Source organism: Caenimonas aquaedulcis, from assembly GCF_015831345.1.
Lineage (GTDB): Bacteria > Pseudomonadota > Gammaproteobacteria > Burkholderiales > Burkholderiaceae_C > Ramlibacter > Ramlibacter aquaedulcis.
In genome coordinates this window covers 2534654-2590930 of the sequence record NZ_JADWYS010000001.1, presented here as the reverse complement: position 1 = coordinate 2590930, position 56277 = coordinate 2534654, and the positions used below count along the sequence as shown (strand labels likewise).

52 protein-coding genes (2 of these 52 only partly in view) are annotated in these 56277 nt (G+C 68.8%); 30 read left to right on the top strand and 22 right to left on the bottom strand.

Features of this window, described 5'->3' with window-relative positions:
- On the top strand, positions 1-873 hold the 3' end of the coding sequence (locus tag I5803_RS12535) for a two-component system sensor histidine kinase NtrB (protein ID WP_196986682.1). Its footprint begins 1194 nt before the window's first position; only the last 873 of its 2067 coding nucleotides appear in the window; its start codon lies off the left edge, out of view; its stop codon occupies positions 871-873.
- Entirely contained in the window at positions 873-1499 is a 627-nt protein-coding gene (locus tag I5803_RS12530; RefSeq protein ID WP_196986681.1) for a response regulator transcription factor, read from the top strand. The genes I5803_RS12535 and I5803_RS12530 overlap by 1 nt, the downstream gene beginning before the upstream one ends.
- A gap of 18 nt (positions 1500-1517) precedes the next feature.
- Here the strand turns inward: I5803_RS12530 and I5803_RS22240 are convergent, their stop codons facing one another.
- Positions 1518-1646 carry a hypothetical protein gene (locus tag I5803_RS22240; RefSeq protein ID WP_255553414.1) on the bottom strand — a complete coding sequence of 43 codons (129 nt, stop codon included), beginning with the start codon at positions 1644-1646 and terminating at the stop codon, positions 1518-1520.
- Between I5803_RS22240 and mltA the strand changes: the two genes are divergently transcribed.
- Together mltA and I5803_RS12520 are read left to right on the top strand one after the other, a co-directional pair.
- Entirely contained in the window at positions 1594-2787 is a 1194-nt protein-coding gene (gene mltA / locus I5803_RS12525; RefSeq protein ID WP_231402402.1) for a murein transglycosylase A, read from the top strand. The genes I5803_RS22240 and mltA overlap by 53 nt on opposite strands.
- Before the next feature lie 64 nt (positions 2788-2851).
- Positions 2852-3268, top strand: coding sequence for a hypothetical protein (locus I5803_RS12520; RefSeq protein WP_196986679.1), 417 nt, complete (start codon positions 2852-2854; stop codon positions 3266-3268).
- A 9-nt stretch (positions 3269-3277) separates the two neighbouring features.
- Here I5803_RS12520 and I5803_RS12515 read toward each other — a convergent pair whose 3' ends face one another.
- Entirely contained in the window at positions 3278-3763 is a 486-nt protein-coding gene (locus I5803_RS12515) for an Lrp/AsnC family transcriptional regulator (protein ID WP_196986678.1), read from the bottom strand.
- 119 nt (positions 3764-3882) lie between these two features.
- Between I5803_RS12515 and I5803_RS12510 the strand changes: the two genes are divergently transcribed.
- The 5 genes from I5803_RS12510 to I5803_RS12490 all read left to right on the top strand — a co-directional run bounded on the left by I5803_RS12510 (position 3883) and on the right by I5803_RS12490 (position 13567).
- The gene (locus I5803_RS12510; protein ID WP_196986677.1) at positions 3883-7452 is read left to right on the top strand and encodes an indolepyruvate ferredoxin oxidoreductase family protein; all 3570 of its coding nucleotides are present in this window, start codon (positions 3883-3885) and stop codon (positions 7450-7452) included.
- A 134-nt stretch (positions 7453-7586) separates the two neighbouring features.
- Complete coding sequence (gene yajC / locus I5803_RS12505; protein WP_196986676.1) at positions 7587-7907, top strand: preprotein translocase subunit YajC; 321 nt, start codon at positions 7587-7589, stop codon at positions 7905-7907.
- 41 nt (positions 7908-7948) lie between these two features.
- Positions 7949-9832 carry a protein translocase subunit SecD gene (gene secD / locus I5803_RS12500; RefSeq protein ID WP_196986675.1) on the top strand — a complete coding sequence of 628 codons (1884 nt, stop codon included), beginning with the start codon at positions 7949-7951 and terminating at the stop codon, positions 9830-9832.
- A gap of 12 nt (positions 9833-9844) precedes the next feature.
- A complete protein-coding gene (secF, locus tag I5803_RS12495; RefSeq protein WP_196986674.1) occupies positions 9845-10798 on the top strand; it encodes a protein translocase subunit SecF in 954 nt (317 codons plus the stop codon).
- Positions 10799-10810: 12 nt separating this feature from the next.
- A complete protein-coding gene (locus I5803_RS12490; RefSeq protein WP_196986673.1) occupies positions 10811-13567 on the top strand; it encodes a DUF1631 family protein in 2757 nt (918 codons plus the stop codon).
- Between the two features lie 9 nt (positions 13568-13576).
- Here the strand turns inward: I5803_RS12490 and I5803_RS12485 are convergent, their stop codons facing one another.
- The 3 genes from I5803_RS12485 to I5803_RS12475 all read right to left on the bottom strand — a co-directional run bounded on the left by I5803_RS12485 (position 13577) and on the right by I5803_RS12475 (position 16551).
- Positions 13577-14059, bottom strand: coding sequence for a Smg family protein (locus I5803_RS12485; protein WP_196986672.1), 483 nt, complete (start codon positions 14057-14059; stop codon positions 13577-13579).
- 90 nt (positions 14060-14149) lie between these two features.
- Positions 14150-15316 carry a DNA-processing protein DprA gene (dprA, locus tag I5803_RS12480; protein WP_196988549.1) on the bottom strand — a complete coding sequence of 389 codons (1167 nt, stop codon included), beginning with the start codon at positions 15314-15316 and terminating at the stop codon, positions 14150-14152.
- Complete coding sequence (locus I5803_RS12475; protein ID WP_231402401.1) at positions 15313-16551, bottom strand: LysM peptidoglycan-binding domain-containing protein; 1239 nt, start codon at positions 16549-16551, stop codon at positions 15313-15315. The genes dprA and I5803_RS12475 overlap by 4 nt, the downstream gene beginning before the upstream one ends.
- A 185-nt stretch (positions 16552-16736) precedes the next feature.
- On the opposite strand from I5803_RS12475, the gene def reads away from it, so the two are divergent.
- The 11 genes from def (at position 16737) to I5803_RS12420 (ending at position 26018) form a co-directional block, all read left to right on the top strand.
- Complete coding sequence (gene def, locus I5803_RS12470; RefSeq protein WP_196986670.1) at positions 16737-17249, top strand: peptide deformylase; 513 nt, start codon at positions 16737-16739, stop codon at positions 17247-17249.
- A 38-nt stretch (positions 17250-17287) separates the two neighbouring features.
- Positions 17288-17782, top strand: a complete 495-nt coding sequence (locus I5803_RS12465; RefSeq protein WP_196986669.1) for a hypothetical protein — start codon at positions 17288-17290, stop codon at positions 17780-17782.
- 13 nt (positions 17783-17795) lie between these two features.
- A complete protein-coding gene (fmt, locus tag I5803_RS12460) occupies positions 17796-18755 on the top strand; it encodes a methionyl-tRNA formyltransferase (RefSeq protein WP_196986668.1) in 960 nt (319 codons plus the stop codon).
- Between the two features lie 7 nt (positions 18756-18762).
- A complete protein-coding gene (locus tag I5803_RS12455) occupies positions 18763-19497 on the top strand; it encodes an AzlC family ABC transporter permease (RefSeq protein ID WP_435520853.1) in 735 nt (244 codons plus the stop codon).
- On the top strand, positions 19494-19832 hold the full coding sequence (locus tag I5803_RS12450) for an AzlD domain-containing protein (protein ID WP_196986667.1): 339 nt from the start codon (positions 19494-19496) through the stop codon (positions 19830-19832). The genes I5803_RS12455 and I5803_RS12450 overlap by 4 nt, the downstream gene beginning before the upstream one ends.
- A gap of 42 nt (positions 19833-19874) precedes the next feature.
- Positions 19875-21068, top strand: coding sequence for a phosphoglycerate kinase (locus I5803_RS12445; protein WP_196986666.1), 1194 nt, complete (start codon positions 19875-19877; stop codon positions 21066-21068).
- A 102-nt stretch (positions 21069-21170) separates the two neighbouring features.
- Complete coding sequence (pyk, locus tag I5803_RS12440; protein ID WP_196986665.1) at positions 21171-22604, top strand: pyruvate kinase; 1434 nt, start codon at positions 21171-21173, stop codon at positions 22602-22604.
- A gap of 32 nt (positions 22605-22636) precedes the next feature.
- Positions 22637-23527 (top strand): alpha/beta hydrolase, encoded by an 891-nt coding sequence (locus I5803_RS12435; protein ID WP_196986664.1) that lies wholly within the window; start codon positions 22637-22639, stop codon positions 23525-23527.
- Positions 23528-23627: 100 nt separating this feature from the next.
- Positions 23628-24692, top strand: coding sequence for a class II fructose-bisphosphate aldolase (gene fba, locus I5803_RS12430; protein ID WP_196986663.1), 1065 nt, complete (start codon positions 23628-23630; stop codon positions 24690-24692).
- Entirely contained in the window at positions 24689-25597 is a 909-nt protein-coding gene (locus tag I5803_RS12425) for a phosphoribosylaminoimidazolesuccinocarboxamide synthase (RefSeq protein ID WP_196986662.1), read from the top strand. Before fba ends, I5803_RS12425 begins: the two co-directional genes overlap by 4 nt.
- A gap of 13 nt (positions 25598-25610) precedes the next feature.
- A complete protein-coding gene (locus tag I5803_RS12420) occupies positions 25611-26018 on the top strand; it encodes a hypothetical protein (RefSeq protein ID WP_196986661.1) in 408 nt (135 codons plus the stop codon).
- Here I5803_RS12420 and trxA read toward each other — a convergent pair.
- Positions 26011-26910: a thioredoxin gene (gene trxA, locus I5803_RS12415; protein ID WP_196986660.1), complete on the bottom strand. Its 900-nt coding sequence runs from the start codon at positions 26908-26910 to the stop codon at positions 26011-26013. The two genes, I5803_RS12420 and trxA, sit on opposite strands and share 8 nt — an antisense overlap.
- Positions 26911-26962: 52 nt before the next feature.
- Between trxA and purE the strand changes: the two genes are divergently transcribed.
- From purE to I5803_RS12395, 4 genes are read left to right on the top strand one after another with little or no spacing between them, the layout of a single operon-like run.
- Positions 26963-27457, top strand: a complete 495-nt coding sequence (gene purE / locus I5803_RS12410; RefSeq protein ID WP_196986659.1) for a 5-(carboxyamino)imidazole ribonucleotide mutase — start codon at positions 26963-26965, stop codon at positions 27455-27457.
- Entirely contained in the window at positions 27454-28617 is a 1164-nt protein-coding gene (locus I5803_RS12405) for a 5-(carboxyamino)imidazole ribonucleotide synthase (protein ID WP_196986658.1), read from the top strand. The genes purE and I5803_RS12405 overlap by 4 nt, the downstream gene beginning before the upstream one ends.
- Positions 28618-28628: 11 nt before the next feature.
- On the top strand, positions 28629-29624 hold the full coding sequence (locus I5803_RS12400; RefSeq protein ID WP_196986657.1) for an L-threonylcarbamoyladenylate synthase: 996 nt from the start codon (positions 28629-28631) through the stop codon (positions 29622-29624).
- A 47-nt stretch (positions 29625-29671) separates the two neighbouring features.
- Positions 29672-30628 carry an SGNH/GDSL hydrolase family protein gene (locus I5803_RS12395; protein ID WP_196986656.1) on the top strand — a complete coding sequence of 319 codons (957 nt, stop codon included), beginning with the start codon at positions 29672-29674 and terminating at the stop codon, positions 30626-30628.
- A gap of 68 nt (positions 30629-30696) precedes the next feature.
- Here I5803_RS12395 and I5803_RS12390 read toward each other — a convergent pair whose 3' ends face one another.
- The 3 genes from I5803_RS12390 to dacB form a co-directional block, all read right to left on the bottom strand.
- Positions 30697-31842, bottom strand: a complete 1146-nt coding sequence (locus tag I5803_RS12390) for an SGNH/GDSL hydrolase family protein (protein WP_196986655.1) — start codon at positions 31840-31842, stop codon at positions 30697-30699.
- 122 nt (positions 31843-31964) lie between these two features.
- Entirely contained in the window at positions 31965-32219 is a 255-nt protein-coding gene (locus tag I5803_RS12385) for a SemiSWEET transporter (protein ID WP_196986654.1), read from the bottom strand.
- Between the two features lie 5 nt (positions 32220-32224).
- A complete protein-coding gene (gene dacB, locus I5803_RS12380; RefSeq protein WP_196986653.1) occupies positions 32225-33619 on the bottom strand; it encodes a D-alanyl-D-alanine carboxypeptidase/D-alanyl-D-alanine endopeptidase in 1395 nt (464 codons plus the stop codon).
- A 51-nt stretch (positions 33620-33670) separates the two neighbouring features.
- Here dacB and tsaB point away from each other — a divergent pair, with 51 nt between their 5' ends.
- The 3 genes from tsaB to I5803_RS12365 are packed head-to-tail and all read left to right on the top strand — an operon-like array spanning position 33671 to position 35624.
- The gene (tsaB, locus tag I5803_RS12375; RefSeq protein ID WP_196986652.1) at positions 33671-34372 is read left to right on the top strand and encodes a tRNA (adenosine(37)-N6)-threonylcarbamoyltransferase complex dimerization subunit type 1 TsaB; all 702 of its coding nucleotides are present in this window, start codon (positions 33671-33673) and stop codon (positions 34370-34372) included.
- Positions 34369-34836, top strand: coding sequence for a ribosomal protein S18-alanine N-acetyltransferase (rimI, locus tag I5803_RS12370; protein WP_196986651.1), 468 nt, complete (start codon positions 34369-34371; stop codon positions 34834-34836). Before tsaB ends, rimI begins: the two co-directional genes overlap by 4 nt.
- Complete coding sequence (locus I5803_RS12365; protein ID WP_196986650.1) at positions 34833-35624, top strand: uracil-DNA glycosylase; 792 nt, start codon at positions 34833-34835, stop codon at positions 35622-35624. The genes rimI and I5803_RS12365 overlap by 4 nt, the downstream gene beginning before the upstream one ends.
- Here I5803_RS12365 and I5803_RS12360 read toward each other — a convergent pair.
- The 6 genes from I5803_RS12360 to purU all read right to left on the bottom strand — a co-directional run bounded on the left by I5803_RS12360 (position 35621) and on the right by purU (position 42700).
- Positions 35621-36574, bottom strand: coding sequence for a GlcNAc-transferase family protein (locus I5803_RS12360; protein WP_196986649.1), 954 nt, complete (start codon positions 36572-36574; stop codon positions 35621-35623). The two genes, I5803_RS12365 and I5803_RS12360, sit on opposite strands and share 4 nt — an antisense overlap.
- Before the next feature lie 20 nt (positions 36575-36594).
- Positions 36595-38088, bottom strand: a complete 1494-nt coding sequence (locus tag I5803_RS12355; protein ID WP_196986648.1) for an FAD-linked oxidase C-terminal domain-containing protein — start codon at positions 38086-38088, stop codon at positions 36595-36597.
- Positions 38085-39155: an enolase C-terminal domain-like protein gene (locus tag I5803_RS12350; protein WP_231402400.1), complete on the bottom strand. Its 1071-nt coding sequence runs from the start codon at positions 39153-39155 to the stop codon at positions 38085-38087. The genes I5803_RS12355 and I5803_RS12350 overlap by 4 nt, the downstream gene beginning before the upstream one ends.
- A gap of 64 nt (positions 39156-39219) precedes the next feature.
- Positions 39220-40968 (bottom strand): sensor domain-containing diguanylate cyclase, encoded by a 1749-nt coding sequence (locus tag I5803_RS12345; protein ID WP_196986647.1) that lies wholly within the window; start codon positions 40966-40968, stop codon positions 39220-39222.
- Between the two features lies 1 nt (position 40969).
- On the bottom strand, positions 40970-41839 hold the full coding sequence (locus I5803_RS12340; protein WP_196986646.1) for a LysR substrate-binding domain-containing protein: 870 nt from the start codon (positions 41837-41839) through the stop codon (positions 40970-40972).
- A gap of 12 nt (positions 41840-41851) precedes the next feature.
- Positions 41852-42700 (bottom strand): formyltetrahydrofolate deformylase, encoded by an 849-nt coding sequence (purU, locus tag I5803_RS12335; RefSeq protein WP_196986645.1) that lies wholly within the window; start codon positions 42698-42700, stop codon positions 41852-41854.
- Positions 42701-42798: 98 nt separating this feature from the next.
- On the opposite strand from purU, the gene aptA reads away from it, so the two are divergent.
- Both aptA and I5803_RS12325 read left to right on the top strand, forming a co-directional pair.
- Positions 42799-44130, top strand: coding sequence for an omega-aminotransferase AptA (aptA, locus tag I5803_RS12330; RefSeq protein WP_196986644.1), 1332 nt, complete (start codon positions 42799-42801; stop codon positions 44128-44130).
- Positions 44131-44133: 3 nt separating this feature from the next.
- The gene (locus tag I5803_RS12325; protein WP_196986643.1) at positions 44134-45186 is read left to right on the top strand and encodes an AbrB family transcriptional regulator; all 1053 of its coding nucleotides are present in this window, start codon (positions 44134-44136) and stop codon (positions 45184-45186) included.
- A gap of 36 nt (positions 45187-45222) precedes the next feature.
- On the opposite strand, the gene I5803_RS12320 is transcribed toward I5803_RS12325, so the two are convergent.
- The 3 genes from I5803_RS12320 to I5803_RS12310 all read right to left on the bottom strand — a co-directional run bounded on the left by I5803_RS12320 (position 45223) and on the right by I5803_RS12310 (position 47382).
- On the bottom strand, positions 45223-45495 hold the full coding sequence (locus I5803_RS12320) for a BTH_I0359 family protein (protein ID WP_196986642.1): 273 nt from the start codon (positions 45493-45495) through the stop codon (positions 45223-45225).
- Positions 45496-45601: 106 nt separating this feature from the next.
- A complete protein-coding gene (locus I5803_RS22010; protein WP_196986641.1) occupies positions 45602-46609 on the bottom strand; it encodes a DUF3108 domain-containing protein in 1008 nt (335 codons plus the stop codon).
- Entirely contained in the window at positions 46606-47382 is a 777-nt protein-coding gene (locus I5803_RS12310; RefSeq protein WP_196986640.1) for an IclR family transcriptional regulator, read from the bottom strand. The genes I5803_RS22010 and I5803_RS12310 overlap by 4 nt, the downstream gene beginning before the upstream one ends.
- Positions 47383-47505: 123 nt before the next feature.
- Here I5803_RS12310 and I5803_RS12305 point away from each other — a divergent pair, with 123 nt between their 5' ends.
- On the top strand, positions 47506-48615 hold the full coding sequence (locus I5803_RS12305; RefSeq protein ID WP_196986639.1) for a fumarylacetoacetate hydrolase family protein: 1110 nt from the start codon (positions 47506-47508) through the stop codon (positions 48613-48615).
- Here I5803_RS12305 and I5803_RS12300 read toward each other — a convergent pair.
- The 4 genes in view from I5803_RS12300 to otsB are tightly spaced (at most 60 nt apart) and all read right to left on the bottom strand, a layout consistent with a single transcriptional unit that may run on beyond the window.
- On the bottom strand, positions 48530-52360 hold the full coding sequence (locus tag I5803_RS12300) for a PAS domain S-box protein (protein WP_196986638.1): 3831 nt from the start codon (positions 52358-52360) through the stop codon (positions 48530-48532). The genes I5803_RS12305 and I5803_RS12300 overlap by 86 nt on opposite strands.
- A gap of 60 nt (positions 52361-52420) precedes the next feature.
- Positions 52421-53830: an alpha,alpha-trehalose-phosphate synthase (UDP-forming) gene (gene otsA / locus I5803_RS12295; protein ID WP_196986637.1), complete on the bottom strand. Its 1410-nt coding sequence runs from the start codon at positions 53828-53830 to the stop codon at positions 52421-52423.
- Entirely contained in the window at positions 53831-55651 is a 1821-nt protein-coding gene (locus I5803_RS12290) for a glycoside hydrolase family 15 protein (RefSeq protein WP_196986636.1), read from the bottom strand.
- On the bottom strand, positions 55648-56277 hold the 3' portion of the coding sequence (gene otsB, locus I5803_RS12285) for a trehalose-phosphatase (RefSeq protein WP_196986635.1). Its footprint extends 102 nt past the window's final position; the window shows 630 of its 732 coding nt (coding positions 103-732); its start codon lies off the right edge, out of view — the gene reads right to left on this strand; the stop codon is at positions 55648-55650. The genes I5803_RS12290 and otsB overlap by 4 nt, the downstream gene beginning before the upstream one ends.

Genomic DNA, 56277 nt, shown 5'->3' with positions numbered 1-56277 from the left:
AACCACGAAGGAGTGCAGACCGGCTGGATGAGCGCGTTCCTGGACATCAGCGAACAGCGCCGCGTCGAGGAGATCTCGCGTGCGAGCCAGGAGCGGCTGCAGGCCACCGCGCGGCTGGCGACGGTCGGCGAGATGGCGTCCCTCCTCTCGCACGAGCTGAACCAGCCGCTCGCAGCGATTTCCAGCTATGCCACCGGCTCGATCAACCTGCTGCAGCCGCACGCGCGCTCGACGGACGCGATGCCGGACATCGAGGTCGCGATGCGCCGCATTGCCGAACAGGCCGAGCGCGCGGGGCGCGTGATCAAGAGCGTGCACGACTTCGTGCGCCGGCGCGACCAGGACAGGCGGCCGGTGGAGCCGCGCGCGCTGCTGGACGCGATCATGCCGCTCGTGAACCTGCAGGCGCGCAAGCTGCGCGTGGAGGTGCGCACGCGCCTGGCCGAGAGATTGCCACCGGTGCTGTGCGACCCGACGATGGTGGAGCAGGTGCTGCTGAACCTCGCGCGCAACGCGATGCAGGCGATGGACGAGGCGGGCGTGCGCAACCCGTCCCTCGTCATCGAGGTGCGCCGCGTGGGCCACGCCGAACATTCCGATGCGGCGAAGGCCTGGCTGGAGTTTTCCGTGGCCGATGTCGGGCCCGGCATTCCACCCGAGGTGCAGCAGCAGCTCTTCACGCCCTTCTTCACGACGAAAGCCGAAGGCATGGGGCTCGGCCTGTCGATGTGCCGCACCGTCGTGGAGCAGCATGGGGGATTCCTCGGGTTCGAGCCCAACCGGCCGCAGGGTACGATTTTCAGGTTCACGCTGCCCGTGAATCCCGCCGGCATGTCCCACACCGCCCAAGACCGCGCTCTCGCGACGCCCTGATGCAGCCCACCACCGACGCCACCGTGTTCATCGTCGATGACGACGCCAGCGTGCGCGAGGCGCTCGCATGGCTGCTTCGATCGCGGCACCTGCTGAGCGAGAGCTTCGAAAGCGGCGAAGACTTCGAGGCGATGCTGCAGGCCGGCTTCGCGCCGAGCCAGGCGTGCTGCGCGCTGCTGGACGTGCGCATGCCGGGCATGAGCGGCCTCGCCCTCTTCGACAAGCTCGCCGGCCGTGGCCTGACGGAGGTGATGCCCGTGATCTTCCTCACCGGCCACGCGGACGTGCCGACGGCGGTGGACATGGTCAAGCGCGGCGCCTTCGACTTCTGCGAGAAACCGTTTTCGGACAATGCGCTGGTCGACCGCGTGGTGCAGGCGCTGCAGAAATCCGCGGAGGTGATGGCGGCGCGCCGCACGAAGACCTTGTTGCAGGCGCGGCTGGCCGAGCTCACCGAGCGCGAGCGCGACGTGATGCGCCTGGTGGTGGAAGGCCTGCCCAACAAGCTCATCGCCGACCAGCTCGACATCAGCGTGCGCACGGTCGAAGTGCACCGCGCGCGCGTCTTCGACAAGATGGAAGTCAAGTCCGCCGTCGAGCTGGCGAACACCTTGCGCGACCTGTGACCGCGCGCACGGGGCGGTTCATGCGCCCGGGGCGTCGTCCTTGTCGCGCGGCGGCTCCCCGCCCTTGCGGCCGGAGAACATGGTCCACCACACGATGACGACGAACAGCACCAGCGCGAGCAGGGCTTCAAGCAGAATCAGCAGCATGTCTCGTTTCCTGGTGTTGGCCGCGATTGTAGGGATGCTCGCGGCGTGCGGCAGTGTCCCCCTGCCACCGATGGAGGTCGCGCCGCCGCGTCCCGCGGCCGCGGCGGGCACGCCCACCGCTCCGGACGACGGCGCGCCCTTGCCCGGCCCGATCGTCCAGGGCAGGAGCCGGTGGCAGCCGGTGCGCTGGTCGGAGCTGCCCGGCTTCGACACCGACGAAACCTACGAGGCATGGAACGCCTGGCTCAAGAGCTGCGAACGCGCGCCCGCGCCTTTCGCCGCGCTCTGCCCCGAAGTGCGCCGCCTGTCGCTCGCGAGCCCGCAGGAGCAACGCGCCTGGATGATGCAGCGCCTGCAGCCTTACCGCGTCGAGCCGCTGAACGGACCGGCGGAGGGCCTGCTCACGGGTTATTACGAGCCGATGCTGGAGGCCAGCCGCCGCCCCACCGCCTCGCAGAACGTTCCGCTGTACCGGCCGCCGGCGACGCTCGGCAGCCGGCGCCCCTGGTACACGCGGCAGGAGATCGACACGCTCCCCGAGGCGCGCGCCGCGCTGCGCGGACGCGAGATCGCGTACGTGGCCGATCCGCTGGACGCGCTCGTGCTGCAGATCCAGGGCTCGGGCCGCGTGCGCATCGCCGAGCCCGACGGCAGCGTGCGCACCGTACGGCTAGCTTTCGCGGGCAGCAACGACCAGCCCTATCGCAGCGTCGGCGGATGGCTGCTGCAGCAGGGCCTGCTGCGCGATGCGTCCTGGCCGGGCATCAAGGCCTGGGCCGTGCAGAACCCGCAGCGCGTGAACGAGATGCTCTGGAGCAATCCGCGCACCGTCTTCTTCCGGGAGGAGCCGCTGTCCGAATTCGATGCGTCCTTCGGCCCGCGCGGCGCGCAGGGCGTGCCGCTCACGCCGGGGCGCTCCATCGCGGTGGACAAGGACAGCATCCCCTATGGCACGCCGGTGTGGCTCGTGTCGCAAGGGCCGGTGACCAGCCTGCAGCGGCTCGTGCTGGCGCAGGACACCGGCAGCGCCATCACCGGGGCCGTCCGTGCGGACTACTTCGCGGGTTGGGGGCCCGAGGCGGGCGAGCTGGCGGGCCGCCTGAAACAGCCGCTGCGCCTGTGGGTGCTCTGGCCGAAGTAGCAACTGCCCCCGCGAACGGGTGAGACGTCGCACAATCGCGGCTTGCCCAGCGAATTGCGCAACCATGGACCGATCCCACCGCCTCATCTGCTGCCTGCCCGCCCTGCTCATCGCCCTCGCGGCCTGCGCACCGAATCCGCCGCGTCCCGCGTCGCCGGCTGCGCCCGCGGCTGCCGGACCCGCCGCATCGGCGCCCGCCGCGCCTGCCGCGGTCGCGCCACCCGTCGCGTCGAACGCCGCGCATTACCGCTGCGACCAGGGCATCGAATTCAGCGTGCGTTTCGCCGACGACAGTGCGACGGTCGAGGCGGGTGCCCGGGGCACCGACGTGCTTTTGCGGGACGCCGGCGGCACGACGCCGCAGCAGACCGTGTACAGCAACACCCGCATGCGCGCCGAGTTCGGGCTGGGCGCCGCGGGCAACGAAGCGATGCTGCACTACGCATCCCCCGCGCTCCAGGCACGCTGCGCGCGCGGCTGAACCGAGCGCTCAGCGCGCCGGGGTGCCGAGGTGCGACAGCGGCAGGCTGCTGCTGGCCTTCACCTCGCCGAGCGAAAAGCTCGTGTGCAGGTCCTTCACGTTGGGCAGGTTGATCAGCACCTTGCGGGCGAGTTGCGAGAAGGTCTCGAGGTCGCGCGACACGACCTGCAGCTCGAAGGTCCCCGCGCCGCTGATGTAGTGGCACGAGACGATCTCGGGGATCTTGCGGATCGCCTCCTCCATCTCGCGCGTGAGCTCGCCCGTGTTCCGGTTGGCGTCCAGCCGCACGAACGCCAGCACCCCCAGCCCGATGCGATGGCGGTCGATCTCGGCGTGGTAGCCCTTGATGTAGCCGGCTTCCTCCAGCGCGCGCACCCGGCGCCAGCAGGGCGCAGCGGACAGGCCCACCCGCTGCGCGAGTTCGGCGTTGGAGAGGCGCCCGTCGGTTTGCAATTCGTTGAGGATGGCGACGTCGAACTTGTCGAGTGTTTCCATGGATGGCCTATTTGAGCAAGATTCTTGCGCATGTTAGCGTTTTGCGGACATGGAACGCAAAGACATATCTGGCCGCCGGGAATACACTTTCCCTCCACCCCGCTGGAGACACGACGCCCATGAATGCGCCCCTGCCCGAACACATCCGCAAGGCCCTGGAAACCGTCACGCTCGACGACAAGTACTCGCTCGATTACGGCCGCGCCTTCATGAGCGGGGTGCAGGCCCTGGTGAAGCTGCCCATGCTGCAGCGCCTGCGCGACGCGCAGCAGGGCAAGAACACCGCGGGCTTCATCAGCGGCTATCGCGGCTCGCCCCTGGGCGGCTACGACCAGGCGCTGTGGAAGGCCAACAAGTACCTGAAGGCGCAGAACATCGTCTTCCAGCCGGGCGTGAACGAGGAGCTCGCGGCCACTGCGTTGTGGGGCACGCAGCAGCTCGGTTTCACGCCGAAGGAGACGCACAAGTTCGACGGCGTTTTCGGCATCTGGTACGGCAAAGGCCCCGGCGTGGACCGCTCGGCCGACGTCTTCAAGCACGCGAACATGGCGGGCACGACGCCCTGGGGCGGCGTGATCGCGGTGGCCGGTGACGACCACGTCGCCAAGAGCTCGACGGCCGCGCACCAGAGCGACCACATCTTCAAGGCCTGCGGCTTCCCGGTGTTCTTCCCGGCGACCGTGCAGGAAATCCTCGACCTCGGCATCCATGCCTTCGCGCTGAGCCGCTATGCCGGGGTGTGGTCCGGCATGAAGACGATCCAGGAGATCGTGGAGTCCAGCGCCACGGCGATGATCGACCCGGAGCGCGTCGACGTGCGCATCCCCACCGATTTCCAGATGCCGCCCGGCGGCGTCCACATCCGCTGGCCGGACACGGCACTCGAGCAGGAGGCGCGCCTCTTCGACTACAAGTGGTACGCGGCCCTCGCGTACATCCGCGCGAACCGGCTGAATTACAACGCGATCGAGGGCCCGAACGACCGCTTCGGCCTGATCGCGAGCGGCAAGGCGTACAACGACACGCGCCAGGCGCTGATCGACCTAGGCCTGGACGACGACACCTGCCGGCGCCTGGGCATCCGCCTGCACAAGGTGGGCGTGGTGTGGCCGCTGGAGGCGCAGATCACGCGCGAGTTCGCGCAGGGACTGCGCGAGATCCTCGTCGTCGAGGAAAAGCGGCAGGTCATCGAATACCAGCTGAAGGAAGAGCTCTACAACTGGCGTCCCGATGTGCGCCCCGTGGTGCTCGGCAAGTTCACCGACGAAGGCTCGGGCCCCGACAACCTCGCGGGCGGCGAATGGTCGATGGCCAACCCGACCGCCAACACGCTGCTGCGCGCCAATGCGGACCTCTCGCCCGCGCTGATCGCGCGTGCGATCGCGCAGCGCCTGAAGAAGCTCGGCGTCGACGGCGACATGGCCGCGCGCATCGACGCGCAGCTCGCCATCCTGGAAGCCAAGGAACGCGCGATGCAGGTGCTGGAAGTCAAGGGCGACCGCGCGCCGTGGTTCTGCTCGGGCTGCCCGCACAACACGTCCACCGTGGTGCCGGAAGGCTCGCGCGCGATGGCCGGCATCGGCTGCCACTTCATGGCGACCTGGATGGACCGCGCGACCATCGGCTTCACGCAGATGGGCGGCGAGGGCGTGCCGTGGGTGGGGCAGCAGCCCTTCACCACCGAGCAGCACGTGTTCGCGAACCTGGGGGACGGCACGTATTTCCACAGCGGCCTGCTCGCGATCCGCCAGTCCATCGCCTCGGGCGTGAACATCACCTACAAGGTCCTGTACAACGACGCGGTGGCGATGACGGGCGGCCAGCAGGTCGGCGAGCGGCCCGAGGGCCACTCCGTCATCCAGATCGCCCACAGCCTCATGGCCGAAGGCGTGTCGCGGCTGGTGGTCGTGACGGACGAGCCGGAGAAGTACACCGTCGCCAAGCTGCCGCCGGGCGTCGAAGTGCATCACCGCGACGAGCTGGACAGGATCCAGCGGGAGTTCCGCGAGATCAAGGGCACGTCCGCGATCATCTACGACCAGACCTGCGCCACCGAGAAGCGCCGCCGCCGCAAGCGCGGCACCATGGCCGATCCGGCGGTGCGCGTCGTGATCAACGAGCTGGTGTGCGAAGGCTGCGGCGACTGCAGCGTGCAAAGCAACTGCCTGTCCGTCGAGCCGCTGGAAACCGAATTCGGCCGCAAGCGCACGATCAACCAGAGCACCTGCAACAAGGACACGAGCTGCCTCAAGGGCTTCTGCCCGAGCTTCGTGACCGTCGAAGGCGGCGCGTTGAAAAAGAAGAAGGGTTCGCAGGCGCCCTCGCCGTTTTCCCTGGGCGAGCTGCCGCTGCCGTCGTTGCCTGCGATCCACGGCGCGTACGGCATCGTGGTCGCGGGCGTCGGCGGCACGGGCGTGATCACCATCGGGCAGCTGCTGGGCATGGCGGGGCACATCGAGGGCAAGGGCATCGTGACGCAAGACGCCGCGGGCCTGGCCCAGAAGGGCGGCGCGACCTGGAGCCACGTGCTCATCGGCGACGGACAGGACGACATCCGCACCACGCGCGTGGGCATGGCCGGCGCGGACCTCATCATCGGGTGCGACCCGATCGTGGCGGCGGGCAAGGAAACCGTGTTGCGCATGCGCGAGGGCCGCACGCACGTCGCGCTCAATTCGCACAGCACGCCGACGGCCGCCTTCGTGAAGAACGCGAACTGGTCGAATCCGTCGGATGCCTGCGTGGCCGCGATCGTGCAATCCGTGGGCGAGGGCGGCGTCGGCGCGTTCAATGCCGACGTCGCGGCGACGAAGCTCATGGGCGACAGCATCTACACCAACCCCATGATGCTGGGCTACGCCTGGCAAAAGGGCTGGGTCCCGCTGGGCTTCGAATCGCTGATGCGTGCGATCGAGCTCAACGCCGTGCAGGTGGACGCCAACAAGGCCGCCTTCGAGTGGGGCCGCCGGGCCGCCCACGACTGGGCCTCGGTGGAGAAGCTGCTCACGCCGGCGACGGTCATCGAATTCAAGCGCCGCGATTCGCTGGAGGACATCGTCGCGCGCCGCGCCGAATTCCTCACCGCCTACCAGGACGCCGCTTATGCGCGGGCCTACCGGGCTTTCGTGGAGCAGGTGCGCGCGGCCGAGCTGCCCCTGGGCAAGTCGTCGCTGGCCGAGGCCGTGGCGCGCAACCTCTTCAAACTGATGGCGTACAAGGACGAGTACGAAGTGGCGCGCCTGCATGTGCAGACCGGCTTTCGCGAGAAGGTCGCCGGCATGTTCGAGGGCGATTACAAGATCAACTACCACCTCGCGCCGCCGCTCACCTCGAAGCGCAACGAGAAGGGCGAGTTGCAAAAGCGTAAATTCGGGCCCGCCATGGCCATCGCGTTCCAGGTCCTCGCCCGGCTCAAGGGCCTGCGCGGCACGGCTTTGGACATTTTCGGCCGGACCGAGGAGCGTCGGGGCGAGCGCGCCCTGATCGGCGAATACCGGCGCAGCATCGAGACGGTGCTGGCATCCATGGATGCGGGCAACCACGCCCTGGCGCTGGAGATCGCCCGCCTGCCCGAGCAGATCAAGGGCTTCGGGCACGTGAAGGAGCGCAACCTGGCGGCCGTGCGGCCGCGCTGGGCGAGCCTCATGGCGCAGTGGCCGGCTGAATCCGCCGGGCGCCGCGCTGCGTAAGGCTTGCGGGGTCTTTCGAAGGGCCCGCGCCACCGAGCGACATACAATCGGGCGCTTTGGCGCGCGTCGCGGCACAGTCGGGTGCCGCGCGCAGCCGCGCCTGCGTCCCTTTGCAGTATTTTCCTGGAGCCAACGTGTTCATTTCCTCTGCTTTTGCCCAAACCGCCGCCGGCGGGGACGTGCAGTCTTCCATGATGAGCATGCTGCCCCTCGTGCTCATGTTCGTGGTGCTTTACTTCGTGATGATCCGTCCCCAGATGAAGCGCCAGAAGGAGCACCGCGCCATGATCGAGGCGATCACCAAGGGTGACGAAGTCGCGACCTCGGGCGGCGTGATCGGCAAGGTCACGAAGCTCGGCGACGCCTACATCGGCCTGGAAATCGCTTCCGGCGTGGAAGTGCAGATCCAGCGCGCCTCGATCGTGCAAGTGCTGCCCAAGGGCACCATCAAATAAAAAGTGAGAACGCGGGCGCCCCGGCGCCACGTGTCCTGCGAATGAACAGATACCCTGTTTGGAAGTACGCGATCATCCTGGTCGCATTGCTGGTGGGAGCGATCTACACGCTGCCCAATTTCTTCGGTGAGGCGCCCGCGGTGCAGGTGTCGTCGGGCAAGGCCACCGTCAAGGTGGACGCAGGCACGCAGGCGCGGGTCGAACAGGCGCTCGCGGCGGCGGGCATCAAGCCGGAGCTGGTCGCGCTCGACGGCGCCTCGATCAAGGTGCGCGTCGACAGCACCGACACGCAGCTGAAGGCCAAGGACGCGATCCAGAAGGCGCTGGTGCCGGACCCGAACGATCCGCCTTACGTCGTGGCGCTCAACCTCCTGTCCGGCTCGCCCAAGTGGCTGTCCGCGCTGCGCGCGGCGCCGATGTACCTGGGCCTGGACCTGCGCGGCGGCGTGCACTTCATGCTGCAGGTGGACATGCAGGCGGCGCTGTCGAAGAAGGCCGAATCCCTGGCGGGCGACCTGCGCAGCATGCTGCGCGAGAAGAACATCCGTCACGGCGGCATCAACCGCAACGGGCAGAGCATCGAGATGCGGTTTCGCGACACCCAGACGCTCGAGGCCACCAAGGCAGTGTTGGCCGACCAGTTCGCCGACCTGCAGGAGGTCGACGCGCCGGATGGGAGCGAGTACAAGCTCACGGCGACGATCAAGCCCGAAGCGGCCCGCCGCATCCAGGACCAGGCGCTCAAGCAGAACATGGTCACCCTGCACAACCGGATCAACGAGCTCGGCGTGGCCGAGCCGGTGATCCAGCAGCAGGGGCTCGACCGCATCGTCGTGCAGCTGCCCGGCGTGCAGGACACGGCCAAGGCCAAGGACATCCTCGGCCGCACCGCCACGCTCGAAGTGCGCATGGTCGACGAGAGCAGCGATGCACGCGCCGCCGAAATGGGCGCCGGTCCCGTGCCTTTCGGCACGGAGAAATTCCTGGAGCGCGGCGGCCAGCCCGTGGTGGTGAAGAAGCAGGTGATCCTCACCGGCGACAACCTCACGGACGCGCAGCCGGGCTTCGACAACCAGACCCAGGAAGCCGCCGTCCACCTGACGCTCGATGCCAAGGGCGCGCGCATCTTCAAGGACATCACGCGCGAGAACGTCGGCAAGCGCATGGCGATCGTCCTGTTCGAAAAGGGCAAGGGCGAAGTCGTCACCGCCCCGGTCATCCGCAGCGAGATCGGCGGCGGCCGGGTGCAGATCTCGGGCCGCATGAGCACGTCGGAGGCCAACGACACCGCGCTGCTGCTGCGCGCCGGCTCGCTGGCCGCGCCGATGGAAATCATCGAGGAGCTGACCATCGGCCCGACGCTGGGCGCCGACAACATCACCAAGGGCTTCCACAGCGTGGCCTGGGGATTCGCCGCGATCTGCGCGTTCATGGCGGTCTACTACATGCTCTTCGGCCTGTTCTCCGGCGTGGCGCTGGCCGTGAACCTGCTGCTGCTGGTGGCGGTCCTGTCCATGTTGCAGGCCACCCTGACGCTGCCGGGCATGGCCGCCATGGCGCTGGCCCTCGGCATGGCGATCGACTCGAACGTGCTGATCAACGAACGGGTCCGGGAGGAGCTGCGCAACGGCTCCTCGCCGCAGGCGGCGATCAACGCCGGCTACGACCGGGCGTGGGGCACGATCTTCGACTCCAACATCACCACGCTGATCGCCGGCCTGGCCCTGCTGGCCTTCGGCTCGGGCCCGGTGCGCGGTTTCGCGGTCGTCCACTGCATCGGCATCCTGACATCGATGTTCTCGGCAGTATTCTTTTCGCGGGGCCTCGTCAATCTTTGGTATGGCCGCAAGAAGAAGCTCAAGACCGTTTCCATCGGCACCGTCTGGCGGCCCGATGCGGATCACGCTATAACCAAAGCTGAATAAAAACAACGCCTCATGGAATTCTTCAAGATCCGCCGCGACATCCCGTTCATGGAGAACGCGTTGATATTCAACGTGATCTCCTTCCTGACCTTCGCGGCCGCGGTGTTTTTCCTCTTCCACCGGGGGCTGCACCTCTCGGTGGAGTTCACGGGCGGCACGGTGATGGAAGTGGCCTATACGCAGCCAGCCGACGTCGAGCGCCTGCGCAACACCGTCTCGGGCCTGGGTTTCGCGGATGTCCAGGTGCAGAATTTCGGCACCTCCCGCGACGTCATGATCCGCCTGCCGGCGCAAAAAGGCGTGAGTTCGGCGCAACAGAGCGAAAAGGTTCTCGCGGCGCTCAAGGCGCAGGACCCGTCGGTCACCCTGCGCCGCACGGAATTCGTCGGCCCCCAGGTGGGCGAGGAGCTGGCAACCGACGGCCTCAAGGCGCTGGCCATGGTGGTGGCGGGCATCATGATCTACCTGGCCTTCCGCTTCGAGTGGAAGTTCGCCGTCGCCGCCATCATCGCGAACCTGCACGACGTCGTCATCATCCTGGGCTTCTTCGCGTTCTTCCAGTGGGAGTTTTCGCTGGCCGTGCTGGCGGCGGTACTCGCGGTGCTGGGCTACTCGGTCAATGAATCGGTCGTGATCTTCGACCGGATCCGCGAGAACTTCCGCCGCTACCGCAAGATGACGACCATCCAGATCATCGACAACGCGATCACGTCGACCATCAGCCGCACCATCATCACCCACGGCGCCACCCAGATGATGGTGCTGTCCATGCTGCTGTTCGGCGGCGCGACGCTTCACTACTTCGCCCTGGCGCTGACCATCGGCATCCTGTTCGGCATCTATTCGTCGGTGTTCGTCGCGGCCGCCATCGCCATGTGGCTGGGCGTCAAGCGCGAAGACCTCACGAAGTCCACGGCCCGCAAGGACGAGGACCCCAACGACCCGAACGCGGGCGCCACCGTCTAGGATGACTCCCCCATGAGCGTGCCGAGACCGCCACACGAATCCGGAGCGCGCCTGGCGCGCCTGGCGCGTGAGCAGTTCGTGACACGCGCGCAGCAGGCCATCCCGCCGATGGTGCAGGCCATGCGCAGCAAGCTCTCCGACCTCGTGGACAGCAGCAGCAGCTCGCGGGAAATGCACGAGCGGCGCGACGCCATGATGGAATTCGACCGCAAGGGCCCCCAGTGGGCGCAGGCGGTGGTGAAGGCCTGGCAGCAGGCGGTGGTCCCGCCGACGGCCACGGCGCGCATCCGGTTGGAGGCAGGCGCGCTCCAGCTGCTGGGCGAAGACGTCGTCGAGCAGAAGATCATCTCGGGCCGCCTCGCGCTCATGATCGGCGAGAAGACCACCTGGGAGATGAACGACCTGAAGGTGCGCATGCAGTTCCTCGATGGCGAGGAGATGTCCACCGCGGACATCCTGCGGCCCGAAGCGCTGTCCCAGCTGGTGGTGGAGCAGTGGGGCGCCGCGGAGCTGTCCAACGAGTGCTGGACGCTGGTCCAGGACGTCGTCCAGAAGCACCTGGTCGAGCACGTGCCCGCGGCCTACAAGGCCACCAACGAATTCCTGATCGCGCAGGGCGTGATGCGCAACATCGACCTCACCAAGCGTGTGCGGCGCGGTGCTTCGGGCCCCGCAGCGAAGCGGCCGCCGCGTCCCGGCGAAGCGCAGGATTCGCAACCTCCCCAGGGTGCCGGCAACGACACCGGCGGCGGGTACGGTGACTGGGGGGGCGGAGGCGGCTACGCCGGTGGCGGGCAGGACGGTGGGTACGCCAGCGGTCCGCAAGGCGGCGGGTATGCCGGCGGTGCGCAGGGCGGTCCGGCGGGCGGTGGTTACGCGGGCGGCGCGCAAGGCGGCGGCTATGCCGGCGGCTCCCAGGGTGGTGGGTATGCCGGCGGCTCGCAAGGCGGCGGGTACGCCGGCGGTCCGCAGGGCGGCGGCTACGCGGGGGGTTCCCAAGGCGGCGGGTATGCGCCGGGCGGGCAAGGCGGCCCAGTCGGGCCGGGCGGCCAGCGCTCCGGCGGGTATTCGCCAGGCGCGGAAGGTCCTCACGGAGGTGGGGCCGGCGCGACGGGGGGCGGCAGCCCCGGTGGCGCGCGCCAGGGCGACGGTCCCGCTGACACCGGGAGCACCCGCGGGGGCCCGGCGTCCCGGCAGGGCGGCTCGGAAACGCGCAGCGGGGTGTCCGAAGAGACCCGGATGATGACTTCGAGCCCGCCGCTCGCGCGGGCCCGTGCACGTGCCAGCGGGGTGCTGGGCCAGCTGCGGCGGCTCCTGACGGACCGCGTGGCGGGATTCGATTCCAGTCCGCACACCCCTTCTCCCGCGTTGGCGGAGGCGATCTCGCACCAGATCACCCAGGTGCAGTCGACGGAGGTCCAGGGCGCACCCGGCGGCAGCGCCAGCGACGAAATCGTCGTCTACGACGACGTGGCCGTCCAGCAGGTCGCCGTCGACCTCCGGAAGCGCAGCGGCGAGCTGAAGAAAAAAGCTGCCACCTCCAACGAGAAAGCCACGATCGAGATCGTGGCCCTCATGTTCCAGAGCATCCTGTCCGAAGAGCGGATCCCGCCCGCGATCCGGGTGTGGTTCGCGCGCCTCCAGATGCCGGTGCTGCGTGTGGCCATCTCGGAGCCCGAGTTCTTCGGCTCGCTCGAGCATCCGGCCCGCCAGCTGATCGACCGCATGGGCTCGTGCGTGATGGGTTTCGATTCCGCGGCCATCGGCGGCAGCGCGCTCGAGATCGAGATCAAGCGCGTGGTGCAGGTCATCGAGCAGTACCCCGAGACGGGGCGGCGTGTTTTCCAGCTCGTGTACGAGGAGTTCCAGAAATTCCTCGGCAAGTTCCTGACCGAGGCCGCCCCGACGCAGCGCCTCGTGAGCGTGGCCCAGCAGGTCGAGCAGAAGGAAACGCTGGCCATCCAGTACACGATCGAGATGCGCAGCATGCTCGCGGACATGCCGGTGCGCGAGGAGATCCGCGAATTCCTGTTCAAGGTGTGGGCGGAGGTGCTCGCGGTCTCCGCGGTCAAGAGCGGACCGCAGAACGAGGAAACGCTTTCGCTCAAGCGCTGCGCGTCCGAGCTGGTGTGGGCGGCGAGCGCCAAGCCCAACCGGGGCGAGCGCGCCAAGGTGATCCAGGACCTGCCCAAGCTGCTGCAAAGGCTGCGCCAGGGCATGAGCCTCGTGAACATCCAGGGCAAGGAGCAGGAGGCGCACATCAAGGCGATCGGCGACACGCTGGCCGATGCCTTCCTCTCCAAGACCGAGGCCATCCCGCACGATCGCATCGAAGAGATGTCGAAGCGGCTCGCCAACCTGGAAGATTTCATTACCGGCGACCCGGAGACCGACCTGCCTCTGGACGCCGAGAGCATCGAGATGATGCTCGGGATCGACGCGTCGAACATCGAGGTGGTGGCCGACGGCGGTTCCCGCCCCAATGCGGCCATGCTCGCGTGGGCGGCCGAGCTGCAGCTGGGCAACTGGTTCTCGCTGGACCACAACGGCGCGACGACGCAGGTCCAGTATGTGTGGCGCAGCGACCGCAAGCAGTTGCACCTCTTCGCGTCGCCCGGGGGGCGCAGCTACCTCGTGCAGGCCCGTCGCCTCGCGGCCTACCTGCAGGCCGGCCTCTTGCTCCCCGCCGAGGAAGAAGCGCTCACCGTGCGCGCCACGCGCGATGCGCTCGCCAAGCTGGATGCGAATCCGGAGAGGCTGCTGCAGTAAGGGGTGCGATCAGTGCGCGACGCGCTCGTCGCCGTCGTCGCACAGCTCGTCCAGCACCAGGGCGTCGGGCTCTTCGCCGAAGCTCCAGTACACCATCAGCACGATGATCTTCAGGTCGTCGACGGCCACCGGCCCACCGGGTGCCGCCATCGCCCTGTCCACGACGATCTCGCGCATGGCCGGCGGCAGCACGCCGGCGCTTTCGAGGAAGGAGATGAAACCCAGGCACTGTGCGCCGAGGTGGTCCTGCTCGCGCACCGAATACACGCGCATGCTGTCGGCAGACTGCAGGGGGGAGGGAGCGGAAGCGGTGGGAGCATCCGAGCGGACGCTCTGCGCGGCGAGGTTCAGGCCGTCGAGCCAGACCAGCGCCTCGTGGATTTCGTCGGCCTCGAAGCCGTGGGCGCTGAGCTTGCGGCTCAGATGCTCCAGCTCAGGACACGCATCGCCGCGCCAGTAGTGTTCGTACACAAAAACGAGCACTTCAAACATGCCACCCAATATAGCCCAGAAGTCGCTTCCTGCAATCGATTCCGGTGCGGTGTTGCGCGCTTGCAGCACGCGGGGCGCAAGCTGGCTCAGCTACGCGATGGCCGTGCGTTGGTAGAGACCACCGGGCAGGCGCGCGATTTCACCGGCCAGCTCGAGCTCGAGCAGGCGGGCTTGCAGTTGCGCGGGGGCGAGACCCGTGCGGGCCACCAATGCGTCGAGTCCTACCGGGTCGTGGCCCAGCGATTCGAGCACGCCGTCCTGCGTCGGTGTCCCATCGAGCTCGCTCGTGCCCGCGATCGTTGAGGTGCTCGATGACGCGTTGCGCGCGAGCAGGCTGCCGCGCGTCGACGGCAATTCCTCCAACACGTCCTGTGCGCATTCCACGAGCTTCGCCCCCTGCTTGATGAGCGAATGGCAGCCGCGCGAGAGCGGCGAATGGATCGAGCCCGGAATCGCGAACACGTCGCGGCCCTGCTCGGCCGCCTGCTTGGCGGTGATCAGCGAACCCGACATCAGCGCGGCCTCGACCACCAGCGTGCCCTGGCCCAGGGCCGAGATGATGCGGTTGCGCCTCGGAAAATTTTCCGACAGCGGCGGCGTGCCCAGCGGATATTCGCTGACGATGAGGCCCCGCTGCACGATGCGTTGCGCGAGGCTCGCATGCCGTTTGGGGTAGACGGTGTCCAGGCCCGTGCCCACCACCGCGATTGTCGCCGGCCCGCCGCCGACTGCGCCGTCGAGCGCGCCTTCATGCGCGGCGCCGTCGATGCCGAGCGCGAGCCCCGAGACCACGGTGAGGCCCGCCTGCGCGAAGCTGCGCGAGAAATCGCGGGCATTCGCCAGGCCCTGCGGCGTGGGATTGCGGCTGCCCACGATGGAGATGGCGTGGGGCCAGCGCGGCGGCACCTGCCCGAGCAGGTACAGCATCAGCGGCGGGTCCTCGGTGTCGAGGAGTGCTTGGGGGTAACCGGGAGAGCCGAGAGTGACGATCTGCCGCTCGCCGGGGAAGGATGCTGCTTCCAGCCATTGGCGCGTGACCGCGACGCGTGCCTCGAATCCCTCGGGTGGCTTTTGGAGCGAGGCCGCATCGGCCGCGGACACGACCTGCCGGAGCGCTTCCAGGGGTTGCTCGAAGATGGCCTGCGGCAAGCCGAAGGCGGCCAGCAGGCGCCGGGCGGTGATATTGCCGATTCCCCGGGTCCAGGCCAGCCGCAGCCATGCCGCGAGCTCACCCGGGTCGACGCGGTCGGGGCTCAGCGCGGATTGACGACGGCGTCGCCGATCTTTACTGCGTCGTTCATTTCCAGGACCAGCCCGTACGAGAGCTTCTCGAACGGGCGGAACACCATCAGGAGGCCGTTGCGCTCATTGGGCAGCTTGATGACCGAGCGCTCGCCGGGCTGCGAAGTGTCGGTGCGCCGCTCGCCCTCTTTCTGGATCACCAGCACGTGGCCCATCTCGATGCCGTCCATCGTGCCCTTGTTGATCACCACGACCGAGTTCTGTCCGGCGAGGGCCACGGCATTGCCGTGGATCGAGACGATCGTGCCGCGGATGGTGTTGCCCGGCGCGTGGGGCACGTAATTGAGGAATTCGCGCGGCGGCTCGGGCAGCAGCCGGTCCCCGACCCGCATTTCTTCCTTGGCCGACACGATGTCGATGGTGGCCGGCACGGGAAGGGTTTCCTCCTTGCCGCTGCTCGTCTTCACCGATTCCGAGCTTTCGTTGCGCACGAGCGCCGCCTTGCCGAGGTACTGCGCCTCGTAGCCCAGGACGGCCTTGGTGACCGGGTCGCGCAGGGGCTGCGCATTGCGGAAGATGCGGTAGTCGTCCTCGCGGCCGGAGACGCGCTGCATCATCGGCGTGGCGGCGATCCCGCGTGCGTACGCGCGGTCGCCGCGCGTGATGAGGACCCGGTCCGCCGGGGCGGCCACGATGCGCGGCGCGGCGAGCAGCGTCTTCTCGTCGATGATCAGCGGCTCGGCCAGGAAGGCTTCGATCGCGGCCAGCTGCAAGGTCGGAATGGACGCATCCGGCAGCGATTCGATGCGGGTGCGGGGCGACACGCGGATGGTGTCGGTGGGCGGCTGGCTGCTGTCGGTCGAAGCGCGCATGCGCAGCAGCGCGCGGCCGTTGAGCTTTTCCAGGAAGAGCTGCTGGCCGGGATAGATGCGGTGCGGGTTGCGCACCTCTTCCATGTTCATGCCCCAGAGCTCGGGCCAGCGCCACGGCGTCTTCAGGAACATGCCGGAGATGGCCCAGAGCGTGTCGCCGCGCTTGACGGTGTATTCCTCGGGCGCGTTCGGGGCGAGTTCGGACAGCGGAACCCCGGCCTGCGCCACCTGCTCGGCGGTGGAGCGCTGGCCCGGCGTGATCGGGAAGTTCTGCGCCAGCGCGGGTGCGGCGGCCAGGGCCCCCGCGAGCGCGGCCAGCATGGTCCAGCTGGAAGCGGCGCCCCAGCGGGACGATCCGCGGGCGGGAGCTGGAACCATCGTCGAAAATTGGCTGTGTTGGTGCATTTGCGGGCCACGACCACCCCATGGGCAGGCAGTCGAAAGTCTTGACAAAGTACTGGCGATTCTGCGCTCAAGCCCTTGATTGGGCAACGTTTATGGCGTTTCGAGCCTGCCGGCAAACCCAAAAGTAGCGAAAATAGCGACACCCAAGGCCCCAACCCATGTCCCTCCTGCCCATTCTTTGCTATCCCGACCCGAAACTGAACACCGTGGCCCGGCCCGTGCAGGCGGTGGACGCCCGCGTGAAACAGCTGATCGCCGACATGCTGGACACGATGTACGACGCCAACGGCATCGGCCTGGCCGCCACGCAGGTGGACGTCCATGAGCGCCTGATCGTCATCGACGTCTCCGAGGACCGGAACCAGCCGCTGGTGCTGATCAACCCGGAGATCACCTGGGCCAGCCCCGAGAAGCAGCTCAACGACGAAGGCTGCCTGTCCGTTCCAGGGATCTACGACGGCGTGGAGCGCTCCTCGTCCATCAAGGTGACGGCCCTCGACGGCGATGGCAAGTCCCGCACGCTGGAGGCCGAGGGCATCCTCGCCGTGTGCATCCAGCACGAGATGGACCACCTGCTCGGCAAGGTGTTCGTCGAATACCTGTCGCCCTTGAAGCGAAACCGCATCAAGACCAAGATGCTGAAGGCGCGCCGGGACACCGAGCGGGCCTGAGCGTTTCACTGACTCTTATTTCGTCCAGGAGGCCTGCCATGCGCAAGCTGTTATGCGCCCTGTGCCTGTCGCTGCTGGCCGGCTGCGCCGTCACCTTCATCGGCGGCGGCTTCGATGTCGCACCGGGAACGCCCCGCGAGGCGGTGGTCGCGCGCCTGGGCCAGCCCCAGCGCGTGGTGCGGATCGATGGCGGCGAGCGCCTCCAGTATTCGCTGCAACCCTTCGGCCAGTTCGCCTGGATGGTGGACCTGGACGCCGCGGGCCGGGTCGTCCGCTCGCGCCAGGTCCTGACGGACGCCAATTTTCAGCGGATCGAGCCCGGGAAGTGGACGCGCGACGACGTGGAGCGCGAGTTCGGCCGGCCGGCGATGATCGACGGCGTCGCGAGCTGGGACGGCCCGGTCATGACCTACCGCTGGCGGGACGTGCAGGGCAGCGACATGTTCTATTGGGTGTACCTGGACCGGGCCAACGTGGTGCGGCGCGCCCATCCGGGCATGGAATTCGTCAACGCGCCCAACGACAGAAACTAGGGCCTTCGACAACGTGCGCGTCATCTTCGCGGGGACACCCGAATTCGCCCAGGTGGCGCTCGAGCGGCTGCACGCCGCGGGCTTCCAGATTCCGCTGGTGCTCACGCAGCCCGATCGCCCGGCCGGCCGCGGCATGAAGCTGCAGGCTTCGGCGGTCAAGCAGTTCGCCGTCACGCATGGGATCCCCGTGGTGCAGCCGCGCAGCTTGCGGCTTGACGGCAAGTATCCCGAGGACGCACGTCAGGCGCGCGATGCGATCGCCGCTGCCCGCGCGGACGCGATGGTCGTCGCGGCGTACGGCCTGATCCTGCCGCAGTGGGTGCTCGATGCGCCGCGCCTGGGGGCTTTCAATATCCATGCGTCCTTGCTGCCACGCTGGCGCGGCGCCGCGCCGATCCACCGCGCGATCGAGGCGGGGGATGCGATGACCGGCGTGACCATCATGCAGATGGATGCGGGCCTGGACACGGGCGACATGCTGCTGGCCGAAGCCATTCCCATCGCGGACGACGACACCACCGCGACGCTGCACGACAAGCTCGCACCGCTGGGCGGCAGATTGATGGTCGAGGCGCTCGAGCTCGCTGCCTGCGGCGGCCTCACCCGCACGCCCCAGCCCGCGGAAGGCGTGACCTACGCGCACAAGATCGAGAAGCAGGAAGCCGCGATCGACTGGACACTCGACGCCCGCACCATCGCGCGCCGCATCCGCGCTTTCGATCCCTTCCCGGGCGCATCGGGTACGTTGCGCGGGGAAGTGGTGAAGTTCTGGCGTGCGCATCCGCTGGAAGCGCATGCTTCCGGCACCGCGCCGGGCGAGATTCTCGCGGTGACGGCGCAAGGCGTGGACATCGCGTGCGGCGCGGGCGTCCTGCGCGCCACCCAGCTGCAGCGCGCGGGCGGCAAACGCATGGCTGTGGCAGACTTCCAGCGCGGTTTCGCGTTGGAGCCGCGGATGTCGTTCGCTTCCTAGCCGCCCCGTGTTCTTCCTGCGATCCAACTACAGCCACCCGGCGTTCCGGGAGGCCGCGAGCGGCATGGCGCCGCTGGCCACCGGCATTGCCGCATGGGGCCTGATGACGGGAGTCGCCATGGTCAAGTCGGGCATGAGCGTGTTCGAGGCGCTCGCGATGACCTTCCTCGTCTACGCGGGCAGCTCGCAACTCGCCGCGATCCCGCTGATCGTCGCCGGGGCGCCGATGTGGGTGATCCTCGCCACCGGCTTCTGCGTGAACCTGCGCTTCGTCGTCTTCAGCCTGCACCTGCGTCCCTACATGATGCACATGCCGCGCTGGCGCCGCATGGCCCACGGCTACCTCACCGCGGACATGACGTATGCCATGTTCACGCGGCGCTTCCCGGAGCCCGCGCAGACCGGAGAGGGCCGGCGGGAGGAGGAGGCGTACCTGAGCGGCAACTACTGCGTCACGTGGTTCGCGTGGATGGGCGCGAGCGTGGCCGGCATCCTGCTGGGCAACCTCATTCCCACGTCGTGGGGACTCGGCTTCGCGGGTGTGCTGTGCCTCGTCGGCATCCTGTGCTCGCTCGCGAATACGCCGCTGCGCCGGCTGGCGGTGCTGATCGCAGGGTCGGCGGCGGTCGCGACCTATTCGCTGCCGCTCAAGCTCAACATCGTCGCGGCCATCGCGGTGGCGGTGGCCCTGTGTTTCTGGCTGGAGCGCAGGTTCCCGCAGGAAGCGGGGGAGCCCGCATGAGCGCCCAGACCGACCTGTGGACCCTGGCGACGATCGTGGGACTCGCCGCCATCACCGTGCTCACCCGCTGCTTCTTCTTCATCATGGATCGGCCGTGGACCTTGCCCGCATGGGCGCACCGGGCACTGAAGTACGCGCCCGTCGCCGCGCTCGCGGGCGTGATCGCGCCGGAGGTGGTGATGAGCAGCGGCCAGTTCATCCACACCTGGCAGGACGCGCGCCTCTACGCCGCGCCGGTTGGCGCCTTGCTCTACTTCTGGCGGCGCAGCGTGCTGCTCACGATCGCTGCGGGCATGGCGGTTTATCTGCCGCTGCACCTGCTGTTGGGCTGGTAGCGACTCCTAAAATGACCGCTTTGCCACCACGAAGCGATCTCCATGAAAGTCCTGCGTTTTTCCGACCTGTGTGCCGGCGGCCAAGCCCGCGGCCAGCGCGTGTTCATCCGTGCCGACCTCAACGTGCCGCAGGACGACGCGGGCAACATCACCGAGGACACGCGCATCCGCGCGTCGGTGCCCTGCATCCGCATGGCGCTCGACGCGGGCGCGGCCGTGATGGTCACCTCGCACCTGGGCCGGCCCACCGAGGGCGAGTTCAAGCCTGAAGATTCGCTGGCTCCCGTGGCCCGGCGCCTCTCCGAGCTGCTGGGCCGGGACGTGCCGCTGGTGGCCAACTGGGTGGACGGGGTGCAGGTCAAGCCCGGCGACGTCGTGCTGCTGGAGAATTGCCGCGTCAACAAGGGCGAGAAGAAGAACGACCCGGCGCTCGCGAAGAAGATGGCGGCGCTGTGCGACATCTTCGTGCACGACGCGTTCGGCACGGCCCACCGCGCCGAAGCATCGACCTACGGCATCGCGCAGTTCGCGAAAGTCGCGTGCGCCGGCCCGCTGTTGTCCGCCGAGATCGACGCCATCGTGAAGGCGCTCGCACAGCCCAAGCGCCCGCTCGCCGCCATCGTGGCGGGGTCGAAGGTGTCCACCAAGCTCACCATCCTGAAGTCGCTCGCGCGGAACGTGGACCAGCTCATCGTGGGCGGTGGCATCGCCAACACCTTCATGCTCGCGGCAGGCCTGAAGATCGGCAAGTCGCTCGCGGAAGCGGACCTCGTCGGCGAAGCGAAGGCCGTGATCGATGCGATGGCGGCGCGCGGCGCGGCCGTGCCGATCCCGACCGACGTCGTCACCGCCAAGACCTTCGCCGCCGATGCGCCCGCCACCGTCAAGGCAGCTGCCGACGTCGCCGACGACGACCTCATCCTCGACATCGGCCCGCAAACGGCGAAGCGGCTGGCGGACCAGCTGATGAAAGCGGGCACGATCGTCTGGAACGGCCCGGTCGGCGTCTTCGAATTCGAGGCGTTCTCGCATGGCACGGAGACCATTGCCCGCGCCATCGCGGATTCGTCCGCATTCAGCATCGCAGGGGGCGGCGACACGCTCGCGGCCATCGCGAAATACGGCATCGAGAAGCAGGTGAGCTACATCTCCACCGGCGGCGGCGCCTTCCTCGAGGTGCTGGAAGGCAAGCAGCTGCCGGCCTTCGAAATCCTCGAAAAGCGCGCGGCCGGGTGAAACAGTTTTACCTTCGCTTGCGACGCCAGGCGTGTTTCGTACCTGACATGTAACCGCTTTCGCGAGAGAATCCGAAACTTAATTACAGACACCGGAGACTCCATGGCCCGTAGAGCCACCAAGATCGTTGCCACCCTGGGCCCCGCCTCCAGCGAACCCGCACTCCTCGAGCAGATGATCCGCGCCGGCGTGAACGTCGTGCGCCTCAATTTCAGCCATGGCAAGGCGCAGGACCACATCAACCTCGCGGGTGTCGTGCGCGCCGCCGCGCAGCGCGCGGGACGAGAGGTCGCGATCATGGCGGACCTGCAGGGCCCCAAGATCCGCGTCGGCAAGTTCGCCGAGGGCAAGGTCGCGCTCGAAGCCGGGATGAAGTTCGTGCTCGACGCATCGCGCACCGAACCGGGCGACTTGCAGGGCGTCGGCCTCGACTACAAGGAACTGCCGCGCGACGTGAAGCCGGGCGACGTGCTGCTGCTCAACGACGGCCTGATCGTGCTCACCGTGGACTCGGTGAAAGGCGAGCAGGTGCGCACCACTGTCAAGCTCGGTGGCGTGCTCTCCAACAACAAGGGCATCAACAAGCAGGGCGGCGGCCTCACGGCCCCCGCGCTCACCGCGAAGGACATGGAAGACATCCGCACCGCGATGAGCTTCCAGGCAGACTACGTGGCCGTGAGCTTCCCGAAGAACGCGACCGACATGGAGATGGCGCGCCAGCTGTGCAACGTGGCCGCGGCGGAATTCCGCCATCGCCCGGGCCTGATCGCGAAGATCGAGCGCGCCGAGGCGATCCCGAACCTGCTGTCCATCCTGCTCGCGAGCGACGGCATCATGGTTGCGCGCGGCGACCTCGCGGTCGAGGTCGGCAACGCGGCCGTGCCCGCGTTGCAGAAGCGCATGATCCGCATGGCGCGCGAGAACGACAAGTTCGTGATCACCGCGACGCAGATGATGGAGTCGATGATTACCGCGCCCGTGCCCACGCGCGCCGAGGTGAGCGACGTCGCCAATGCCGTGCTCGACGGCACCGACGCCGTGATGCTGAGCGCGGAAACCGCCGCCGGCCGCTACCCGCTGGAAACCATCGTCGAGATGGCGAACATCTGCCTGGAAGCGGAGAAGGCCGAGGACGTGAAGCTCGACGCCGACTTCACCGGCATGACCTTCGCGCGCATCGACCAGTCGATCGCCATGGGCGCGCTCTTCACCGCGCACCACCTCGGCTGCAAGGCGATCGTGGCGCTTACGGATTCGGGTTCGACCGCCTTGTGGATGAGCCGCCACCGCATCCACATCCCGATCTACGCGCTCACTCCCAAGCTCGTGACGCAGCGCAAGATGGCGATGTACCGCAACGTGCGGCCGCTGCTCATGGACCAGAGCGCGGAGCGCGACAAAGCGCTGGGCGAGGCGGAAGCGCACCTGAAAAAGCGCGGCATCGTCTCCAGCGGCGACATCTACGCGATCACCTGCGGCGAGCCGATGGGCGCGCCCGGCGGCACCAACATGCTGAAAATCGTGCGGGCGGAGTGAAACCGCGCGGGCGCGGCGGGCGTACTGTTCGTATGCACCGTCCCACCGCCCCTGCGGGCCTCAACCGCCGCGCGGGCCTCGCCGCGCTTGCCGCCATGTCCCTGTCCGGCTGCTCGGCCTCCGGCCTGCTCAACACCTTCGTGCCTCGCGCGAGCTATCGCGGCCGCCAGGACATCGCCTATGGGCCCGACCCCCGGCAGAAGCTCGACACCTACCAGCCCCTCGAATCGCGCGGCCTCGCGCCGCTGGTGATCTTCTTCTACGGCGGCAGCTGGACCCGGGGCGACCGCGCCGACTACCGGTTCGTGGGCGAGGCCCTGGCCGCGCATGGCGCCGTCGCCGTGCTGCCGGATTACCGCCTGAGCCCCCAGGTGCGCTACCCCGTGTTCCTGGAAGACAGCGCACGCGCCGTGCAGTGGGCCGTGCGGCATGCCCCGGAGCTCGGATGCGATCCGCGCAAGATCTACCTGATGGGCCACAGCGCCGGGGCCTACAACGCCGCGATGCTGGCGCTGGACCCTCGTTGGCTCGCAACTGTCGGACTGGCGCCCGGTCAATTCGCCGGGTGGATCGGCATCGCCGGCCCTTACGACTTCCTGCCCATCGAGAACCCCGAGGCGCAGGTCGCCTTCCACTGGCCGTCCACGCCCGCGGATAGCCAGCCGCTGGCGCAGGCGACAGCCGCCGCGCCCCGCACCCTGCTGCTGGCCCCCGAGAAGGATTCGCTGGTGAACCCGCGGCGCAGCACGATGGCGCTCGGCGAGAAGCTGAAGTCCCTGGGGGTCGATGCGCGCTGGCGCCTGCTGGACGGGGTCAGCCACATCACCATCATGGCGTCCCTGGCCAAGCCCCTGAGCTGGCTCTCCCCGGTGCGCGCCGAGGTGCTCGCCTTCCTCGGATTGCAGTCGCCACCGATGAGCTGAAGGAGCCGTGCCGCCAGCGGGGCACGGGCTAAAATCCATGCGTTCCGGGCGCGCCGCGCCCGTGTCCCAACGCGTTTCACCCCACCACCGGACGACCACCATGCCACTCGTTTCCATGCGCGAACTGCTGGACCATGCCGCCGAAAACGGCTATGGCATCCCCGCCTTCAACGTCAACAACCTCGAGCAGGTCCAGGCCGTGATGGAAGCGGCCAAGGAAGCCGGCGCGCCGGTCATCCTGCAAGCCAGCGCCGGCGCACGCAAGTACGCGGGCGAGCCCTTCATCAAGCACCTCATCCAGGCCGCCATCGAGGCCTACCCGGAAATCCCGCTCGTCATGCACCAGGACCACGGGCAGAGCCCCGACGTGTGCGCCGGCGCGATCAAGCTCGGCTTCTCCTCGGTGATGATGGACGGGTCGCTCGAAGCCGACGGCAAGACCATCGCGAGCTACGACTACAACGTCGACGTGACCCGCAAGGTCGTGGAGATGTCCCATGCGCTGGGCGTGACGGTCGAAGGCGAGCTCGGCTGCCTCGGCTCGCTCGAGACCATGAAGGGCGACAAGGAAGACGGCCACGGCACGGACTCCACGATGACGCGCGAGCAGCTCCTCACCGACCCCGAGCAGGCCGCCGATTTCGTGAAGCGCACGCAGCTCGATGCGCTGGCGATCGCCATCGGCACCAGCCACGGCGCCTACAAGTTCTCGCGCAAGCCCACCGGCGACATCCTCGCCATCGAGCGCATCCGCGAAATCCACCGCCGCATCCCGAGCACGCACCTCGTGATGCACGGCTCCTCGTCGGTGCCGCAGGACCTGCTGGCCGTCATCAACCAATACGGGGGCAAGATCAAGGAAACGTATGGCGTGCCGGTGGAGGAGATCCAGGAAGCCATCAAGTTCGGCGTGCGCAAGATCAACATCGACACCGACATCCGCCTCGCGATGACGGCGGCGGTGCGCAAGTTCCTCGCCGAGAACCCGGACAAGTTCGACGCGCGCGAGTGGCTCAAGCCCGCGCGCGAAGCCGCCAAGAAGATCTGCAAGCAGCGCTACATCGAATTCGGCTGCGAAGGCCAGGCGCCGAAGATCAAGGCGCACAGCCTGCAGGTGGTCGCCGCGAAGTACGCCGAGGGTGCACTCGCGCAGGTCGTCCATTGAGCACCGCGCTGCATACTTCCGCCCTCACCTCCCTGCCGCTGCTCGCGCGCGGCAAGGTGCGCGACAACTATGCCGTCGGGACCGACCGTATCCTGATGGTTGCCAGCGACCGGCTCTCGGCCTTCGACGTCATCATGGGCGAGCCGATCCCCGGCAAGGGTGAGCTGCTCACGCAGATGGCGCTGTTCTGGTTCGGCAAGCTCGGGCACCTGTGCCCGAACCACCTGACGGGCGATGCGCCCGAGAGCGTGGTGTCGCCGGCGGAAATCCCGCAGGTGACGGGCCGCTCGATGCTGGTGAAGCGCCTGAAGCCGATCCCGGTGGAGGCGGTGGTGCGCGGCTACCTCGCGGGCAGCGGCTGGGTCGAATACCAGCAGTCGCAATCGGTGTGCGGCGTGCCGCTGCCGCCGGGTTTGAAGAACGCGAGCAAGCTCACCGAGCCGATCTTCACGCCCGCCGCCAAGGCGGAAGCGGGGCACCACGACGAAAACATCTCCTTCGACCAGGTGGTGAAGCTCGTGGGCCCGGAGCTGGCATCGAAGATCCGCGACATCAGCATCGCGATCTACCGCGAAGCCGCGGCGATCGCGCTCGCCAAGGGCATGATCATCGCGGACACGAAGTTCGAGTTCGGCCTCGACGACGCGGGCCAACTCATCCTGATGGACGAAGTGCTCACGCCCGACTCCTCGCGCTACTGGCCCGTCGAAGGTTACGACGCCGCGTTCAAGGCCGGCACCAACCCGCCGAGCTACGACAAGCAGTTCGTGCGCGACTGGCTGGAGCAGGTGCGCATCAACGGCAAGCCCTGGGACAAGACGCCGCCCGCGCCGCGCCTGCCGCAGGACGTGATCGCCAACACCGCGCAGAAGTACCGCGAGGCATTGCAGCGCCTGACCGCCTGACGAACAGCAGGCGATGCTCGAAGTCATCTTCGAACTGCTCTTTGAATTTTGCGGGGAATTGTTCTTGCAGCTGGTCGCCGAGTTGTTCGGCGGCGCGTTCAAGGCCGGCTGGTACAAGATTCGCGGACGCGACCGGGAATTGGCGCCCGTCCACGAAACTTCATGGTCCGTCGTCACCGGGATTGCCGCCGGCGTCGGCACGCTGCTGGTGGTGCCGCACCTCGCAATTCGCGTCGAATGGCTGCAGGTGATGAACCTGCTGCTGGCGCCCGTGGCGGCCGGCCTGCTGGTCGAGCGGGTGCGGGCCTGGCGCGAATCGCGCAAGGAATTCAGCCCTGCGGTATTTGCCTATGCGGCCGTGTTCGGGCTTGCCTTTGCGCTGACCCGGTGGCTCTTCGGCCGCGGCGGGCCGATCAACTGAGGACGACGCTGGACAGGCGGCGGCGGTAGGTCGCCACCGTCGGGTCGTCCGGCGGGATCTGCCCGTCCGCCACCTTGGGCTTGGGCGGCTCGATCAAATCGAGGATCGCGATGTAGGTCTTGCGGGCCAGCTCGTCGTTCCACGCCTTGTCGCGCATCAGGATTTCGAGCAGCTCGTCCATCGCGTCCGTCCAGCGGTGCGCAGCCAGCAGCAGGCGCGCGCGATCGAAGCGGGCGTCGAAGTCGCGCTTGCCCGCCGCGATGCGCGCATCCGCGTCGGCGAGCGCCTTGTTCGCGTCAGGCGTCGATGCCGCGAAGTCCAGGGCGTCCATCGCGCGCTGCAGGGAGTCGAAGCGGCGCACGAGGGACGTCTTCGCGATCACCGGGGCGAAAGCCACCTTCGCGTCGTCGGTGCGCCCGGCCAGCAACAGCGCACGCACGTATTCGAAGCGCGCGTCGTCGTTGGAAGGGTCGGTCGCCACCGCATGCTGGAAGCGCTCGAGCCGGGCTTCGGGGCTGTCATCCAGGGGGGCTTCCTCGACGGTGGCTTCTTCCGGCTGCGCTTCGCCCGGCTCCACGTGCTTGTCCAGGAACTCCTTGACCTTGCCTTCGGGCAGCGCGCCCATGAATCCGTCCACGGGCTGGCCGTCCTTCAGCAGGATGACGGTGGGGATGCTGCGCACGCCGAAAGCGCCGGCGATCTGCTGCTCCTGGTCCGAATCGATCTTGACCAGCTTGAAGCCGCCGGCGTAGTCCTTCTCGAGCTTCTCGAGGATCGGGCCGATCACCTTGCACGGGCCGCACCAGGGCGCCCAGAAGTCGACCAGCACGGGCTGGGTCATGGAGGCTTCGATGACCTCGGATTCAAAGTTTTCGATGGTGACGTCGATCATGGCGGGTCAGGTCGGGTTGGAACCGTAAAATTCAATCTTTGGGAGCACGCAATTGAGCTCGATACAGGTTGGCGTGGTGATGGGGTCCGCAAGCGACTGGGACACGATGCAGCACGCAGTGGCAATTCTCCAGGAATTCGACATCGCCCATGAGGCGCGGGTCGTTTCGGCCCACCGCATGCCCGACGAGATGTTCGCCTATGCCGAGCAGGCCGCCGGCCGCGGGCTCGCCGCCATCATCGCAGGCGCGGGCGGCGCCGCCCACCTGCCGGGCATGCTGGCCGCCAAGACGACCGTGCCGGTCCTGGGCGTCCCGGTCGCGAGCAAGCACCTGCAGGGCGTGGATTCGCTGCACAGCATCGTGCAGATGCCCAAGGGCATTCCCGTCGCCACCTTCGCGATCGGCGTCGCGGGCGCGGCCAACGCCGCCCTGTTCGCGGTCGCGATGCTGGCCCATGGCGACGCCGGGCTGCGCAAGCGCCTGGAGGACTATCGCGCCCGCCAGACGCAGGCGGCCGCCGGCATGACCCTGCCGCCCCAGCCATGAGCGAAGACGCGATCCTGCCCGGCGCCACCCTCGGCGTGATGGGGGGCGGCCAGCTCGGCCGCATGTTCGTGCATGCGGCGCAGCGGATGGGCTACTTCACCGCCGTGCTCGACCCGGATGCCGCCAGCCCCGCCGGCCTGGTCAGCCACCGGCATGTGCATGCCGACTACCTGGACGACCGCGGCCTGGCCGAGCTCGCGCAGTGCAGCGCCGCCATCACCACCGAATTCGAGAACGTGCCCGCGCCCGCACTCGCGCGGCTCGGCGAGCTGCGCCCGGTCTCTCCCGGCGCGGCCGCGGTCGCGATCGCGCAGGACCGGTTGCTGGAGAAGGCCCACTTCGTGAGATGCGGGGTTCCGTGCGCGCCGCACGCGGCCATCGAAACGCAGGAGCAGCTGCGGGCCGTCGACGCGAGCCTGCTGCCGGGCGTGCTGAAGACCGCGCGCCTGGGCTATGACGGCAAGGGGCAGGTGCGCGTGCAGAACCGCGAGGAACTCGCCGCGGCGTGGCAGGGGCTGAACGGCGTGGCCTGCGTGCTCGAAAAACTGATGCCGCTCGCGGCGGAATGCTCCGTCATCGTCGCGCGCGGGCGCGACGGCGCGATGGTGAACCTGCCGCCGCAGCTCAACCTGCATCGCGGCGGCATCCTCGCCGTGACCGAGGTGCATCCCGACAACCTGCCCGCATCGCGCGGGGCGCTCGCGGTGGAATCGACGCGCGCGATCGCGCAGGGGCTGGACTATGTCGGCGTGCTCTGCGTCGAGTTCTTCTTGCTGGCCGACGGCTCGCTCGTCGTCAACGAGATGGCGCCGCGCCCGCACAACAGCGGGCACTACAGCATGGACGCATGCGACGTGTCGCAGTTCGAATTGCAGGTGCGCACGCTGGCCGGGCTGCCGCTCGTGCAGCCGCGCCAGCACAGCCCGGCCGTGATGCTGAATCTCCTGGGCGATTTGTGGTTCGCGCAGGGCGACGCGGAAGTGGCGCCGCCCTGGGACCGGCTGCTGGCGCTGCCGGGCGTGCACCTTCACCTCTACGGCAAGCAGAGCGCGCGCCCCGGCCGCAAGATGGGGCACGTCAACCTCACCGGCCCGTCTGTGCGAGCCGTGCGCAAGACCGCCCTGGAGGCGGCGTCGCTGCTGGGCATCGAAGCGTTCTAGCGGGCGCGCACATGATCCTGCAAGGTAACGACCCCGCCGCGATCGAGCGGGCCGCGCGCACGCTGGCGGCCGGCGGGCTCGTGGCGTTTCCGACCGAGACGGTCTACGGACTGGGCGCGGACGCGGCGAGCGACGCGGCGGTCGGTGAGATCTTCCGCGCGAAGGGACGGCCCGCGGACCATCCCCTGATCGTGCACGTCCCGGATGCGGCGGCGGTGGATCGCTTCGCCGCGAGCGCACCGGACTTCGCCCGTGCCTTGATGCGGGCGTTCTGGCCCGGCCCGCTCACGCTCATCCTGCCGCGGCGCGAAGGCGTCGCCACGGCCGCGGCGGGCGGGCAGGCCTCCATCGGCGTGCGCTGCCCGGCGCATCCGGTCGCGCATGCCCTGCTGGTGGCATGCGCCGGCACCACGCCCGCGGTGCACGGGCTCGCGGGTCCGAGTGCCAACCGCTTCGGGCGCGTGAGCCCCACGACGGCGCAACACGTGCGCGGCGAATTCGGCGACGAGCTGCTCGTACTCGACGGCGGCCCCTGCGACGTCGGCATCGAATCCACCATCGTCGACTGCACGCGCGGCGTGCCGGTGCTGCTGCGCCCCGGGGTTCTGACACGCGGGCAGATCGAGGCGGCGTGCGGGCAGCCGCTGCGCTCGCCGGGGGAAGTGACGCAGGACGCGCCGCGAGCCTCGGGCACGCTCGAGTCGCATTACGCGCCCGACGCGCGCGTGCGCCTGATGGATGCGAAGGCGCTGCAGACCGCCCTGGATGTCCTGGGCGACGACGCGGCGGGCCTCGCGATCTACTCGCGCGCCCTCATGCGCACGCGATCCCCCCGCGTGCTGCAGCGGCGCATGCCGGACGACGCGGCGGAAACCGCGCGCCAGCTCTTTGCGGTCCTGCGCGATTTCGACGCGCAGGGCGTGCGCCTCATCTGGGTCGAGACACCGCCGGCCGAGCCGGGCTGGGAAGGCGTGCTCGACAGGCTTTCCCGGGCCGCCGCGGGCTGAGCGCGGGCGCTCGCTAAACTACCCCCAACCTTCAATTGGAGAATTTCATGTCACGTCAATGGATGCGCCGCGCCTTGCTGGCGCTGGCGCCGGCCGCCGCGTTGTTTCTGGCCGGCTGCGGGTCGGGGACGATCGAGTCCCAGCTGGAGCCCACCCGCGTGTTTGCCTTCGGCACCGGCTTCAGCGACCTGGGCCAGGTCGGCAACCGCCAGACCGTCAACGACAACACCATCAACATCTGGACGCAGGAGGCCGCGGCCTCCTTCACGTACCTGATGGGGCCGGTCGTGACCGCGGGCGGCACCGACTATGCGACGCGCAACGCGCGCATCGTCGCCACGCCGGATGCCGCCGGCAATGCGGCGACGCCGACGGTGGCCAAGCAGATCGACACCTTCCTGGCCGGCACCACGCCCACGGCGACGGACCTGGTGTTCATCGAAGGCGGCATCACGGACATCATTGCCGAGGTGGGCAAACTCAACGCGGGGACGCAGACGAGCGCCCAGACGCTCGCCAATGTCCAGCAGGCGGGCCGTGACCTTGCAGCCCAGACGCGCCGCCTGGTGCAGGCCGGCGCCTCGCACGTGGTCGTGGTGGGCACGATCGACCTCTCCCGCACGCCCTGGGGCATCACGACGGGGCAGGGCGCGCTGCTCACGGACCTGAGCACGAAGTTCAACACCGAGCTGCTGACCTCCATCGTGGACCTCGGCGCGTCCGTGCTGTACGTGGACGCCGCCTTCCAGTTCAACCTGATGTCCAGCAACCCGGGCATTTTCGGCTTGAACAATTCCACGGACGTGGCGTGCACGTCGGTCGATCCCGGCCCGGGCATCGGCATCGGCGCGGGCAAGGTCAACGCCGCGCTCTGCACCCCCGCAACGATCGTGGCGGGAATCAACTACAACCTCTACATGTGGGCCGACCCTGTCTACCCCACGCCGTTCGTGCAGCGCTATTTCGGTGACTACGCCTACCAGCGGATCCGGTCGCGCTGGTGAGCCGGTGCGACGAACAAAAAAAAAGGCGCCTCCGGGCGCCTTTTTTCGCGGGGTTGCGCAACGCGCCCTCAGATCCAGCCGGCCAGGTGCATCTGCGCCATCACGTACTGGGCAAGCAGCGTGTAGCCCAGCGGCGTCGGGTGCACGGTGTCGGCGAAGTAATAGCCGCTCACGTCCGCCGCCACGGTGCTGGCCGCGGTGCAGGTGATCGACGATCCGGCGAGCGGATTCGCCGGCGACGTCGTGCTGCAGGCGGGCGTGGTGATGTTGGTGATGCCGTAGGCGGAGGGATTCGCGTACTGGTTATGGCCCTGCGTGAACGCGTCGATGTAAAGCACCGGCGTGCCGGCGAGGCCTGCCTGCAATTGCTGATTGAACGCGCTGACCATGGTGGTGATGAGGCTGCGCGTGCTCGCATCGGCCGCCATGCCGCTCGGCGACTGGGCAATGTCGGGCAGGTTCACGACCATCACGTAGCGCGCACCCTTGGCCAGGACCTGGCTCTTGACGAGGCCCGCGAGCTCGGCGCCGGTCGCGCCCATGCTCGTGACGGCCTGCGTGGCTGCCGCGTTCACCGCCGCGGCGCCGCCGGCGGCGACTGCGTTCTGCGTCGCAGCCGGCCAGCCGGCCGCGACGGCCGCGCCGACGGCGGTCGCGCCCCCGCCCGCGGCGGAAGCCACCGCGTTCAGGTTCAGGAACGCGTCGTTGCCGCCCGCCATCACCGTCACGAGTTCGCGTCCCGAATAGGAGCCGACCCGCGACAGGTGCAAGCTCATCTGCGCGGAGACGGGCAGCGCCGTGAGGCCCAGGTTGACCGCGTTGAACGGCGCGCCCTGGAACACTGCCGCGTTCGGTCCGTACGGGTTGCTCACGCGCGAGCTGCCTTGCGCGTAATTCGTGCACTCGGGGTGGTTGGTGACGGGCGCGCCGACGAGGCCCGGAATGTTCGGCAGCAAGCCTGTCTGCGCTGCGCACGACGTGGTGTGCACGCTCGCGGCGACGATCTCGGTCCAGTTGTGCGCTGTCGCGCTGTTGACGGTCCACTTGCCGCCGCCCAGCGCGGCGATCGTGCCGACCTTCTCGGTGCCGACGTCGCTCAGGCTGTCGCCGAACGACACGGTCGAGGAGACCTCGATGCCTCCGTCGCCGCCGCCGCACGATACGAGGGCAATGGCTGCTGCAATGGCGGCGAGCCTGGTTTTCATCAATCTCATCGAAGTCTCCTTGAGGAAATAGAACGGTCGTTCGTTTTTTGGTCCGTCGATGGTAGACGCGTGCCCGCCCTCTCCGCGAGGGGGTTATCACCGATGAAGGGAGCCGCGCGCTCAGCGGCGGGTCAGCCGAAGCGGATCTTCATCGCGAGGATGGCCAGCGCCAATCCCAGCGTGATCGCATTGGCGATCACGATCGGCCAGGCGGACAGCATCAAGCCGTACGCGAGCCACATCGCCACCCCGCAGGCGAACACGCTGTACATGCCCAGCGAGATGCCGCGCACGTCGCGCGTGCGAAACGTGTGCCAGGCCTGCGGCACGAAGCTGCAGGTGGTGAGGAAGGCGGCAAGGTAGCCGATGAGTTCGTGCAGCGCCATCGCCGTCACTGGTCCCTCGCCGCCCACTCGACCAGCGCTTCGATCGCCGGCCGCGCGAGGAAAGCCTGCGGGTGGTTGGCGATCGCGACGAGCACATAGCGCTTGCCGCTGGCCGCGTGCACGATCCCGGCGACGCCCGCGACATCGCGCAGGCTGCCGGTCTTCAGGTGCGCGAGGCCCGTGCCCTTGCCGCGCGCGCGCCGCAACGTGCCGTCCACCCCCGCGACCGGCAGGGAGGCGAGCACCTCGGGCATGGACGGGGAGGCCCACGCGAGTTGAAGCAGGCGCGCGACGTCCTGCGCGGTGATGCGCTCCTCGCGCGAGAGGCCCGAGCCGTTCATCATCACCGGCGGCTCGCCGCCCACGCGGTCGCGCCACCACCGGCGCATGATCTCGCGCGAGCCTTCGAGCGAGCCGGTGCCTCTTTGCTGCAGGCTGAGCGTGAGGAAGAGCTGCTGCGCCATCACGTTGTTGCTGAACTTGTTCATGTCGCGGATCGCTTCCGCGAGCGCAGGCGATTGCACCGCGAAGGCGGGCGCGAGCGCCGCCGGCACGCGGCCGTCGCGCACCTGTCCCGAGAGCGTGCCGCCGACCTCCTTCCACATGCCGGCCACCGCGCGCGCCGAATACGACTCGGCGTTCCAGTAGGCGATCGGCCAGGAGCGCTCGCCGCACGACGCCGGGTAGGCGCCGGCGAAACGCACGCGGGACGCATCGCTGAAATCCGGCTTGAGCGCGGCGCGCCAGTCGCCGCAGTCGCCGGCCGCCAGCGGCACGCTCGCGGGGACCTGCACGCCCGCCAGCGGCGGCTCCGCTTGCACCTGCGCCTGCGCGCCTTGCGCGACGAAGGTCATGACGACCGACTTGTAGTTGAGCAGCAAGGCGTCCGGTGCCGCGTTGTAGGGTTTGAGCGGCTCCCCGTCGAATGCGCCCGGATCCTGCGGCACGGTCTCGAAGGCGCTGCGGTCGAGCACGATGTCGCCCGCGATCGTGCGGATGCCCAGGCCCTGGATGCGGCGCATCAGCAGCCACAGCCGCTCGACCACGAGTTTCGGGTCGCCCTGTCCCTTGATGTAGAGGTTGCCTTGCAGCGTGCCGTTCTGCACCGGCCCGTCGACGTACACCGGCGTCGTCCAGGTGAAGGCCGGGCCGAGCAGGTCCAGCGCGGCCACCGTCGTCGCGAGCTTGGCGATGGACGCAGGGTTGACCTGGGCCGTGGCGCGGTGGGCCAGGCGCGGCGGCGATCTGCCGTCCGCGTCCGCCACCACGACGGCGATCGCGTCGCGCGGAAACTTCGCACGTGCCAACGCGGCTTCCACATCCGGCGGCAGTCCCTGGGCCAGTGCCGGCGCGGCGGCCGCGACCAGCCCCGCGCCGGCAAGGATTCGTTGCAAAAACATGCGGGCATTATCCGGCCCCTCGATAATGGCAGGCCGCGCACGAGACTCCCCTTGAACCTGCTTGCCTTCGACACCAGCACCGACACGATGTCCATCGCCGTGCGCGGGGGCGCGTTCGCAGGCGGCGACGCGATCGAGCATGTCGCCCCGGGGGGCGCGCAGGCGTCCGCCGCGCTCATTCCCGCGGTCATGGCCTTGCTGGCACGGGCCGGGCTGGGCCTCGCGCAGCTCGACGCCATCTCTTTCGGGCGCGGGCCGGGGTCGTTCACGGGCCTGCGCACCGCCTGCGCCGTGGCGCAAGGACTCGCGTTCGGCGCCGATGTGCCGGTGCTGCCGCTGGACACCCTCATGGCCGTGGCCGAGGAAGCGCGGGCCCTCACCGGCGCCACCCGCGTGATCGCGGCACTGGATGCGCGGATGGACCAGGTCTACTGGGCTGCGTACATCCATGGGGAAGCGGGCTGGGGGCTCGAGGGCGACTACCGCCTCACCGCCCCCGAGGACATCCCGGCGACGCAAGGGTGGACCCTGGCCGGCAATGCGTTCCATGCGTATGCAACGCGGCTTCCCGGCTTGCCGCGCGTGGACGCGCTGCCGACGGCACGTGCGCTCTTGCGCATCGCGCCTGCCGCGCTGGCTGCGGGCCTGGCGGTGCCGGCGGATCGCGCCATGCCCCTCTACATCCGGGATAAAGTCGCCCAGACCACTCAGGAGCGTGCCGCGGCGCGCGCCCTCGCATCACCCACCCCATGAGCGCCGTATTCAAATCCGCCGAGGCCGCGTTCCTGCCGCTCACCGAGTCCCGCCTCGACGAGGTGGTCGCCATCGAGCGCGCGGCCTATGCGCATCCCTGGACGCGCGGCAACTTTTCCGATTCGCTGCGCTCGGGCTACCAGGCGCAGCTCCTGGGCGCGCAGGACGTCGTGCTCGGGTATTTCGTCGCAATGAAGGGGGTCGATGAAGTCCACCTGCTCAACATCACCGTCGCCCCCGAGCACCAGGGGCAGGGTTGGGGCCGCCTCATGCTCGATGCGCTGGCGATCTGGTCGCGCGCGCAGGGCGCGCAATGGCTGTGGCTGGAAGTGCGCGCGGGCAACCTGCGCGCGCAGCACATCTACGAGCGCCACGGCTACCGGCGCGTGGGCGAGCGCAAGGGCTACTACCCCGGTACGTCGGGCCAGCGCGAGGACGCCGTCGTGATGAGCCTGAAGCTATGAGCCTCGTGCTGGACGACCGCCGCCGAGCGATGCTGGCCGAGATGGGCGTGCGCCTGTTCGAGGCGCCATCGGCACCGCCGGCCGTGGCGCCGGCCGCATCGGCCGTGTCGCTGGCGCCGATCCCGCCCGCGCCCGAGGCTCGCCCGCAACCCGCGCCATCGGAATCCCCCGCGGCGCGGCGCGTGCCGGTCCCGCAGGACCCCGCCCGGGCTGCCGCCATCGAAGCGATGTCCTGGGACGAGCTGGAACAGGCCGTCGCCGGGTGCGAGGCTTGCGGGCTCTGCGCGAGCCGCCGCAACACGGTCTTCGGTGTGGGCGACCGACAGGCGGACTGGCTCATCGTCGGCGAGGCGCCAGGCGAGAATGAGGACCTGCAGGGCGAACCCTTCGTCGGCCAGGCGGGCAAGCTGCTGGACAACATGCTCAGGTCGCTGGGCCTGGATCGCGGCAACAAGGTCTATATCGCCAACGTGCTCAAGTGCCGCCCGCCCGGCAACCGCAACCCGGACCCGCAGGAGGTCGCGCAATGCGAACCGTACCTGCGCCGCCAGGTCCAGCTGCTGCAGCCCCGGATCATCCTCGCGATGGGCCGCTTCGCCGTGCAGGCGCTTTTGGGCAGCGACGAGCCGATCGGCAAGCTGCGCGGACGCCGCCACGAGTACATGGGAATTCCCCTGGTGGTGACCTACCACCCCGCCTACCTGCTGCGCAACCTCCCCGACAAGGCCCGCGCATGGGCGGACCTGTGCCTCGCGCTCGAATTGATGCGCGGGAACGCGGCCGCCTAGGACGCGAACGCCTGCGGGCGGTAAACGCGCGCCTCCAGCGTGCGCGCGGCGTAGTCGATGCCGCTGAACGCCGCGTAGTCGGCCATCGAGCGGACGGCGCCCAGGCCGTACACCCCGAGCGATTCGCCCTCCACCAGCGCCTGCAGCCGCGCGCGCGAACGTCGCTCCAGCGGCCACCATGCCTGCGCGCGGTCGCCGCCGGGGGCCGCGTCCCAGTGCATGGGCCGCGCGGGCGCGCCGTTGCCCGGCGCGTTGTACAGGTGATAGAGCGGCAGCGCGGGCATGTGGAAGATGTCCCAGCCGTGGGTGTAGAGGCGGGCGGCAAGGGCCTGCTCCTCCCCGTGGAAGTAGAGCCAGGGGTCGTACGGGAATGCCTGCACGAAGCGGCCCGGCGCGAACAGGCAGCCCGCGCCCAGGTGATAGCCGGGCACCGGGCGGTCGAGCTCCAGCGGCTGCGCTTCGAAGCCGAGGACCGGGTGCCCCGCCTCGAAGTGCGTCCCCGGCTTCACCACATGCGCGAGGACCTTGTCCGTCGTCGGGCGATGCACGGGCCGGCCGTCCTCGAACACGAACGCATGGGGATAGGACGAAATCACGACGCCGGCGCGTCCGGGCAGCAGGTCCTGCGCCTGCGCGACCAGGCGCTCGTCCCAATGCGGCTCGAAGTCCATGTGCGAATCGAGCTGGAGGAACCACTCCTCGCCGTCGTACAGCGACACCGCGATCGCCCGCGCCCAGCAGGGGCCGCGTGCATGGACGGCGTCGATGTGCACACGGCTCAGGCGTGCGGGGCGCACGGCATCGGCCGGGAGGGACGCGCTCCCTGCGGGGCTCTGGTCCACCACGCCGAAGTGCAGCGCCTCCGGGCGCCGCGCGGTGTCCAGCGCGCGTGCGAGGGTGAAGCCCAGGAGCGGATCGCAGTACGACGCGATGCTGACGAAGATGCGCATCGCGCCGGCGGCCCGCGTCCTCAGAATCGCGGCAGGTCCGGGTGCGCGATCCGGCCGCCGCGCACCAGCATCTTCCCGTACTCCGCGCAGCGGTTCAGGGTCGGGATCACCTTGCCCGGATTGAGCAGGCCCTTCGCGTCGAAGGCCCGCTTCAGCGCGAGCATCTGCGTGTTCTCCTCGCCGCTGAACTGGACGCACATCGAATTGAGTTTCTCCACACCGACGCCGTGCTCGCCCGTCACCGTGCCGCCCATGGCGACGCTGGTTTCCAGGATGTCCGCGCCGAACAGTTCCGCGCGGTGCAGCTGGTCGGGGTCGTTGGCGTCGAAGAGGATCAGCGGGTGCAGGTTGCCGTCGCCCGCGTGGAACACGTTGGCACAGCGCAGCCGGTATTTCCCCTCCATCTCCTGGATGGCGAGCAGGATGTCCGCGAGCCGCTTGCGCGGGATCGTGGAGTCCATGCACATGTAGTCGGGGCTGATGCGGCCGGAGGCGGGGAAGGCGTTCTTGCGGCCGCTCCAGAAACGCAGGCGCTCGGCTTCGCTGCGGCTCACCGCGATGGCCGTCGCGCCGGCGCTTCGCAGCACCTCGCTCATGCGGCCGATTTCCTCCTCGACTTCCCCGGTCGTGCCGTCGCTCTCGCACAGCAGGATGGCGGCCGCCTCGAGGTCGTAGCCGGCATGCACGAAGTCCTCCACGGCGGCCGTCATCGGCTTGTCCATCATCTCGAGCCCGGCCGGGATGATGCCTGCCGCGATCACCGCGGCCACCGCCTGGCCTGCGTGCCGCACATCCGAGAAGCTCGCCATGATGCAGCGCGCCAGTTGCGGCCGGGGCACGAGCTTGACCGTCACTTCGGTGGTGACGGCGAGCATGCCTTCGCTGCCGATGACGACGGCGAGCAGGTCGAGGCCGGGGGCGTCGAGCGCGTCGCCCCCGAACACCACCGGCTCGCCTTCCACCGTGAAGCCGCGCACCTTCACGACGTTGTGCAGTGTCATGCCGTACTTGAGGCAGTGCACGCCGCCGGAGTTCTCGGCCACGTTGCCGCCGATGGTGCAGGCGATCTGGCTCGACGGATCGGGTGCGTAGTACAGGCCGTAAGGCGCCGCGGCTTCGCTGATGGCGAGGTTGCGCACGCCGCATTGCACGACCGCCGTGCGCGACACCGGATCGACCTTCAGGATGCGATTGAACTTCGCCAGCGACAGCGTGACGCCGAGCGCATGCGGCATCGCGCCGCCGGACAGGCCCGTGCCCGCGCCGCGCGCCACCACCGGCACGTCGAGCGCATGGCAGGCGCGCAGCACCGCCTGCACCTGCGCCTCGGTCTCGGGCAGCGCCACGACGAGGGGACGCTGCCGGTAGGCGGTGAGGCCGTCGCATTCGTAGGGCGTCGTCTCCTCGGCCTGCCACAGCAGCGCGGCGGCAGGCAGCACCTGCGACAGGGCGCCCACGACTGCGGCCTGCCGCTCGGCGCGCTGGAGCGGCGCGGGATCGGCGGGGGCGTTCATGCGGCGAACCTCGCGACGGCCTGCTCGTCGAACTGCACGCCGGTGCCGATGACGCCGTCCACGATCGCCATGCCCTCGCGCAGCTGGAGCGGCGACTGCAGGATCGGGTTCCACCAGTCGGTGTATTCGAGGCGGTGGGCGGTGGGTGTGACCGCCAGCAGTTGCGCGCTCACCTCGGGCCACAGGTGGCTGGAGACCGGGACTCCGTAGGCCTGCGCCATCGCCGCCACGCGCATCCAGCCCGTGACGCCGCCGCACTTCATCGCATCGGGCATCACGTGGTCGCGCACGCCGGCATTCAGCGCATGGCGGAAATCCAGCGGTCCCCACCAGTTCTCGCCCGCCTGCAAGGGCGTGGAGGCGCCCGCCGCGAGCTGGACGAAGGCGGCGTAATCGTGCGCCAGTACCGGCTCCTCGACCCAGGCCAGGGCCTCCGAGTCGAGCGCGCGCAGGCGGATCTGCGCTTCGGCGGGGGTGAGGCTCTGGTTGTAGTCGACCATGATTTCCACGTCCGGGCCCGCTGCGCTGCGCATCGCGCGGATCACCGCGATGTCCTGCGCGAGCGTCGGGTAGCCGATCTTTGCCTTGATGCCGCGAAACCCCTGGCGCACCCAGCGCTCCGCGGCGAGCGCGGAATCCTTCTCGCCGTCGAAGCCGATGCCGCCGTAGGCCTGGATCGGGCGGTTGCCGCCGCCCAGCATCGCGTGCAGGGGTTCGGCGCGCGCACGTGCCAGCGCGTCCCAGCAGGCCATGTCGATGCCGGCGAGCGCCATGCCCACCAGCCCCTGCGTGCCGAGCAGACGAAACCGCGCCTGCAGGTGTTCGTACAGCGCAATCGGCGCGAGCACCTGGTCCACCACCAGCGGCTCCATGTTCTTCAACAGCGAGGCGACCGGCCCGAGCGCGGCCGGGGTGTAGGTGAACACGATCGCGTGGCCGGCGACGCCGCCATCGGTGTGCAGCGTGAGGAGCACCAGCGGCGAGGCCGCGATGGTGCCCGACGCCGTGCGATGCGGCTCGGGCATGGGCACCTGGACGGCGCGAACCTGCAGGGAGGTGATCTTCATGGGCTCCACTGTAGGCGGGCCGCGGCGCGGCGTCATGAAGATTTTTGCGGCCTGCCCTGAAATCTCAGGCCGGCACCGAGGGCGGCAGGCCGGTCGCGTCGGCCCGCGCTTCCATATGGTTGACGACGCGTTTCGGGTCTTCCACCAGGCGGTCCAGCGTCCAGTTCATGCGCTGCATCAGGCGCTGCTCGTCGGATTCGCCCTGCGGGGTCAGCTCGATGGCGCCGTCCGGGGCCGTCGCCGTCACCACCCGGAACCGCAGGGGCAAGTCGGGCGGCAACTGCGACACCCGTTCCAGCCCCCGCGCCACCACGTGCTGGGCGAGCGCGCGCCGCGCATCGAGCGACTGCGAGCCCTCGGTGAGGATGCCGAAGCGCGTGTTCGCGATGCGCGAGACGGTGTCCACGTCGCGCACGATCTGCGACAGGCGCGACCCCGCGACGACGAGCGCGCGGTCCCCCGCCTCGCGGCCTTCGCGCGCGACGATCTCCGCGTGGTTGCACAGCTCCACCAGCAGCACCGAGCAGCGCTGCCCCGTGCGCTGGGCACGCCGCAGCGCATCGCGCACGCGCAGCCGGAACATGGGCGTGCCGGTGAGGCCGGTGAGCGGGTCGGTGCTGTCGAGCGCGCGCAGCCGCGCGCGGCTCTCGGTGAAGTCCTTGGCGCGCCAGTGCAGGATGTAGAGCAGCACCGGAATCTCGATCGCGGAGCCGATCAGCACCGCGTACTGCGTGGCCCAGCTGTCGGGCAGGACGCCCGCGGCGCGCAGGGCGGGAAACGGATAGCCGAGGTGCACCGGCAGGAACCCCAGGAAGAGCCAGCCGGAGTAGGTCTCGCCCTTGCGCCAGGTCCAGAGGCACAAGGCGATGCTGAGCACCACGGAGAGCAATCCGTACACATTGAGCACGGTGAAGGCCCATGCGTTGTTGGCGGCGAGGTACACACCCGCGAAGAGCGCACCGAAGAGCGAGAAGCCCCGCACCGCGCGATCCACCCGCCGGCTGTGGCGCGGCAGTGCGGTGGCTTCGCGGATGAACCAGATGCCCGAGGCCGTCATCAGCAGCATGGACGGGCCGGGCAACGCGTCGTTGAACGCGGCCGAGTGCGGCCAAAGGAAGAGCCCCCCGGCGCCCGTGAACGCCAGCTGGAACAGCAGCATGAAGGCGACATACAGGCAGTACACATGGAACACGCGGTCGCGATAGAGCGCGGCGTGGATCAGGCCCACCGCGAACACGAGCAGGCCGAAGCCGAGGTAACCGCCGACCAGCAGGAAGGTCCATCGGCGGTGCAGCTCCACGGTGCCTGCCGTGAGCAGCTGCACATAGGGGCTGGTCGGCGCCGGGCTGTTGGCCAGGCGAAGCCAGAACGTGGTCGCGGCCGGGGGCAGGGTGAAGAGGGGGGACGTGTTGGGCACCGGCCATTGCGCGACCGGGATGTGGTCGCCGGCGCGTTGCACCTGCCACTCGCCCTCGGGGCCCGGGGTGTACAGGCTCGCTTCGTTGATGAAGGGCGCCCCGGAAAGCAGCAGGCGCCATCCGCCCGACGCTTCGGCGCCGGGATCGCGCGGGGGCAGCTCGAAGCGCATCCACAGGGCGCTGCTCCCGAGCGCGAAGGCCTGGTGGCGGTCCATCGGCCGCAAGCTCGCGGCGCCCCCCGCGACGTCCTGGATGCCCTGGTGCCCGGACGCATCGATCCAGTAGCGGCCCTGCAGGGTGATGTCGCCTTCCGCCACGGCGCACCACGCGCCGGATGCCGGCAGGCACGCCAGGACGAGAAGGAGGAGGGCGCGCCAGGCGGCCGGGATGCGCATCTCAGGCCACGCTCTTCTTGAGCCAGTCGGTGAACGCCGCGCATTCCCATCGGTCCATCGCGCCCGTGCGCCAGCACAGGTAGTGCGCATGCGGGCTCGGCACGTTGCGCCCGGACAGGCGTTCGAGCGAGCCGTTGTCCAGCCAGGGCTGGCCCAGCTTGAGCCGCACCAGCGCGATGCCCAGGCCCTGCGCCGCCGCGTCGCACATGAGGCCGATGTCGTTGAACGAGGATCCTTCACCCGGCTCGCCCGCGTCCACGCCGTGCGCGAGGAACCAGGTGCGCCAGGGCTCCAGCGGGCTCTTGATCAGCTTCGCGGCCAGCAGCTCCCCGATCGTGTCGAACGGACCGTTGGCGCGGATGTACGCGGGGGCGGCCAGGGGCGTCACGTCGTCCGTCATGAGGCAGGTGTGCTCGACGTCGGCGTAGCGCCCGGTGCCGAAGCGGATCATCAGGTCGGCGTCTTCCGCGACGACGTCGAGTAGCGGGATGGAGACCTGCAGCGTGAGGTCGATCTCCGGGTACGCCTCGATGAACCCGCGCAGGCGGGGCATGAGGATGGAGCGCGAGAAGGTGGGTGTCACCGCGACGCGCAGCTTGCGCTTGCCCTGCGCGCCCTCGCGGCCGGGGAAGCGTTCCAGGCTCGCGAGGCCCTCTCGCACGTGCGCAAGGTACTCGCTGCCGTCCGTGGTGAGCGAGAAGTCGGCGCGGCCGAAGAGCTTGGCGCCGATGATCTGCTCGAGCTGGCGCACGCGGTGGCTGACCGCGCTGGGCGTGACGCACAGCTCCTCGGCGGCGAGCGTGACCGAGCGCAGGCGCGCCAGCGCCTCGAAGGTCAGCAGGCATTGGATGGGCGGAATGCGTGCTGTCACGGGCCGCGCGCCCTACTTGAAGATGACGGTCTTGTGGCCGTTGATGAGCACGCGGTGCTCGCTGTGCCACTTCACCGCGCGCGCGAGCACCTGGCTTTCGGTGTCGCGGCCCATGGCGGTGAGGTCTTCCACCGTCTTGCTGTGGTCCACGCGCGCGACGTCCTGCTCGATGATCGGGCCCTCGTCGAGGTCCGCCGTCACGTAGTGCGCGGTGGCGCCGATCAGCTTCACGCCGCGGTCGTGCGCCTGGTAGTAGGGCTTGGCGCCCTTGAAGCTCGGCAGGAAGGAGTGGTGGATGTTGATCGCGCGGCCCGCGAGCTTGCGGCACAGGTCGTCCGAGAGGATCTGCATGTAGCGCGCGAGCACGACGAGCTCCGCGCGTTCGGCCTGGATGATCTCGTACTGCCGCGCCTCGCCCTGCGCCTTGGTCGCCGCCGTCACCGGGATATGGTGGAAGGGCACGTTGTAGCTCGCGGCGAGCTGGTAGAAGTCGCGGTGGTTGGAGATGATCGCCGCGATGTCCAGCGGCACCAGCCCGCTCTTCCAGCGAAACAGCAGGTCGTTCAGGCAGTGGCCTTCCTTGCTGACCATGATGACGGTGCGCATCGGCGCGCTGGTGGCGTGCAGCTGCCAGGTCATCTTGAACGGGTCCGCGAAGAACTTGAGCTGCGCCTCCAGGTCCTCGTGCGTGAGCTGGTCGCAGGCGAACTGCACGCGCATGAAGAAAAGGCCGGTGTCGTGGTCGTTGTACTGCGCCGCCTCCTCGATATTGCCGCCCCGCTCCAGCAGGAAACCCGAGACGGCGTGAACGATGCCCGGCTTGTCGGGGCAGGAGAGATTGAGGATGTAGGCGCGGTTCATACGGCTGGGATTGTCGCAGGAGCGGGCCCGCGGTGCAGCCGCCCCCCGCCGGTGCCAAAATGTCCTTTTGCAGCACCGAAGCCAAGTCTGGAGCAACCATGGCCTACAACGACTTCAACATGGACAACCACTGGTTGCCCTTCACCCCCAACCGCCACTTCCGCAAGGACCCGCGCGTCTTCGTCGCCGCCGACGGCATGACCTTCACCACGCACGACGGCAAGAAGGTGGTCGACGGCATCTCCAGCCTGTGGTGCGTGGGCGCCGGCCACAACAGGAAACCGATCAACGAGGCGATCAAGAAGCAGCTGGACACGCTCGACTACTCCACCGCCTTCCAGGCCTCCAACGACCAGGCGTTCAAGGCCGCGGAGATGATCGCCGCGATGGCGCCGGGCGACCTGAACAAGGTGCTCTTCTGCAACTCCGGCTCCGAGGCGGCCGACACCTCGCTGAAGGTGGCGCTGGCCTACCACCGCGCGCGCGGCGAGGGGCACCGCAACATCTTCATCGGCCGCGAGAAGGGCTACCACGGCGTCGGTTTCGGCGGCATGAGCGTGGGCGGCATCCCGTCCAACCGCAAGGTGTTCGGCACCTCGCTGCTGCCGCGCGTGGACCACATGCGGTTCATCCACGACCCGGCCAATGCGTACATCCACAACGCCGAGCCGGAGTCGAAGGAGGATTACCTGCTGGAACTCGAGCAGCGCATCCTGCCGCTGCACGACCCGTCGAACGTGGCGGCGATCATCGTGGAGCCGGTGGCGGGCAGCGCCGGCTGGTACCTGCCGCCCAAGGGGTACCTGAAGCGCCTGCGCGAAATCTGCGACAAGCACGGCATCCTGCTCATCTTCGACGAGGTGATCACCGGGTTCGGGCGCATGGGCACCAACTTCGGCGCGGACTTCTACGGCGTGGTGCCGGACATGCTGAACTTCGCCAAGTGCGTGACCAACGGAGTCATCCCGCTGGGCGGCGTGATCTGCCGCGACAAGCTGTACGACGCGATGATGAAGACCGATTCGCCCGAGCACATCATCGAGTTCTTCCACGGCTACACCTATTCCGGCCACCCTGTCGCGTGCGCCGCCGCGATCGCGACGCTGAACGTGTACAAGCAGGAGAACCTCTTCGCCCGCGCGGGCGAAATGGGCAAGGTGCTCGGCGACGCGTTCCATTCCACGTTCAAGGGCCTGCCCAACGTGATCGGCATCCGCAGCCTCGGGCTCGCCACGGCGGTGGAACTCGCGCCCATCGCCGGCACGCCGGGCAAGCGCGCCTTCGACATCTTCATCGACTGTTTCCACAAGGGCGCGCTGGTTCGGCCCGCGGGCGACGTGCTGGTGATCGCGCCGCCGTACATCGTCGAGAAGTCGCACATCGATACGCTGGTGAACACGCTGGCCGACTCGATCAAGGCGCATGCCTGAACGTTGACCACGTTTCCGGCGCGTGTCGCGCTGACCCTGCTTCTCGCGCTCGTGGCCGCGCTGCTGTGCCGCTGGCTGCGCGTGCCGCTGCCATGGATGATCGGCCCGCTGCTGGCGACCGCACTCGCATCCATCGCGGGCTTTCCCACGCGCAGCTTCTCGGCGTTCCGCAACACGGGCCAGGCGATCATCGGCACGGCGCTGGGGCTCTACTTCACCCCGCAGGTGACGGCGCTGGTCGCGGGGATCTGGTGGGCCATCGTCCTTGCGATCGTGTGGGCGCTGTTCGTGGGCTGGATGTTCGGGCTGTGGCTGCATCGCAGCGAGGGTGAGCGCATCGGCGGCACGGAACAGGAAAGGCGCGCGACGAGTTTCTTCGCGGGCGCCATCGGCGGGGCGTCGGAGATGACGCTCCTGGCCGAGCGCGAAGGCGGGCGCACCGAACTCGTCGCGGCTTCGCACAGCCTGCGCATGCTGATCGTGACGCTGGTCATTCCCTTCGCCGCCACCGCGGCGGGGCTGCATGGCACGGATGCGACGCTGCCCGGCGCGCGCGAGGTGCAGTGGGTCGGCCTCCTGGTCCTGTTCGCGGGCGGTCTGGCGGCGTCCTGGCTCATGGCGCGGACCGGCCGCGCCAACCCCTGGTTCATCGGTGCCCTCGTCTTTTCGATGAGCATCACCATGGCCGGTCTCGAGCTGTCGGCCATGCCCGCGTGGGCTTCGAACGCGGCACAACTCCTGATCGGCGTGAGCCTGGGCGTGCGCTTCTCCGCGGAATTCGTGCGGACCGCGCCTCGCTGGCTGCTGGCGGTGTCGCTGGGAACCCTGGGGATGATCGTCGTGTGCGCCTTGTTTGCCGTCGCGCTCGCGTGGCTCACGAAGCTGAACTGGGCGACGCTGGTGCTCGGGACCTCGCCCGGCGGGATCACCGAAATGGCGATCACCGCGAAAGTGCTTCAGCTGGGGGTGCCGGTAGTGACTGCCTTCCAGGTCTGCCGCCTCATCGCGGTGCTGGTGCTGGTCGAACCCCTCTACCGAAGGGGTTTCCTGCGCTGAGGGCACGGGGCCACTCAGCGCCGGAGCGGGTCATGCTCAGTGCATGACGAGCGGGTTCTGCGCCAGCTCGGCGTAGCCGTCGAGCGTCTCTTCGACTTCTTCCTGCGTGGGCGTGTTCAGCTGCCACGCGTTGATCTGGCGCTGGAAAGCCTCGGCCCAGGAGCCGTCGAGGTAGACCTCCTTGTTGGAGCGTTTGTCGACGATCTCGAAGCCGTGACGCGCCGTGCGCGGGGCCGGTTCGCCGTCGGCGGGCTCGTTGGCCTGCATGTGCACGACGACGAAGGTCTCGGAGTCATAAAGCATTTGCATGGTGCGTCCTTTGCCTGTTATGTAGCAACGTTCGGGCCGGTTTCAAGGTGCACCGGGCAAACGCGAGGGAACCTCTCCCACGTCCCCAGACTAGGCAGTCGGCAGGTCAGCCCCTGTCGGTGGAGGACCACTGCTGGTCGACCCAATCCCCGTTGGGCTGTGTAAGACGCACGCGCACCGGGGCGTAGGCCATGCCGGGGGCGAGCCACAGTTCCACCTTCTGGTCGAATTCCTTGCGGGGGTTGCGCTGCAGCTTGACGGCGGTCACCTTGCCCCCCGGCAGCGTCAGGTCTTCCTCGCCTTCCACGGTGAAGGACCAGGGCTCGGCGTCCCGGGTTCCCGCCGTCTGGATCGTGATCGTCGCGCCTTGCGGATATCGCGCGGGTTCGCCGGCGAGCAGGGCGCCCAGCTGCAGGATCACGGTGAGCCGGTCCTGAGCGCCCGCCTGCAAGGGAGCCTCCGGGTGGTTGCCGCTGAAGCTCACGATGTCCTTGTCCCGCTCGAAGTGCGCGGCTTCCTCGCTGCCGCGGCCCTTGTCCGAAAAGCGGGTGGGTGCGATGCCGTCGGCGGTGATCCTGCCGGTGCTGCGCTGCGTGCGCTTCGGGTAGATGGGCGAGCTCACCTCGAGCTGCGCCTCGTAGCCGTCGCCCTCCCTGCGCCAGACCAGCAGGCCCTCGCCCTGGAGGGGGATGCCGCGCACCCGCACGTCGACGCGGTAGCGCAGGCGCATGGAGTCCGCGACGGCGACCTTGGTGGCGCGTTGCGCGGAGGAATGCGCCTTGGCGGGCGGCGTGACCGCGGCGACGCGTTCAGGCGGGGCAGGGGGTTGCGCCCCGGGCGAAACGATCCGCGGGGACGAAAGCGTGCGAGGAGCGGCTGAGGGCCGGCGGACGACATTCGGGGCAGGCGCCTCGACGGATGCGATGGCTGCGACTACCGGCGGCGCCTGCGGGGTCGGTGGCGGCGCGGCGCTCTCTGGGGCGAAGGTGCGGATCACCAGGGGCCGCAGGTGCTGCGCGCTGTCCGGCACGACCACGGCGGGCGCCGCCCGGAGTAGCAAGGCATGCGCGCCGAGCACGAGGACGGTCAGCGCGAGCAGCGGACGCGCCGTCACGGGCGATACCCCAGGTCGCTGGAGAGTTGCGCCGCCGCGGCGCGCAAGGGCTTGTCCACCGCGCCGCCCCAGGCGGCATCGAAGGTGCCCGTCGCCCCGAGGGCCACCACTCCCAGCGCGATATGGCCGTCGGAATCGAACACCGGTGCGCAGAAGCCCACGATGCCCGGCAGCAATGTGTCGACCACGCGCGCCATGCCGCGCTGGCGCACCTCGTCGAGTTGCGCGCGCGCCTGGGCCAGCGTGGTGGGCACGTCGGTGCGGCCCTGGCGCTGCGCGCGCGCGATTTCTTCCTTCAGCAGCGGCGTGATCGCCTCCTTCGACACGTACGCCGCGAAGCAGCGGCCGGTCGCGGAGGTCAGCAGGGGCATCACGTCCCCGAGCCGCAGGTTCACCGTAACGGACTGCGGAGATTCCTCCCAATGGACGATTGTCGGCCCATGGTTGCCCCAGACGGCAAGCGCGAGCGTATGGCCGATGTCTTCCATCAGCGGCACGATGCGCTCGCGCGCGAGCTTCACGGCATCCAGGCGGGACAGCGACGCGAGGCCGAGCTTGAGCGCGGCGGGGCCGAGGTCGTAGCGGGTCGAGGAGAGGTCCTGCGCGACGAGCTGCAGGCGCTGGAAGCTCACGAGATAGCGGTGGGCCTTGGCGGCGCTCATGCCGGCCGCGGCGGCGAGGTCGCGCAGCATCAGCGGGCCCGCCGCCCTGGACAGCACATCCAGCAGCGCGAACCCCACTTCGACGGACTGGATGCCGGCGCGCTCCTTCATCCGGCGGCCGTTCCTGTAGAATTACGTTTAGGTAAATTCATTTCACAATGCGTAACGACAGCCGACTGTAACGCATTCGACCAACGCGTTGACCAACGCACTCAGATTCGTGGGGCATATCCGATGAAGCTCGCCACTTACAGGGACGGTTCGCGCGACGGCCAGCTGGTCGTCGTCTCGCGCGACCTGGCGCTCGCCCATTATGCGACCGGCATCGCCGACCGGCTGCAACAGGTGCTGGACGACTGGAGCTTCCTCTCGCCACAGCTGCAGGATCTCTACGAGTCACTCAACCAGGGCAAGGCCCGCCACGCCTTTCCCTTCGACCCCGCGCAATGCATGGCCCCGCTGCCGCGCGCCTACCAGTGGGCGGACGGCTCGGCGTACATCAACCATGTCGAGCTCGTGCGCCTGGCGCGCAACGCCGAAGTGCCGGCGAACTACTACACCGAGCCGCTCATGTACCAGGGCGGCAGCGACGACTTCCTCGGCCCCATGGACGACGTGCCCGTCCCGAGCGAGGACTTCGGCATCGACTTCGAAGCCGAGGTCGCGGCGGTCACCGGCGACGTGCCGATGGGCTCGACGCCAGACCAGGCGCTCGACGGCATCCGCCTCGTGATGATCGCCAACGACGTGAGCCTGCGCAACCTCATCCCCGACGAACTCGCCAAGAGCTTCGGCTTCTTCCAGAGCAAGCCGGCCACCGCGTTCGGGCCGGTCGCCGTCACGCTCGACGAACTGGGCGACGCCTGGGACAAGGGCCGCCTCCACCTGACGCTGCAAAGCACCTGGAACGGCCGAACGGTCGGCATGTGCGACGCGGGCAAGGAGATGACCTTCCACTTCGGCCAGCTGATCGCCCACATCTGCAAGACGCGCAACGTGCGCGCCGGCAGCATCGTCGGCTCCGGCACCGTCAGCAACCGCGCGACCGAGGTCAACGGCAAGAAGGAGTGGACGAAGGGCTACAGCTGCATCGCGGAAAAGCGCGCGATCGAAACCATCCTGGACGGCAAGCCGTCGACGGCCTACATGAAGTTCGGCGACACCATCCGCATCGAGATGAAGGGCCGCGACGGCCAGAGCGTGTTCGGCGCGATCGACCAGAAGATGGTGGCGCTTCCGGCCGCCGGCCGCGCGCGCGCTAGATCTGCGAACGCTGCGGCGACGGCAGGGCCCGGGGCGCCGCAACCGGAGACGCAGGCGCCACCGCCGGCAGGCGAAACCTGAACGAAGTCCCCTGGCCGGGCTGGGAGTCCACCCAGATGTCCCCGCCGTGCCGCTCGACGATCTTCTTGCAGATGGCCAGCCCGATCCCGGTGCCTTCGTAGGTGTTGCGCGCGTGCAGGCGCTGGAAGATCTCGAAGATCCGGCCGAAGTATTGCGGCTCGATCCCGATCCCGTTGTCCGTCACGGAGACGATCCAGTCTTCGCCTTCGCGCGCTGCGGAGATGCGCACGACCGGAGCGGGGCCGCTCCTGAACTTCACCGCGTTGCCAACGAGGTTCTGGAATAGCTGGGTCATCCCCGTTTTGTTGCAGGCCAACTGCGGCAAGGGCTCGGGGCGTTCGATCGTCACGCCGGCCTCCCGGATCACGTGGTCGAGATTGGCCAAGGCCTCGTCCAGCGCGCGGTCCAGCTGGAGTTCCCGCATCTGGGAGCCTGCGCGCCCGGCCCGCGAGTACAGCAACAGGTCGTCGATCAGACGTTTCATGCGCTGGGCCCCGCCCACGATGAATCCCATGAACTCCCGCGCATCGGGCTCCAGGGTGGGGCCGTAGCGCCGCTCCAGCAGCTGGATGTAGCTCGTCACCATGCGCAGCGGCTCCGACAGGTCGTGCGATGCCACGTAGGCGAACTGTTCGAGGTCGCGGTTGGAGCGTGCGAGTTCCTCCAGGTGCAGATTGAGTTCCTGCTCCGCCCGGACGCGCTCCGTCACATCGTGCGAGACGTTCAGGATCAGCCATCGGCCCTCGATCCTGATCGCGCGGCGCGTGACTTCGAGCGTGGCGGCCGTGCCGTTCCTGCGCCGGATGTTGAACAGGATGGTGATGGGCCGGGGGTACGCCGCGATCAGTTCGTCGTAACGCTGCCGCAACTCGTCCTCGGTGGCGGGGCCTGCTTCGAGCTGCTGTCTCGCCCACATCACACCGTGCTCCATCATCTTTTCCACCGGGATTCCGTGCACACGCTCGATGGCGCGGTTGACGTAGACGTACGTGAGCGTTGCGGGGTCGATCACCATGATGACGTCGGCCGTCTGGTCGATCGCGGCATGCAGCAGCTCGAGGCGCTGCATGGCGGCATGGCGCTCCGTGATGTCGCGATGCACGGCCAGGATGAGCCATTGCCCGTCGATCTGCACGGCCCGGCGTGTCGCCTCGATCACGACAGGCGGCCTGCCGGGGGGCGTGCCGCGGTACGTATCCGTCACCGACGCGGGGTAGCGCCGGATCAGGTCCTCGTAGTTGCGAAGTGCCTCGCCGGCATCCGAGGACATCCCCATGCGCTGCCGGTAAACCAAGGGCCCACCTTTCATCAACTCCTCGCGCGACAGGCCGACGACCCGCGCGGCGGCCTCGTTGGCATCGACGTATTCGCCCGTCTTCGCATCGATCACGACGATGACTTCGGCGGCCTCGTTCAGGGCTGCCCGCAGGCGCTGCTGGCGGCGTGATGCGGCATGCCGCTCCGTGATGTCCCGGTGCATCGCCAGGACCAGCCAGGTGCCGTCGATCCGCACCGCGCGCTGCGTCGCCTCCAGCATCACCCACTCGCCCGATGCGTTGCGCGCCTGGAAGGTCTCGGTGAGCTCGTCCGGGTACCGCGCCTTCAGGGCTTCGGCGCGCGCGCGCAGGCTCGCCTGCGTGGTCGCGAGGCCCATGCCCTGCGTGACCGACAGCGGGCCGCGCCGCATCAGCTCTTCGCGGGAACAGCCCGCGAACCGGGCCGCGGCCTCGTTCGCGTCGATGTAGCCCATGGTCTCCAGGTCGATCACGAAGATGGCGTCGCTCGCCTCGTTGATCGCGGCCTGCAGCTGCTGCATGCGCCGCTGCTCGGCCACGCGCTGCGTCACGTCATGCGCGACCTGGACGACCAGCCACCGACCGTCCACGTGCACGGCGCGCCGGCGGAACTCGGCCACGCGCACGGCGCCGTCGGCCCTGGAAAATTCGTGCACGCCCTGGATGCTGTCGGGATAGCGGTCGATGGCCTGCTGCAGACGCAGCTGGACGTGCTCGGGCGAGGCGCCGCTCGACATCCGGCTCAAGGCCGCCGGGCCCATCGCGATCATCGCTTCGCGCGTCGTGCCCAGGAGGCGCGCCGCGCCTTCGTTCACGTCTTCGTAAGACATGGCTTGCGGGTCGATCACGACGATCGCGTCCGCGGTTTCGTTCATCGCCGCGAGCAGTCGCTCGAGGCGCTGCATCGCGTAGTGCCTCTCCGTGATGTCGCGATGCATGGTCAAAACGAGCCACCGGCCGTCGATCTGGACGGCGCGTCGCGAAGCCTCCACCACGAGTGGGCGACCGTCCGCCGGTCGGGCATGCAATGTCTCCACGGTCGATTCCGGATGGATCGCGATCAGCTTCGCGTAACGCTCACGAAGTTGTTCTACCGTCGCGGAAAGCCCCATGCCCAGCTGCGCGGGCCCGCGCCGCATCAACTCTTCCCGGCTGATGCCCAATGCCCGTGCGGCCGCCTCGTTGACATGGACGTAGGCAAGGCTCTCCGGATCGATCACGGAAATCGCGTCGGTGGCCTGGTTGATCGCAGCCTGCAACTGCTGGAGCCGCTGCTGCGACTCGATGCGCTCCGTGACGTCCCGCATGACGCTGACGATCAGCCACCGGCCGTCCACTTGCAGGGCGCGCCGCTTCGATTCGACCATCACGCCAGGCAGCCCCTCCCGGTGGAAGGGGCGAACGGCGGTGACGGGCTGGGGATGCGCGGCGATCACTTCCCGATAAAGTTCGTTCAGCTCGTCGCTCGTGGCCAGGCCGAAGCCGTTGCGAATCTCCATGAGCGGCCGCGCCAGCAACTCCTCCCGGCCCATGGAATAGAGCGCGCAGCCGGCCCGGTTCACGTCGACCAGCGTCAGCCGCTGCGGGTCGATCACCATGACCGCGTCGGCCGCCTCGTCGATGGCCGCCTTGAGCAGCTCCAGGTGATGCATCGCGGCATGCCGCTGCGTGACGTCCCGGTTCACCGCGAGGATCAGCCACTTTCCCTCGATCGACACCGCGCGCCGGCTCACCTCCAGCACGATCGGGCGGCCGTCGGGGGCCGTGGACTCGATGAGTTCGGTTTCCGCTTCCGGATGGCGCAATATCGCGGCTTCGTACCGCGACCGCAGCAGCGCCTCCCCTCCGCCGATTCCTAAGGCCTGCCTCAAGCCCAGAGGGCCCTGTTCCATCAATACTTCTCTCGGCCGGCCGGTCAGGCGGGCGGCGCCTTCGTTGACGTCGAGGTAGGCGAGCGTCTCGGGGTCGATGACGGCGATCGCGTCGTCGGCTTGGTTCATCGCGGCCTGCAGGTACTGCTGGCGTGCGCGTCCCCTCACGCGCTCCGTCACGTCCCGCAGGGCGCCAGCCACCGCCCACTTTCCCGCGGCCTGCAGCGCACGGTGCCGGACTTCGAGCCAGCCCTGCGCGCCGTCCGTGCGCGTGTACTTGCGAATCTCGGTGAAGGACTGCGGAAAACGCTGCACTGCCTCGCTGCAGGAAGCCCGGATGGCCTCGAGCGTGAATGCGCTGGCCCGCGCCAGCGCCGCCGGCCCCTGCTCGATCAACGCCTCGCGTTCGACACCGAGCAGGCTCGCGGCCGTTTCATTCGCGTGGATGTAGGTGAAGCTCTCGACATCGAGCAGCACGAGGCCTTCGGCTGCGTGATCGATGAGCGCCTCGAGGTGCGCGAGCCGCGACTCGGCCGGGCTGCACCCGTGGATTGTGGACTTGGCGCCTGCGGATTCCATCTTCCCGCCGAGTATGCGGGGCGCCCGAGCGCACCACAAGCCCCCGACGGCTGCGCGGTGTTAGAGCCGCAACCAGGGCGTGCCGGACTCCTCGGACCGCGCCTGCGCGAGCGTGTCGAGAAAGCTCGCGCACCACCAGTGCACGTCGTATTTCTGGATGGTCTTCATCAGCGCCTGGTGCCGGGTCTTGCGCTCTTCCAGCGGCATCTGCAGCGCCAGATGGATCGCGCTGGCGGTGCCCTCGGTGTCGTAGGGGTTCACCAGCAGCGCCTCGCGCAGCTGCTCGGCGGCACCCGCGAAGCGGGACAGCACCAGCACGCCCGGGTTCTCCGGGTCCTGCGCCGCGATGAATTCCTTGGCCACGAGGTTCATGCCGTCGCGCAGCGGCGTGACGAGGGCGACCCGCGACGCGCGGTAAAGCCCCGGCAGCCTCGCGCGCGCCACCGTGCGATGCATGTAGCGCACCGGCATCCAGTCGAGCTCGCCGAAGTTGCCGTTGATGGAGCCGCACAGGCTCTCCAGCTCGTGCAGGATGTCGCTGTACGCGCTCACGTCCTCGCGGCTGGGCGATGCGATCTGGATCAGCGTCGCGCTGTTGTGGGTTTCCGGGTTGCGCGCCAGCAGCTCGCGGAACGCGCGCATGCGATGCGGCAGTCCCTTGGAGTAGTCGAGCCGGTCCACGCCCACGAGGAGCTTGCGGCGGGAGTACTCGCGCTTCATGCGCTCGTACATCTCGCGCCCCTCCGGCGCTTCGGTCAGGCCCACGAACTCCTCGACGTCGATGCCGATGGGATATGCGCCCGCCTGCAGCGTCCGGTTGAAGGCGCGCCAGCGGCCCTCGCCGAGGTCCTGTGCGTGCGCCTCCGAACGCACGTACTCGGAAAAGTGCGAATGGTCCGCCTTGCTCTGGAAGCCCGCGAGGTCGTAGGCGAAGAGGGCGCGGATCAGCCAGTCATGCCCCGGGATGGCCGCGAGGATCAGCGGCGGCGGCAGCGGGATGTGCAGGAAGAAGCCGATGCGCTGGTTGCAGCCGAGCGCGCGCAACTCGGCGGCGAGCGGGATCAGGTGGTAGTCCTGCACCCAGATGATGTCGTCGTCCTTCAGCAGCGGCGCGAGCTTGCGCGCGAAGAGCTGGTTCACGCGGCGGTAGCCCGCGATGTAGCCGGCGTCGAAGTCGGCGAGGTCCAGCCGGTAATGGAACACGGGCCAGAGCACGCCGTTGGAGTAGCCAAGGTAGTAGGCGTCGTGGTCCTCGCGCGTGAGGTCGATCGTCGCGAGCTTGACGGCGCCGGCCTGCTGCAGCTTCACGTCGCCGTCGCTCTCGCCGGGCTGCTCCAGGATCTTGCCGCTCCAGCCGAACCACATGCCGCCGGTGTTGTTCAGGACTTCGGCGAGGGCGACGGCGAGCCCGCCCGCCGCAGTCTTGCGCGGGTCGGCGATGCGATTGGAGACGACGACGAGGCGCGCCATCTAGATGACCGTGTCCCAGGGCGCGGACAGGCGCACCGCCGCGTTGATGAGGCCGACCATCGAATAGGTCTGCGGGAAGTTGCCCCACATCTCGCCCGTCACGGGGTGCGTGTCCTCGGACAGCAGGCCGAGCGGGTTGCGGCTGGCCAGCATCACTTCGAAGATCTCCCGCGCCTGGCCCTTGCGGCCGATGCGCGCGAGCGCGTCGATGCGCCAGAAGGTGCAGATGTTGAACGCCGTCTCGGGCTTGCCGAAGTCGTCGGGCGCCTCGTAGCGGCGCATGTAGGGGCCGTCGCACAGCGCCTGTTCCAGCGCATCCACCGTCGCCACGAAACGCGCGTCGTGGGGATCGATGAAGCCGACTTCGGCCATGAGCAGCGCGCTCGCGTCGAGGTCCCGCCCGCCGAAGCTCTCGGCGAACGACTGTCGCTCCTCGCTCCACGCTTCGCGCAGGATGCGCTCCCGGATCACGTCGGCGCGTTCGCGCCAGTAGCGGATGCGCTCGGGCAGCCCGAGCGTCGCGGCGATCTTCGACAGGCGGTCGCAGGCCGCCCAGCTCATGAGCGCCGACGAGGTATGGATGCGCGCGCGCGTGCGCAGCTCCCACATGCCCGCATCGGGCTGGTCGTAGACGCGGAAGGCCTGCTCGCCCACCGCTTCCAGCGAGCCGAACTCGCTGCGCCCGGCGCGGCGGAACAGGCGATGGTCGTGGAAAGCCTGCGCCGCGCCCAGCACGATGTTGCCGTAGACGTCGTGCTGGAAATGTTCCTGCGCCTGATTGCCGACGCGCACGGGCCCGCAGCCGCGATAGCCCGGCAGGTGGCCCAGGATCGCCTCGGGCAGCTGCTCCTCCTGCCCGATGCCGTAGAGCGGCTGGATGTGCCCGCCGCGCGAGCGCACCACGATGTTGTTCAGCCAGCGCAGGTAGTCCTCCATCGTGCCGACTTCGGACAGGCTGTTGAGCGCGCGCACCACGAAGAACGCATCGCGCAGCCAGCAGTAGCGGTAGTCCCAGTTGCGCTCGCTGCCGGGCGCCTCCGGGATGCTCGTGGTCATCGCCGCGACGATCGCGCCGGTGTCCTCGTGCAGCGAGAGCTTGAGCGTGATCGCCGCGCGGATGACCGCGTCCTGCCATTCCAGCGGGATGGCGAGGCGCCGCACCCAGGTCGCCCAGTACGCGGACGTCTCCTGCTCGAAGAGGCGCGCGGTTTCCTCGATGCCGCCCATCAGCGTTTCGTCCGGGCCGAGGATGAAGTTGAGCTGCCGGTCGGCGACGAAATAGGTTTCCGAGAGCACGTAGTTGAGCGGCGCGTCGCTGGTGAGGCGCAGCGTCTGGGCGCCGCCCACGTAGCGCACGTGGTGGCTGCCCTGCGTGAGCGTCGGCTGCTGCCGGCCCCAGTCGAAGCGCGGCCGCATCATCACGCGGATGCGTGGCGTGCCGGACAGCACCTTCACCCTGCGGATGAGCGTGAGCGGGCGGAACATGCGGTCGTGGCTCGTGAAGCGCGGCGCGAAGTCGGTGATCTCCACGCCCTGGCCCTGGCGGTCGTACAGCCGCGTGCGCAGGATCGCCGTGTTCGGCTTGTATTCCTGCTCGCTGCGCACGAAATCCTCGATCTCGATCGCCCAGAGCGCGCCGGTGTCGCCCGCGTCGAGCAGGGCGTTGAACACCGGGTCGCCGTCGAAACGCGGGAGGCAGGACCACACGATGCGGCCGCGCTCGTCGATGAGCGCGGTGTACGCGCAATTGCCGATCACGCCGAGGTTGAGCGAGGGCTGCGCCACGGTCGCGGTCGCCAGGCGGGGAAGCGGGGCGTTCATGCGTGGACCCTCGCGGCGGCGCCTTCGAGTTGCTCGCGCAGCACGGCGGGGGAGGCGAGGCGCTCGCGGGCGAGCGTCTCGCCGCTGCCCACTTTCACGCCGACGCCGCCCAGCTGTTGCACGACGGCAAACCCGGCCTCGTCGGTGGTGTCGTCGCCGGCGAAGACCGGCCGCCGGCCGGCGAACGGCGCCTCCCGCATGAAGGCTTCGATGGCGTGGCCCTTGGTGGCGCCGCTGGGCTTGGCTTCCACGACCATCTTGCCGCGCAGCAAGGTGAGGCCCGGCGTGCGATCCACCGCGGCCTGCATCGCCTGCACGCACAGGGCTTCGAGATCCGGTGCCTGGCGAAAGTGCAGGGCGAGCGAGCCGCGCTTGTTCTCCACGCGAAGTGCGGGATGCCGGGCGGCCAGGGTGAGGGCCGCGTTCTCGACATCCTCGAGCGGCGATGTCATCAGCAGCCGCACCACGCCGTCCGCGCTGCGGCGCTCGGCGCCGTGCACGCCCGCGGCGGGCAGCTTCAACGGTGCAAGGAACTCGTCGATCTGCGACATCGGGCGGCCGGAGATGACGGCGACCGCACCGCCCAGCCGCTCGTGCAGCGACGAAAGCGTTGCGACCAGGCGGGA

Bases quoted from the DNA above. Each gene is read 5' to 3' on its own strand.
- I5803_RS12530 (WP_196986681.1), top strand. From the start codon at position 873: ATGCAGCCCACCACCGACGCCACCGTGTTCATCGTCGATGACGACGCC.
- mltA (WP_231402402.1), top strand. From the start codon at position 1,594: ATGACGACGAACAGCACCAGCGCGAGCAGGGCTTCAAGCAGAATCAGC.
- I5803_RS22240 (WP_255553414.1), bottom strand. From the start codon at position 1,646: ATGCTGCTGATTCTGCTTGAAGCCCTGCTCGCGCTGGTGCTGTTCGTC.
- I5803_RS12520 (WP_196986679.1), top strand. From the start codon at position 2,852: ATGGACCGATCCCACCGCCTCATCTGCTGCCTGCCCGCCCTGCTCATC.
- I5803_RS12515 (WP_196986678.1), bottom strand. From the start codon at position 3,763: ATGGAAACACTCGACAAGTTCGACGTCGCCATCCTCAACGAATTGCAA.
- I5803_RS12510 (WP_196986677.1), top strand. From the start codon at position 3,883: ATGAATGCGCCCCTGCCCGAACACATCCGCAAGGCCCTGGAAACCGTC.
- secD (WP_196986675.1), top strand. From the start codon at position 7,949: ATGAACAGATACCCTGTTTGGAAGTACGCGATCATCCTGGTCGCATTG.
- secF (WP_196986674.1), top strand. From the start codon at position 9,845: ATGGAATTCTTCAAGATCCGCCGCGACATCCCGTTCATGGAGAACGCG.
- I5803_RS12490 (WP_196986673.1), top strand. From the start codon at position 10,811: ATGAGCGTGCCGAGACCGCCACACGAATCCGGAGCGCGCCTGGCGCGC.
- I5803_RS12485 (WP_196986672.1), bottom strand. From the start codon at position 14,059: ATGTTTGAAGTGCTCGTTTTTGTGTACGAACACTACTGGCGCGGCGAT.
- I5803_RS12475 (WP_231402401.1), bottom strand. From the start codon at position 16,551: ATGGTTCCAGCTCCCGCCCGCGGATCGTCCCGCTGGGGCGCCGCTTCC.
- def (WP_196986670.1), top strand. From the start codon at position 16,737: ATGTCCCTCCTGCCCATTCTTTGCTATCCCGACCCGAAACTGAACACC.
- I5803_RS12465 (WP_196986669.1), top strand. From the start codon at position 17,288: ATGCGCAAGCTGTTATGCGCCCTGTGCCTGTCGCTGCTGGCCGGCTGC.
- I5803_RS12450 (WP_196986667.1), top strand. From the start codon at position 19,494: ATGAGCGCCCAGACCGACCTGTGGACCCTGGCGACGATCGTGGGACTC.
- I5803_RS12445 (WP_196986666.1), top strand. From the start codon at position 19,875: ATGAAAGTCCTGCGTTTTTCCGACCTGTGTGCCGGCGGCCAAGCCCGC.
- pyk (WP_196986665.1), top strand. From the start codon at position 21,171: ATGGCCCGTAGAGCCACCAAGATCGTTGCCACCCTGGGCCCCGCCTCC.
- I5803_RS12435 (WP_196986664.1), top strand. From the start codon at position 22,637: ATGCACCGTCCCACCGCCCCTGCGGGCCTCAACCGCCGCGCGGGCCTC.
- fba (WP_196986663.1), top strand. From the start codon at position 23,628: ATGCCACTCGTTTCCATGCGCGAACTGCTGGACCATGCCGCCGAAAAC.
- I5803_RS12420 (WP_196986661.1), top strand. From the start codon at position 25,611: ATGCTCGAAGTCATCTTCGAACTGCTCTTTGAATTTTGCGGGGAATTG.
- trxA (WP_196986660.1), bottom strand. From the start codon at position 26,910: ATGATCGACGTCACCATCGAAAACTTTGAATCCGAGGTCATCGAAGCC.
- I5803_RS12405 (WP_196986658.1), top strand. From the start codon at position 27,454: ATGAGCGAAGACGCGATCCTGCCCGGCGCCACCCTCGGCGTGATGGGG.
- I5803_RS12400 (WP_196986657.1), top strand. From the start codon at position 28,629: ATGATCCTGCAAGGTAACGACCCCGCCGCGATCGAGCGGGCCGCGCGC.
- I5803_RS12395 (WP_196986656.1), top strand. From the start codon at position 29,672: ATGTCACGTCAATGGATGCGCCGCGCCTTGCTGGCGCTGGCGCCGGCC.
- I5803_RS12390 (WP_196986655.1), bottom strand. From the start codon at position 31,842: ATGAGATTGATGAAAACCAGGCTCGCCGCCATTGCAGCAGCCATTGCC.
- I5803_RS12385 (WP_196986654.1), bottom strand. From the start codon at position 32,219: ATGGCGCTGCACGAACTCATCGGCTACCTTGCCGCCTTCCTCACCACC.
- dacB (WP_196986653.1), bottom strand. From the start codon at position 33,619: ATGTTTTTGCAACGAATCCTTGCCGGCGCGGGGCTGGTCGCGGCCGCC.
- rimI (WP_196986651.1), top strand. From the start codon at position 34,369: ATGAGCGCCGTATTCAAATCCGCCGAGGCCGCGTTCCTGCCGCTCACC.
- I5803_RS12365 (WP_196986650.1), top strand. From the start codon at position 34,833: ATGAGCCTCGTGCTGGACGACCGCCGCCGAGCGATGCTGGCCGAGATG.
- I5803_RS12360 (WP_196986649.1), bottom strand. From the start codon at position 36,574: ATGCGCATCTTCGTCAGCATCGCGTCGTACTGCGATCCGCTCCTGGGC.
- I5803_RS12355 (WP_196986648.1), bottom strand. From the start codon at position 38,088: ATGAACGCCCCCGCCGATCCCGCGCCGCTCCAGCGCGCCGAGCGGCAG.
- I5803_RS12350 (WP_231402400.1), bottom strand. From the start codon at position 39,155: ATGAAGATCACCTCCCTGCAGGTTCGCGCCGTCCAGGTGCCCATGCCC.
- I5803_RS12345 (WP_196986647.1), bottom strand. From the start codon at position 40,968: ATGCGCATCCCGGCCGCCTGGCGCGCCCTCCTCCTTCTCGTCCTGGCG.
- purU (WP_196986645.1), bottom strand. From the start codon at position 42,700: ATGAACCGCGCCTACATCCTCAATCTCTCCTGCCCCGACAAGCCGGGC.
- aptA (WP_196986644.1), top strand. From the start codon at position 42,799: ATGGCCTACAACGACTTCAACATGGACAACCACTGGTTGCCCTTCACC.
- I5803_RS12320 (WP_196986642.1), bottom strand. From the start codon at position 45,495: ATGCAAATGCTTTATGACTCCGAGACCTTCGTCGTCGTGCACATGCAG.
- I5803_RS12310 (WP_196986640.1), bottom strand. From the start codon at position 47,382: ATGAAGGAGCGCGCCGGCATCCAGTCCGTCGAAGTGGGGTTCGCGCTG.
- I5803_RS12305 (WP_196986639.1), top strand. From the start codon at position 47,506: ATGAAGCTCGCCACTTACAGGGACGGTTCGCGCGACGGCCAGCTGGTC.
- I5803_RS12300 (WP_196986638.1), bottom strand. From the start codon at position 52,360: ATGGAATCCGCAGGCGCCAAGTCCACAATCCACGGGTGCAGCCCGGCC.
- otsA (WP_196986637.1), bottom strand. From the start codon at position 53,830: ATGGCGCGCCTCGTCGTCGTCTCCAATCGCATCGCCGACCCGCGCAAG.
- I5803_RS12290 (WP_196986636.1), bottom strand. From the start codon at position 55,651: ATGAACGCCCCGCTTCCCCGCCTGGCGACCGCGACCGTGGCGCAGCCC.